A 57,671-nucleotide genomic window follows, 5' to 3' on the forward strand; every position below is an offset into this window, starting at 1 on the left:
GTAATTGCTCAGCAGGCTGTCGGCCAATTTAACCAGTTCAGGATCAGGTTTGACTCGTTTGGCGCGCTTGGATTTTGGCTCGGTCATTGGATTTCCTTGGGGTAGGCAGTCTCCTGCCAAATGACCGTTTACACAAAACTAATTACACCCTCCAGGATAATCCAGCGGCCCTTTTGGTACCGAAACTCTGAAGCCTGCCCCAGATCCCCTGTGGGAGCGAGCCTGCTCGCGATTCGCAAGACCAACGCAGCAACCAAGCCAGCCACCAACCTTGTGGCGAGGGGGCTTGCCCCCGTTGGGCTGCGAAGCGGCCCCAAATACTGCAACTCGGGTGCATCAGGAAAACCGAGTTGTGTGGATTTACGACTGCTGCGCAGCCGTACGGGGCGGTTCGGCGCTCCGACAAGCCCCCTCGCCACGGTTTTTTGTTCCGCTCGGTTATTCGGGCTTCAACCGTTTCACCTTTGTATAAAGCAAAGCTGTGAACTCATCCTGATCACTCGAGTGGTGACAACGCCGATGACAGTTCGGGCACAGCGCTACAGCATTGCTCGGGCGGTCTGAGCCTTCCTGTGCCAAATGCTTAACGTGATGAACCTCAAGAAACGGACTGCCCGACTTTTCAAACGGAGCTGGGTTGCCACAGCCCTCGCATTTACCTTCAGCCTGTTGGCGAACCCACGCTCTCACTTCCGGATCACGAACATACGACTTTCCGCTGGACTGAGTTTGCTCTGGTCTCTCAATCCCTTTTGGCTCGACTTTAATCGGTTGTCGCTCAAGCTTTGCAGCTCGCTGCTCCAGTGTCGCTTCGTCGGCTGTCGGGGCAAAGTCTTCAGGAGTTAAAGGACCTGGAGCATTGAGTGCTTCACGAATGCTCTTCGCCACATTGGCGCCGACATTCTTGGCGGGTTTGTAGCCCTCAATGCGGTCACGCCCGAGTTCAACCAACACGGTAGAAATGTTCTGCATCCGAAACTCAACCGAACCTTTGGTCCGACCGGCCAAAGCACCCTCGCGCAGGACGCGATTTTCATGAGCCTTGTTGATCGCCTGACCGTTCTGCTCGCGAGAAAGCATGCTGAGATAGGCATCGACCGCAGCCTGAATCTCTACCTCACTCCAATCACCGTTGCTTTTTTCCGTATCCATACAATCGCCGAGGGTTAAATACCCTCGGACGATACTGAGTGGCCACTACGACTGTCTACGAAAATTCCTACACAAAGAAGAGAGGGTTCTTGCAGGCGGTCCTACAGGCAGGGCACCTAACCCATCGAATGCTTCGACGACTGAAACACCTGCGCAACCTTCCGCCACCAAGACTTAACCACCGGCGTCCGCTTTTGCGTGTGATCGAGCAATAGATAAGGCATGTCCCGCAGCCGAATCCAGCCTTCGTCCCGCCAATGCAGCAGACTCAGCGACATCTCCGGCCAATCCAACAAACTCAACATCGGCCGATCCGAATTACCCGGCTGCTCCGCATCACGTAAGGCCGGCACCACTTGATGAGTGATCCACTCTCGCAGCAACCGATTTCCTGGCGCGTAGTGATACACCAACAGCGCGTACACACCGGACTCGCTGAGCATCAACTGCTTTTCCGGTTGCCGGTAATACTCAATCCACAACGGGCGGTGTTGGTCTTTGTCTAGTTTGTTGACCATGCGCTCACTTAGATGGAAACCCATCAAGCGGCCGATATCGCGGGCGCAGAACCATGGTTGGTTTTCCAGGAGGAGGGCATGGAGGGGGAGGTTGTGTCGGGTAAAGACTGTGGGGATGTATGGATCAAGCATGGTCAGCCTCCTGAGTCGGAAGCATATTTTTAGCAGCGAAGCTGTAGGTGATTTCCTTCAATAAGAAGGGAAAACGCTTAGGCATATCCATTACCTCTACTTGATAGCTTTCTTAGGGCTAAGGCGCCGGGAGTTAAGAAACCCCAAGTAGAAGGCCGGACATATTCCCCTTACGGGTCTTGTATTAGCCCACTCCCGACATAGCAGAGGTTTTTCACGCCCACGAGAAATCCGTAGGCACAAAAAAGCCGCATCTTTCGGGAGCGGTCAGGCCGCTACTTGAGGCGTTTCTTAGGCGCCGGGATAAGGAGGTTAGAGACTCAACATGACGCCGTCAAGCTGCATGGCTAAATTTTGTTTTGCTTATGTGTTGAATAAATATGTAGTAATAAACTAGCCTTGGTAATTTATTTGAGATAAGTATTGGTCCGCGGCTGGCGTAAGACATAGTCGGATTGTAGTAAAAAATGCAGGCCATCTGCGAGTGAAGTAACGACGGGCCAAGTTATTCATCCCTTGTTCCGCAGTATGGCCAGCTTGTCTTTCTTTCTTTTTGTTGTGTTCTATGTTTCTTATGACTCTTAATCTGGATTGAGCTAGTCGATCGCAGTTAAGGTTAAGCATGTCAATGGTGTTTTGGACGAGCGTCTCCATATCAGCATGCTTGTTGTTAGGCCATGCAGGATGCTCTACGCATGCTGTGGTATTCGGAATCAATCGGCCCGTATGCATTTCTATTTTCAGCAAGATGGGGGAGGTGATTATCAATGCGGGATTGATTATCCATCCATCACAGTCTATTGAAAGTTTTCCAGTGGTTATCATTTGATCCTTATATGCATCGCAGCTTAAGTTTTCTTTCGCTGGTTCCATATAGTGATCGGCTGTTGTTACATGGGCATAAGAGCCGCCTGCGCATACAGCAAAGAGATTGCTCCAGTCGAGAGCCCAGTTATGTTCGGGAGTGATGTCAGCCTTTGGGTGGAAATGCTCGACACGGCACATCAAAGGGTTGTTTTCTCTGATATCTATTTCACAAAATGCGCATATTCCTCCTGCATCAGCGATAAGCTGTGATCGGCAGTCATTGTAGGTGTTTTGACCTCCATACATAGCGTCATTCTTCATTTGCTGCCATGTACTTTGTGGTGCATTAGCGCGATATACAGTAAGCGTTGGCGGTTCCGCCTTCCTTAGCACTCGCTTCATTCGCCAAGCTCCCACTTGCGATTGTCAATACGGAGGTCTGCATTCATTAGCTCAGGTTCGTTGCCTTGGTAACGCTGATCTAATATCTGACGTAGCTCTAATGCTCGTTCACTGCTCCATTGGTCGTTGTAAACCAATGTTAAGTATTCGTTTAGTTCTTGTGTTGCCCGGTTGTGCGGGGGACGTACTTCTTGAAGTCCAAGAACCTGCTTGAGTAGGCGTTCTGGTTCTGCCCCTTCGGTACCTGGAGGTGCAGCAAAAATTTTATTGCGTTTAATGATTTTAATGCAGTCGGACGGTACGGTAGTTAAAACCTGCGGGCTGTGACTTGTGACAATGAATTGAATGTTTTTGAAGGCTTTTTGTAGTTGGCTAAGAATGAGTTGTTGCCAGCTTGGGTGTAAGTGCATATCAACTTCGTCAATTAGCACGACTCCGGTGGTTTTAACTGCTGCAAGCTCTTTTAGGTGTGGGTTAAGTTTTATGCAGCGATAGGTGATGTCGCCTACCATTGCAAGTACGCTTCGAATTCCATCGCTAAGTTGGTCGACTTTTAATATCCCTTGTTCTTCGTGGTTGAGGATTAAGGATCTTTCATTGTCGACACTGTATTCAAGTGTGTGCCATCCTGTCGTTTCCTTTAGGAAGATGTCGACTACATCTTGAACGACTTTTATTCGATTCCATGCATCTGATTTTTCTTGGTCGGTGACATGCTGCTGCGCAGACATATTGGTATAGCTTTCCCATGCCCATATAAACCACTCCCGAAAATGCTTGTACGAAGAAGCGGGGTCCATGCAGTTTCGATATGCAAACGTTCTAATGTAAAAATCACTTCCTGTTGTATCGTCTTTTTCGCTTGTCTTTGCTTCGGTTAATTTTTTTTGTGCCCATAGGCGACCGGTACCATAGTAGCCAAATACAGGTAGATCAATGGGGGGTAAATCTGGGTCGCGAATTTGTGCTTGTACGTCTCGCGCCCATCCTCTTAGGATGTTTGTTCCATAACCATCTTTTGTTTTTGTTTTTCTCGCTTCACTTTCACGTATGCGTGTCCAATTTTTTTCACCTAATCCCCAGTCACCTTTTGCGCTAACACAAGAAGGCAGTTGTCGAGCCATATCACGGCCAGTCATTTTGATGAGTCGGATATCTTCAATTGAAATGCTGTTAAGTGGGTCATTAAATGTTGAGGATTTTGCTAGGTCGAAACTGTTGATAAACGGCCACAGTGCGATGCGTATTGCATCTAGTAATGTTGACTTTCCTTGACCGTTTTCTGCAACTAGCACGGTTAATTGAGAACTCAGGTCGAGTTTAAGCTCATGAAAGCAACGGTAGTTTGAAATTTTAAGTTCGCTTAACTTCATGTTTTGCCTCAAACTCTGAATTTATATGATTGCTCTTTAGCATTCTCGCTTGACTTGAAGTGTCGGTTAGCGGTTTGGCTTTTTTTGAAATTGAAGCGTTAGCTTATAGCAGATTTAAAAAAAAGGCTGCCATGGGCAGCCTTTTTTTGAGCGGGATGACGCGGTTGTTAATGTTTCAATCCCAGCTCAAAGCCCCACCAGTCTGATACTCAATAACCCGAGTCTCAAAGAAGTTCTTCTCTTTCTTCAAGTCCATGATCTCGCTCATCCAAGGGAACGGGTTAGTCGTCCCTGGATACTCTTCCTTCAAACCGATCTGCGACAAACGACGGTTAGCGATGAACTTGAGGTAGTCCTCCATCATCGCCGCATTCATGCCCAACACGCCGCGAGGCATGGTGTCACGGGCGTATTCGATCTCCAGTTGAGTACCTTGCAGAATCATCTGCGAAGCTTCTTCCTTCATCTCGGCATCCCACAAGTGTGGGTTTTCGATTTTGATCTGGTTGATCACGTCGATGCCGAAGTTCAGGTGCATGGATTCGTCGCGCAGGATGTATTGGAACTGCTCGGCGACGCCGGTCATTTTGTTGCGGCGGCCCATGGAGAGGATCTGGGTGAAGCCGCAGTAGAAGAAGATGCCTTCCAGAACGCAGTAGTAGGCGATCAGGTTGCGCAGCAGTTCTTTGTCGGTTTCGACGGTGCCGGTTTCGAACTTCGGATCGGAGATCGAGCGGGTGTATTTCAGGCCCCAGGTGGCTTTTTTCGCGACCGATGGGATCTCGTGGTACATGTTGAAGATTTCGCCTTCATCCATGGCCAGCGATTCGATGCAGTACTGGTAGGCGTGGGTGTGGATCGCCTCTTCGAAGGCCTGGCGCAGGATGTACTGGCGGCATTCCGGGTTGGTGATCAGGCGGTACACGGCCAGGACCAGGTTGTTGGCAACCAGGGAGTCGGCGGTGGAGAAGAAGCCGAGGTTGCGCATCACGATGCGGCGCTCGTCGTCGGTCAGGCCTTCCGGGTTTTTCCAGAGGGCGATGTCGGCGGTCATGTTGACTTCTTGCGGCATCCAGTGGTTTGCGCAGCCGTCCAGGTACTTCTGCCAGGCCCAGTCGTACTTGAAAGGTACGAGTTGGTTGAGGTCGGCGCGGCAGTTGATCATGCGCTTTTCGTCAACGGCGACACGGGCGGAGGCGCCTTCGAGTTCGGCGAGGCCTTCGGCGACGTCGAGGGAGTCCAGGGCGGCTTTGGCGCGGGCAACGGCGGCGGAGTCAGCGGCGGTTACGGCACGGGCTTCCAGGGCGGCGGCACCGCCGGCGCTGTCGAGACGGTCCATGTTGGCTTCGGTGGCGTGGCCAGCGTTAGTGCCCTTGACTGCTACTTCCGTGTCTTCTTTGTCGAATTCGTCCCAGCTCAGCATGACGTGTCGTCTCCTGCGTGAGGGCCAGTGTGCCCGTGTGAAATTGGATAGGTCGGTTTTTCACACGGCCTTACTGGCCGCGTTGGATCTAAAGGAATCGTTTTTTGCGGCAGCTATACGCAGGCATCAAACAGAATTTTGTACGGGGTTCCGAGAGCCACTGATGGGCGCAGCAAGCGTTGATTGCTTGTGCGGGGCTTCAGACTGGCTTTTCGTCCCTGTAAGGGAATATTGCAGGCCCGTTTAAGGCCGCATTATAGGGAAGTTTTGCGTGCTGTGGTGCGGCGAAATGGCTCACGGATCGGTCGACGGGGACCGTTTTTCGGTCGGAGTGAGGGTTTATAGGGCTTTGAACGATGTTGGCGGGGGAAGATTTTTTTTCTTAATTTTTTGCCCCGGATTATTTTTGCTCAAGAAATAACCAAAAAAGGCTTTTTTCACTACATCTTGTGTTTCGGTGGGGTTTTCTCAGGCTCCAGACACAACTAAGCCCGACCGAAGTCGGGCTGTGAAGTCACGCTGGCGGATCAGCTTAGGTGAGCGGCACCGACGTGATCAGCGCCATCGGCAGCGAGGCGGGCGGCGCCAGTGTGGTCAGCACCATCGGAAGCGACAGCTGCTTCGCTGGTGTAAGCAGCCGAGCCGGTGCGGTCGTAACCATCGGCGGCGAAGGTGTTGGCAGCCAGGACGGAGAGGGTCAGGGCGAGGATCAGTTGGGTTTTCATGGTCGTTGCTCCAGTTGCGTAAGTGTTGTTTGTCTTGGGTTGCAGTTGATACTGCGCCGACTATTTCGATTAAAAATCGCAAATAAATGCTTAAAGCAATCGATCTGGTCGATCATTAAGGTTCGGCGCTTCATCTGCCTGATCGCGGCGGGTGGGTCGAACCTTATTGGGGGAGGGGTGAAGCAGGAGGTCAGCCGTTAGAGCAACCGTTGCCCATCGCGCTGTAACGCAGGATATGCCGTTGACCGTTGGAGTCTTCGTATTCCATTTTCATCGGCACGACTTCACACACGTTTGGGGCTTCGCTCATGGAGATCACTTTGGCGATGTCCAGATTCATCGAGTAAGTGTATTCCTCGATGGGCGGTTGTTGCTCGGCGACATCAGTCGGGACCTCGCCGGCCATGGCAGTCACGCACACGCTGCTGAGGGCCAGAACCAATAAAGCTTTCATTTAATATTTACCTTTTAGAGGTCGAAAGGGGGCACGCAATCCTTTTGAGATTGCGTGTGGAACTTCAGTACCAGGGTGTTTTGATTAACTGCCTTCGTGGGGGCTGCAACTTGGTTAATCAGGTTGCCTTGTTGGCGTGGCTGATTTTAGGTGTGCGCGCCTCGTCCATATAGCCGTGGATTTGATAAACACTTTTGACAGATCCTGTAACAATCCCCGATCTGTGCGGGTGTCAGCCTTGAAGTGGGTGTCCTTTAGTGCCCCATCGCGAGCAAGCTCGCTCCCACAGGTACCGCGGCGGTAGTGGGTTTGAAGGTTTTTCACGACATTTTGTAGGGGCTTGTTACTACCATCGTCGAATGGTTCTATAGGCTCGGCCCGGCTAAAACAGGGCCATACAAAAACAACTATTCCACCGAGGTAAGAAAGATGAGTGCGGCTTCCCTGTATCCCGTTCGTCCCGAGGTTCTGGCTAACACGCTGACCGACGAGGCGACCTACAAGGCCATGTACCAGCAGTCGGTCGTCAACCCGGACGGCTTCTGGCGCGAGCAAGCCAAGCGCCTCGACTGGATCAAGCCTTTCACCACGGTGAAGCAGACTTCCTTCGACGATCACCATGTCGACATCAAATGGTTCGCCGACGGCACCCTGAACGTTTCCTACAACTGCCTCGACCGCCATCTGGCCGAGCGCGGTGATCAGGTTGCGATCATCTGGGAGGGCGATGACCCTGCCGAAAGCCGCAACATCACCTACCGCGAGCTGCACGAGCAAGTCTGCAAGTTCGCCAACGCCCTGCGTGGTCAGGACGTGCACCGCGGCGACGTGGTGACTATCTATATGCCGATGATCCCCGAAGCCGTGGTCGCCATGCTGGCCTGTACCCGGATCGGCGCGATTCACTCGGTGGTGTTCGGCGGCTTCTCGCCGGAAGCCCTGGCCGGTCGCATCATCGACTGCAAATCCAAAGTGGTGATCACCGCTGACGAAGGTATTCGTGCCGGCAAGAGGATCCCGCTCAAGGCCAACGTCGACGACGCGCTGACCAACCCGGAAACCAGCAGCATCCAGAAAGTCATCGTGTGCAAGCGCACCGGTGGCGACATCAAGTGGAACCAGCATCGCGACATCTGGTTCGAGGACCTGATGAAAGTGGCGGGCACCGTTTGCGCGCCGAAAGAGATGGGCGCCGAAGAAGCGCTGTTCATCCTTTATACCTCCGGCTCCACCGGCAAGCCGAAGGGCGTGCAGCACACCACCGGCGGTTACCTGCTGTACGCAGCCATGACCCACGAGCGCGTGTTCGACTACCGCCCGGGTGAAATCTATTGGTGCACCGCCGACGTCGGCTGGGTCACCGGCCACAGCTATATCGTCTACGGTCCGCTGGCTAACGGCGCGACCACGCTGCTGTTCGAAGGCGTGCCGAACTACCCGGACATCACCCGGGTGGCGAAGATCGTCGACAAGCACAAGGTCAACATCCTCTACACCGCACCGACCGCGATCCGCGCCATGATGGCCTCGGGCACCGCCGCCGTTGAAGGTGCTGATGGCAGCAGCCTGCGCCTGTTGGGTTCGGTGGGCGAGCCGATCAACCCGGAAGCCTGGGACTGGTACTACAAGAATGTCGGCAAGTCCCGTTGCCCGATCGTCGACACCTGGTGGCAGACCGAAACCGGCGGCAACATGATGAGCCCGCTACCGGGTGCTCATGCGCTCAAGCCAGGTTCTGCGGCGCGTCCGTTCTTCGGCGTGGTGCCGGCACTGGTGGACAACCTGGGCAACATCGTCGAAGGCGAGGCCGAGGGCAACCTGGTGATTCTCGATTCGTGGCCAGGCCAGGCGCGTACGCTGTTTGGCGACCATGACCGCTTCGTCGACACCTACTTCAAGACCTTCCGTGGCATGTACTTCACCGGTGACGGCGCCCGTCGCGATGCCGATGGTTACTACTGGATCACCGGTCGCGTGGACGACGTGCTCAACGTGTCCGGCCACCGCATGGGCACCGCCGAGATCGAAAGCGCGATGGTCGCTCACCCGAAAGTCGCCGAAGCGGCTGTGGTCGGTGTGCCGCACGACATCAAGGGGCAGGGCATCTATGTCTATGTCACCCTTAAAAACGGTGAAGAGCCGAACGAGCAGTTGCGCCTGGAACTGAAAAACTGGGTGCGCAAGGAAATCGGCCCGATTGCTTCGCCGGATGTGATCCAGTGGGCGCCGGGGTTGCCGAAGACTCGCTCGGGCAAGATCATGCGCCGGATTCTGCGCAAGATTGCGACGGCTGAATATGATGGGTTGGGTGATATCTCCACCCTGGCTGATCCGAGTGTGGTGCAGCATTTGATTGATACCCACAAGACGATGAATGTCGCGTAAGCGGCGGTTCTGAATCACTGAAAAGCCCCGTCAGGTGTTGAGCCTGGCGGGGCTTTTTTGTGCCTGGGTTTTTGTGTTGGCTGGGCGGGCCTCTTCGCGGGCAAGCCCGCTCCTACAGGGATTTGCGGTGTATAGGCGATCTGAAGCACACCACAAAACCTGTGGGAGCGGGCTTGCCCGCGAAGGCGATCTGTCAGACACCAGTTAAACAACAGCCAATAAATATCGGCTTCAGCCGTAGGACGATTCCTACTGTTACCCGTATTCTTTCAGGTTACTGAATGTGTAACCGCATCACGCCAATACGGGGCATTGGGAAACGCCTGGGCTCAAATCCGTGCCCGAAATGCGCCTCAAAAAAGTAAGCCACTACACTGCGCTTGCCGGATTAGAAGGGTTTGCCAATAATAGGCCCGCAATTTGCAATATAGATCGGTTCAATGTCTTTTGCTCTTGCATGATTTTGCAGGGCTGTCAACGCGCTAAAACGGCTTTCTCGGTGCTTCTGTAATTAGTTGTCGCATTGAAGAAATATCGGCCTCGGGCCTGTCGTTAGAATGCCGATCACTCGCTCGTCGTTGTCTGTGTTGAAATTTCGCACGCGCAATGTAGGACGCAGCACTGCTTTCCGGTTCCACTCACTCGCATATTGGGCTGTTGCTCACTCTGCCGTTTTTGCCCTTTACCGATGGAGTCCCAAGATGAAGAAACTCGTGCTGCTTGGCGCCCTGGCACTGTCCGTGCTGTCCATGCCAACCTTCGCCGATGAAAAACCTCTGAAAATCGGTATCGAGGCGGCTTACCCTCCGTTCGCTTCCAAAGCGCCGGACGGCAGCATCGTTGGTTTCGACTACGACATCGGCAATGCACTGTGTGAAGAAATGAAGGTCAAGTGCGTTTGGGTCGAGCAAGAGTTCGACGGCCTGATCCCGGCACTGAAAGTGCGCAAGATCGACGCGATCCTGTCGTCCATGTCGATCACTGAAGATCGCAAGAAGTCCGTGGACTTCACCAACAAGTACTACAACACCCCGGCTCGCCTGGTCATGAAGGAAGGCACTCAGGTCAGCGAAGGCCTGACCGAGCTCAAGGGCAAGAACATCGGCGTGCAGCGTGGTTCGATCCACGAGCGTTTCGCCCGCGAAGTCCTGGCCCCGCTGGGTGCCGAGATCAAGCCTTACGGTTCGCAGAACGAAATTTACCTCGACGTGGCTGCCGGCCGCCTCGACGGCACCGTGGCAGACGCTACGCTTTTGGATGACGGTTTCCTGAAAACCGACGCCGGTAAAGGTTTCGCCTTCGTCGGCCCTGCGTTCACCGACGTCAAATACTTCGGTGACGGCGTAGGTATCGCGGTTCGCAAGGGCGACAAGGAAGATCTGGACAAGCTCAACAACGCTATCGCGGCCATTCGTGCGAACGGCAAGTACAAGCAAATCCAGGACAAGTACTTCGCCTTCGATATCTACGGCAAGTAACACGTCTCTGCGACAAGTCCGAAATGGCGCAAGCAACAGGATCTCTGAGGTTTGCGCCATTTTTTCATCCCAACTTTCGAGGACCTGAATCATGTTGAAAGGCTACGGGGCTGTCATCCTCGATGGCGCTTGGCTGACGCTTCAGCTCGCCTTGTCGTCCATGGCCATGGCCATCGTTCTGGGCCTGATCGGCGTGGCACTGCGTCTGTCGCCGGTGCGCTGGCTGGCCTGGCTGGGCGACCTGTATTCCACGGTAATCCGCGGTATTCCCGACCTGGTGCTGATCCTGCTGATTTTCTACGGCGGCCAAGACCTGCTCAACCGCGTCGCGCCGCTGCTCGGCTTTGACGAGTACATCGACCTGAACCCGTTGGCGGCCGGTATCGGCACCTTGGGCTTCATCTTCGGTGCGTACCTGTCGGAAACCTTCCGTGGCGCCTTCATGGCGATCCCCAAGGGCCAGGCCGAAGCCGGCATGGCTTACGGCATGAGCAGTGTCCAGGTGTTCTTCCGGGTGTTGGTGCCGCAGATGATTCGTCTGGCGATTCCGGGTTTCACCAACAACTGGCTGGTATTGACCAAGGCTACCGCGCTGATTTCGGTGGTGGGTCTGCAAGACATGATGTTCAAGGCCAAGCAGGCGGCCGATGCCACCCGCGAGCCTTTCACCTTCTTCCTCGCAGTGGCGGCGATGTACCTGGTGATCACCAGTGTGTCGTTGCTGGCATTGCGTCACCTTGAGAAGCGCTACTCGGTAGGCGTAAGGGCGGCTGATCTATGATCTTCGACTACAACGTCATTTGGGAGGCCTTGCCGCTGTACCTCGGCGGCCTGGTGACCACCCTCAAACTGCTCGCGCTGTCGCTGTTCTTCGGCTTGCTGTGCGCATTGCCGCTGGGCTTGATGCGCGTCTCGAAGAACGCGGTCGTCAACATGTCGGCCTGGCTCTTCACCTACGTGATCCGCGGCACGCCGATGCTGGTGCAGCTGTTCTTGATCTACTACGGTCTGGCGCAGTTCGAAGCGGTGCGTGAAAGCTTCCTCTGGCCGTGGCTGTCCAGCGCAACGTTCTGTGCGTGCCTGGCGTTCGCGATCAACACCAGCGCCTACACCGCCGAAATCATCGCCGGCAGCCTGCGCGCCACGCCGAACGGCGAGATCGAAGCGGCCAGGGCCATGGGCATGTCGCGGGTCAAGATGTACAAGCGCATCCTGCTGCCGTCGGCCCTGCGCCGCGCGCTGCCGCAGTACAGCAACGAAGTGATCATGATGCTGCAGACCACCAGTCTGGCGTCCATCGTGACCCTGATCGACATCACCGGTGCCGCGCGCACGGTCAACGCCCAGTTCTACCTGCCGTTCGAGGCGTACATCACCGCCGGCGTGTTCTACCTGTGCCTGACCTTCATCCTGGTGAAACTGTTCAAGATGGCCGAGCGCCGCTGGCTGGGCTACCTGGCCCCGCGCAAGCACTGAATACCACTGACTGACTGTTTTTGTGAGAACCGACAGCATGTACAAACTTGAAGTCCAAGACCTGCATAAACGCTATGGCAGTCACGAAGTGCTCAAGGGCGTGTCCCTGAAAGCGGCAGCCGGCGATGTGATCAGCATCATCGGTTCCAGTGGCTCCGGCAAAAGTACTTTCCTGCGCTGCATCAACCTGCTGGAGCAGCCGCACGCGGGCAAGATCCTGCTCAACAACGAAGAGCTCAAGCTGGTGGCGAACAAGGACGGCGCGCTGAGGGCGGCCGACCCGAAACAGCTGCAACGCATGCGTTCGCGCCTGTCGATGGTGTTCCAGCATTTCAATCTGTGGTCGCACATGACCGCGCTGGAAAACATCATGGAAGCGCCGGTGCATGTACTGGGCATGTCCAAGGCTGAGGCTCGCGAGAAAGCCGAACACTACCTGAACAAGGTGGGCGTGGCTCATCGCAAAGACGCTTACCCTGGCCACATGTCCGGCGGCGAGCAGCAGCGCGTGGCGATTGCTCGTGCGCTGGCGATGGAACCTGAGGTGATGCTGTTCGACGAACCGACCTCGGCCCTCGACCCGGAGCTGGTCGGCGACGTGTTGAAAGTCATGCAGGCCCTGGCCCAGGAAGGCCGGACCATGGTCGTGGTGACCCACGAAATGGGCTTCGCCCGTGAAGTGTCGAACCAGTTGGTGTTCCTGCACAAAGGTGTGGTCGAAGAAAGCGGCAACCCGCGCGAAGTGCTGGTGAACCCGCAATCCGAGCGTCTGCAGCAATTCCTGTCCGGCAGCTTGAAGTAATCGCTCCCGTTACGCACCAAATTAGGCCATGCTGCGCAGCGCGCGCCAGATGGTCTAATTTGGTTGCAGCCGCTTCTGGCTTTTAACACTGTTTTCGCTTCGGATTGCCCACCATGACTGCCCATCGAATTGGTTTCCTGATTTGGCCCAGCACTAAAGCACTGACGCTTGCGCTGGCTGAGGAGGCCTTGCGTGTTGCCCAGCGTGTGCATCCGGACGTGGTTTACGAGTTGTCGTTCCTGCAGGCCGAACCTCCGGCCGAAAGCGCCTGGCGATTGCCGGGTGAAGCGTGGACTGGCAAGCTCGAGAACTTCCAGAAACTGTTCCTGCTCGCAGACGAACCACCGACCGCACTGGCGCCGGCGCTCAGCAGTGCGCTCAAACAACTGGTGCGTTCCGGTTGCGTGATTGGCGGTCTGTCGGCCGGGGTTTACCCGCTGGCACAGCTGGGCTTGCTCGACGGTTATCGCGCGGCCGTGCACTGGCGCTGGCAGGACGATTTCGCCGAGCGCTTTCCGAAGGTCATTGCCACCAGCCACCTGTTCGACTGGGATCGCGATCGCCTGACGGCGTGCGGTGGCATGTCAGTGCTCGACCTTTTGCTGGCGGTGCTGGCCCGCGACCATGGTGCGGAACTGGCCGGTGCGGTGTCCGAAGAACTGGTGGTCGAGCGCATTCGCGAGGGCGGCGAACGCCAGCGCATTCCGTTGCAGAATCGCCTCGGCTCCAGCCATCCGAAGCTCACACAAGCCGTGTTGCTCATGGAAGCCAACATTGAAGAACCGCTGACCACCGACGAAATCGCCCAGCACGTGTGCGTGTCCCGTCGGCAACTGGAGCGCATCTTCAAGCAATACCTCAACCGTGTGCCGAGCCAGTATTACCTGGAACTGCGCCTGAACAAGGCCCGGCAGATGTTGATGCAAACCAGCAAGTCGATCATCCAGATCGGCCTGTCCTGTGGCTTCTCCTCGGGGCCGCACTTCTCCAGCGCCTATCGCAATTTCTTCGGTGCCACGCCGCGGGAAGATCGCAACCAGCGGCGCAGCAGCAGCCCGTTCGAATTGTCATCGGTGCCGCCGGAGCGCGGTTGATCCGCGCCTGATCCCGATCAATCTTCCGGTTCGGACGCCTCGGACGTCGACACCTCCAATTCTGCCCGTTCGATTACTTCCTGAACTCCGAAATCGACGCTAGTCAGCCTGAAGTACTCAAGCAGAATTTGCAGGCTTTCCTCAGAGAACGGATTACCCCGCAGGCTGATGCTTTCGGCGACCTCCAGCGGCAGTTCGAGGAGGTCGGCGGGTATCTGACTGATCGCGTTGCCGCTCAGGTCTACGGTTTCCAGGCTCTTGAGCTGCATCAGTCCGGCGGGTAATTCGCTGAGCCCGCAGTTATCCAGTTGCAGGGTCGCCAGGTCCGTCATCTGGCTGATATCCGGAGCCAGCCCCAGCGGATTGTTTCTCAAGTCGATGAATTCCAGGCGGGCCATCTCGGCCAGGTTCAGGACCGACTGCGGAGTCAGGGTGATGTTGCAGTCGAGGAGATTGAGCGACTTCAAGTTGCTCATCCGGAAGATTGCCTCCGGGATATCGCCCAGCCTGAAGTCGTTGATAACGAGGGTCTTGAGTTTGGGGAAGCGCTCCAGGAACCCTGTGACGCCTGTGGTCAGGCCGCTCTCGCTACTCAGGTAAACCAGGGAAACATGGCTGAAATCTGCGCTCAGTGTCGGCAGGTTACCGGTAATCCGCGTCTCCAGACTCAGGTCATAAGTAGTTGCTTGCAGCGATTCGTTGAAATCATCCAGATCGGTTTCTCGGCGCCAGCAGCGCAGTACGGACTCTCTGAATGCGTCCCGCGTCGAATGTTCGATCAGCAGTTGCTGGGCAGTGAACGGTTGATTGCTGTGAGGGTGGACGGCTGGAATATTGCCGGTCCAGGCCGACAGGTCGTTTTCAAGGGTGGTGAGTTCGGCTTCCAGGCGGGTCAATGCGATTCGCCCCTCGTCCAGTGTGCCGGGTAAAAGGAACACGAATTTGCTGGCATCCTCCTGGTCCAGCATGGGGTACAGCGTTTGCACGCGGTGGATATCTGCTTCTTCGGCAAAGATACCGAAGTCCTGACGGGTTTGCTGGAAGTGCTGTTTGAGGCGTTCACGGGTTGCGCTTGAAAACGGATTGTTGCCCAGGTCGATGCCCTCCTGGGTGCGTTGTTGCAGTGTGAACAGTGCGCTGGGTAGTTCTTTGATCTGGTTGTCATTGAACAGGGCGGTGCGCAGGCGCGGACGAGTCAACAAGTCACTCGGTAGATCAGAGATGCCCGTCTGCGATAAATCGATGTAGTTCAAATCGGGCATGCTGCCGACATCGGGTGTCAGGCCCAAGGGGTTCTTGTACAAGTCCATTGTGGTCAACCGATGCAGTCCCGCGAGCCCGACCTGGCTTTCGGGGCTGAGGGTGATCGCGCAATTGCTCAGGATGAGCTCTTCGAGTTGCAGCGATGGAAGGGTGTCCGGCAAGCGGCCAAGGTTGAAGTCGCGCAGTTTCAGGAAGCGTAGCCCGGTAAAACTGCGCAGAAACTCGTGCATGCCCCGCGTGGCGCTACCGCCATCCATCCTTAGCATTCTGACGCCGCTGAAGTCGGTGCCCAGGGTCGGCAATTGGCCGATGATGGGTTGGAAGAAGTTGAGGTCGACTGTTTCAAGCGCGGTCTCGGGGTGGGTCCATTGCTGTTGCCAACAGTCGGCCAGATGGATAGTGAATTGACGGCGGACCTGCTGTTGCTCCCCGAACTGCTCGGGCGTGATCCTGATTTGCGTGTCCGGAATGAACAGCGGAATTTCATCGCGCCAGGACGAAAGCGTCTCCAGCAGTTGCGCGTTTTGAGTCATCAGCCGACTCAGCTCCGCTCGTGGTCCACTGGGATGCTGCTGCAAGCGTTCGACGAAGGCGTCGAGCTCTTCGGCGGATAGATGGGGAAACAGTGTCTGCGCCCGACTTTGCAAAGTAGGTGTGTTGCGTGGCATTTGACGATACCCGTCACCGCCACCGAGCAAGCGCATGACCTTTGGGTCGTAAGTGGGTTTGAGGTCGGGGTGTTGAGCCAGCAGCGCGCGCAATGCATCACGGCTCAAGGCGTGCTGGCGAATCAGCTGCTTGAGCCGTTCACCTTCACCGATATTCAGATTCAAGGCGGTGCGTTCGCTGTCCGGCATGGCCTGTAGCAGGCAGGTGTAAAGCGAGCCCATGCCGCTGAGTTCTTCACCGTCATGATCGAAGGCCTGATACGAGCCTTCTTCTCTGAGCACCAGCACTTTACGCAGGGGCGCATCAATACGGCCAAGGCTGTCGATCAGCGCGCCTTCATGGGCGTACTGGCGGATTTCCAGTCGTAGCTCTGTCGTCCAGCCCGGCAGTTTTTCCAGGGTGTGCAAGGCCAGCCGGTCAGTGTCGAGGTTGTTTTCGGTCGATGGCAAATCAAGCCCCTCGTAGGCGCGTGTCACGCGCACTTGTAATCTGGCTTCCCGGCTCAGCTCGGCCAGGCGAGGGGCAAGGGTTGAGCTTTTCAGCTGTTGCATTTCCAGATCGCTTGCTGTGTCCACAATCGCTTGTGCAACGCTGCGCGGCAGTCCGGGCTCGGCATCCATCACCACTTGTACGGCTGCGCGAGCGCCACGTTCGAGTCGGCGATAACGCTGATCGAACAGGCTTTGCCGGTTCTGTTCGGCAAGCCGCGCGAGTATCTGGCGCAACCGCTGCGCCCGGTTTTCCAGGCCAGGGGAGGGGTGACCGAATTCTTCACCCATCAGCGTTCTGGCTTCGCTGTCCGACAGGGCCAGGAGAAAGGTTTTCAGCAGGTCGCCGTCGGTGAGGCGGGCGGTATCGATTTGCACGACGGGCACATCGGGCGCCGGGCTTTGCCAAAGGGTTTGCGCATTTTCGTCGATCAGTCGCAGGCCTTTGTTTGCCGGCCAGTAGCCGTTTTCATTGAGCAGTTCCAGCTGTGTCACCGGATCCGCCTTGAGGAAGTGTTCCGGCTGGTCACTGCCGATCTGATCGATAAAGGCTTGTATGTCCTGATCGATCCCGAAGCGTTTGAGTGTGTCGGCCAATAGCGGCGGCACCTGTCCGGCATTTACATGCATCTTGCGCAGGACATCTTCGTGGCTGCCGCTGATGCTGAGGATGCGCCCGCGGGTGCTGGCCGAAAAACGCTGCATGTCCGGGCCGACACGGTGCAATACGGCGGCCTGGTCCCAACTCAACGGCTGGTCGAGTTCGGTTTGCCAGGCACCGCTGCCGTTGTGTCGCAGTTGTGGTTTGTAGGCGTCAGGGCGGGTGGGGTGGTTGATGCGGTACTGGCCGGTTAGCGGATCCTTGCTCACGGCGTAGTGCTTGTTTTCCAGGGACAGCAGGCTTTTGCCCTGATGTGGGTGCAGCCCCAGCTCATCCGGTTTTGCATCCTTGGGTAAAACACCAGGGTGTTCATAGCCGATCAGGTTCGGCTGCCAGTAGCGGGTATCGCCGTTCGGCCGCTTTATCGTATTGAAGCGGTCGATGAATTCAACGATCTCCCGGGGCAATACCGAGCGAAATTCGCCGGCGGCGATCGCACCCCCAGCGGCAAAGGTCCCTAGTTGCACCGCGGACTCCACCACGCCCATCAAGTGCCCGAAGGCTTCGCGACTCTGCCCCTCGGCCCAGTCGACCACGCTTTCGAAGGTTTCGTCGAGCAACTGGTAGGCCATGTAGCCCAGCATCAGTTCACCGAGAAACGGCACGAATGGCAGTGCCACGAACGCGGCGATGTTCAGCAGTGCTGAGGCAATTTCCGTGAAGGAGTCCCACAGCGCCCAGCGGGCTTTCTGGTCGACCGTTGCAGTGGACACCGCGATCACTCGCGCATCGTTGAGGATCTTGTTGAGCTGGCTCTGGTAGAGGTGAGTCCACAGTTCTCCTGTGACAGGCGTTGCCACGATCTGCAGATTCGCACGGGGGTTGGGTAGTTCCCGCCAGGTCGGACGAGAATCGCCTGGCTGGACCGGTTGCCAGGTGATCGGGGCAAGCAGGTGGTTCAACTGTGCGAAAAAGTAACCGCGATCCTCATGGTTAATGAAGCGGCTGAAAAACTGTTGATAGGCGGGGTCGCATAGGCGCCGGCCCAGTTCCTCGGCGAAGGCCGCAGACGAGGGGTATTCCTTGATCGGCTGTTCGGGGTCGCCCGGTATATAAGCCACCACGCGAACCACTTCCCGGGCGCGCTCCAGGTCCGGGGCAAACAGCAGGATGCCGGTCAGGCACGCGTTGAGGATCGTCAGGTCATGACAGCGCCATGGCTGCTTGTGCAGGCGCAGATGTGGCAGGTTGTCGAGCAGGCCGAGAATCAGGCTGTGAGTGCCGCTGCCCAGGAGGTTTTGCATCTGCGCCAGGTGTAATGCAGCGGTGATTGCGGATTTCTGGCTGTCGCGGATTTTCCCTTGCAGCAGCGCCGAGTCCACCGGGTTGCCGATACTCAGATTGTCTTCCAGATAGGTTTTATAGCGCTGGCCAATGTCCAGCTCCCGGCACATGCCGGTAAATACCGTGACAGGCATTTCTTCCAGGATCTGCGGCAAGGTCAGGAATTGCCCGTTGGAAGACGGCGCGGTGATGTACGTCGAGGCAGGCTCGAACGCATCTGCAAGGGTCTCGGCACTTTCGAAGTTGTGCAATGCCGCGTCCAGCAGCGATACCGTCCAGGTGCGCGCAGCGCCGGACTTCAGCCGTAACCACGGCAGGTGATCAGGTAGGTAGAGGCGCAAAAACGTTTCGCGCACATTCAGATCCAGGCCGAAGCGGCGCTTGAGTTCGGCCTTGAGCAGCGGTTCGGCGAAATCCGCGGGGTTCTGCAGGTTGGCCAGCGCCTTGTCGACCTGGTTCTGGCTGGCGACCTGGCGGGCGATCAATCGGGCGAGTTCCGTGTGCTGAGGTTTCGACGCCGCCCGTAGTCCGGCGGGCAGGGCGGGGGTGATGTTGCGTAGCGCCTCGCGTCTGTGGGGCGCCGTCTGACGGAGCCAAGAGGGGATGACATTCTGCAGATGCTGGAAATGAGCGTCCGGCCTGAAAGCGTCGGAAGCAACAGTGGCAGTAGATTCGGTAATCATGGGGTCAGTGGCCGTTGGATTTGAAAGGCCACTAGGAAAACCCGCGAAGCTGGACGCTGTGCGGTACATATTTACCGCACTCGGACCATTGGCAAGCGTTACAACGCAGCAAGCCTGCCGCAAACGCCCGCCTCCAGTTAAACTGCGCCTTTGCGACCCTATATGTCGCATTGCCGTAAACCCGGGAAAATCCGGGGTTTGCGCTATAAGAAGTTGTCGCTTGGCGGCAAGGCCGGGCTGAAAACTGTCCTTACAATCCTCACCAAGCTCGCCAGTTTCAGGCGAGTGTTTTCTCTTCAGGAGACTCCGATGTCCGTTGAGCACGCTGCGGTACAACGCGCCGATTTCGATCAGGTAATGGTTCCCAACTATGCGCCTGCCGCATTCATTCCTGTGCGTGGCGCCGGTTCCCGCGTTTGGGACCAGTCCGGCCGCGAGCTGATCGACTTCGCGGGCGGGATTGCCGTCAACGTCTTGGGTCACGCACATCCGGCGCTGGTCGGTGCCTTGACCGAGCAGGCGAACAAGCTGTGGCACGTGTCCAACGTGTTCACCAATGAGCCGGCCCTGCGCCTGGCCCACAAGTTGGTCGACGCCACCTTTGCCGACCGCGCCTTCTTCTGCAACTCCGGCGCCGAAGCCAACGAGGCCGCCTTCAAGCTGGCCCGTCGTGTCGGTTTCGACCGTTTCGGCAGCGAGAAGTACGAGATCATCGCCGCGCTCAACAGCTTCCACGGCCGTACCCTGTTCACCGTGAACGTCGGTGGCCAGTCGAAGTACTCCGACGGTTTCGGCCCGAAAATCACCGGCATCACCCACGTGCCGTACAACGATCTGGCTGCGCTGAAAGCCGCCATTTCCGACAAGACTTGCGCCGTGGTACTGGAACCGATCCAGGGCGAAAGCGGTGTGATCCCGGCTGAACTGGAATACCTGCAAGGTGCCCGCGAGCTCTGCACCGCGCACAACGCGCTGCTGATCTTCGACGAAGTGCAGACCGGCATGGGCCGTACCGGCCATCTGTTCGCCTACCAGCATTACGGCGTGACCCCGGACATCCTGACCAGCGCCAAGAGCCTGGGCGGTGGTTTCCCGATCGCGGCGATGCTGACCACCGAAGACCTGGCCAAGCACCTGGTCGTCGGCACCCACGGCACCACTTACGGCGGCAACCCGCTGGCGTGCGCTGTCGCGGAAGCCGTGATCGACGTGGTCAACACCCCTGAGGTGCTGGCCGGTGTCAACGCCAAGCACGACAAGTTCAAGGCCCGCCTTGAGCAGATCGGCGAGAAGTACGGCCTGTTCACCAAGGTTCGTGGCATGGGCCTGTTGATCGGTTGCGTCTTGAGCGATGCCTGGAAAGGCAAGGCCAAGGACATCTTCAACGCCGCTGAGCAAGAAGGCCTGATGGTCCTGCAAGCCGGCCCGGACGTGGTGCGTTTCGCCCCGAGCCTGGTGGTGGAAGACGCCGATATCGATGCCGGTCTCGACCGCTTCGAACGTGCCGCAGCAAAACTGACGCAAGCCTGATAGATCCTTCGATGCCTGACCTTTCAGGCGTCGAACCCAATTTTGATGCCGGTCCCGCTTTTCTGTAGGAGCGAGCCTGCTCGCGATGGTGTGTCAGTCGACATCTTTGTTGCTGACCCACCATCGCGAGCAGGCTCGCTCCTACCAAGGTCTTCAAAAGGCAGGGCTGGCTTATTTTCCTCAAAGAGTTTTTCGAAAAAGGAGTGACACCATGCTGGTGATGCGCCCTGCGCAAATGGCTGATCTGGGCGAGGTACAGCGTCTGGCTGCGGACAGTCCGATTGGTGTCACTTCCTTGCCGGATGATGTTGAACGCCTGAGCGACAAGATCGCCGCAAGCGAAGCCTCGTTCGCCGCCGAAGTGAGTTTCAATGGTGAGGAAAGCTATTTCTTCGTCCTCGAAGACTCTGTCACCGGCAAGCTGGTCGGTTGCTCGGCCATCGTGGCGTCGGCCGGTTATTCCGAGCCGTTCTACAGCTTCCGCAACGAAACCTTCGTGCACGCTTCCCGCGAGCTGAAGATTCACAACAAGATCCACGTGCTCTCGCAGTGCCATGACCTGACCGGCAACAGCTTGCTGACCAGCTTCTATGTGCAGCGCGAGCTGGTGGGTTCGCCGTGGTCGGAGCTCAACTCCCGTGGCCGTTTGCTGTTCGTGGCCAGCCATCCGGAGCGTTTTGCCGATTCCGTGGTGACCGAGATCGTCGGTTACAGCGATGAAAACGGCGACTCGCCATTCTGGGATGCCATCGGTCGCAACTTCTTCGACCTCAACTACGCCGATGCCGAGCGTCTGTGCGGGCTGAAAAGCCGTACGTTCCTCGCCGAACTGATGCCGCATTACCCGATCTACGTGCCACTGTTGCCGGACTCCGCTCAAGAAGCCATGGGCCAAGTGCATCCACGGGCGCAGATCACCTTCGACATCCTGATGCGCGAAGGTTTCGAGACCGATCACTACATCGACATCTTCGACGGCGGCCCGACCTTGCACGCCCGTGTCTCGGGGATCCGTTCGATCGCCCAGAGCCGTGTGGTGCCGGTGAAGATCGGCGAACCGGTCAAGGGTGTCGGTCGCCAGTATCTGGTGGCCAATGCCCAGTTGCAGGACTACCGCGCTGTGATGCTCGAGCTCGATTACGCGCCAGGCAAACCGGTAACCCTGGACCTGGAAGCGGCCGAAGCCCTGGGCGTCGGCGAGGGTGCCAGCGTGCGCCTGGTCGCGGTTTAACGTCGCAATTGATGCCTAGAAAGCAGCGAAGTTTCACGGGTGGCGCAGGCGGCCCGTTTGAGGAGATAGCATGATCGTTCGTCCCGTACGCAGCAGCGATTTACCCGCTCTGATCGACCTGGCCCGCAGCACCGGCACTGGCCTGACCACCTTGCCGGCCAACGAAGAGCGGCTGGCCCATCGGGTCGGCTGGGCCGAGAAGACCTTTCGCGGCGAAGCCGGGCGGGGCGACGCGGACTACCTGTTCGTGCTCGAAGATGACGACGGTCGCGTGGTGGGTATTTCCGCCATTGCCGGCGCCGTCGGTCTGCGTGAGCCCTGGTACAACTTCCGGGTCGGTCTGACGGTCAGCGCTTCGCAAGAGCTGAACATCTATCGCGAAATCCCGACGCTGTTCCTGGCCAACGACCTGACCGGCAACTCCGAGCTGTGCTCGCTGTTCCTGCACGCCGATTACCGTACTGGCCTCAACGGCCGCATGCTGTCCAAGGCGCGGATGCTGTTCATCGCCGAGTTCCCGCAAATGTTCGGCAACAAGATCATTGCCGAAATGCGCGGTGTGTCCGACGAAGCCGGGCGTTCGCCGTTCTGGGAAAGCCTGGGTCGGCACTTCTTCAAGATGGAATTCAGCCAGGCGGACTACCTGACCGGCGTTGGCAACAAGGCATTCATCGCCGAACTGATGCCGAAATTCCCGCTGTACACCTGCTTCCTGTCGCCGGATGCGCGCAACGTGATCGGTCATGTTCACCCGGACACCGAGCCAGCGTTGGCCATGCTCAAGAGCGAAGGTTTCAGCTACCAGGGCTACGTCGATATCTTCGACGCGGGCCCTGCGATCGAGTGCGAAACCGGCAAGATTCGCGCCGTACGCGATAGCCAGGCGCTGGTGCTGGCCATCGGCACACCGGGTGACGACGCCACGCCATTCATCATCCACAACCGCAAGCGCGAGGACTGCCGGATCACTGCTGCGCCAGCACGTTTGGCCGCCGGCACCCTGGTGGTCGATCCGCAGACCGCCAAACGTCTTCAACTCAACGCGGGCGACCAAGTGCGCGCCGTGGCGTTGTCCGCAGCTCGGGAGTCGAAATAATGAAGTCGCTTTACATCGCAGGTGAATGGCTGGCAGGTGGGGGCGAAGCCTTCGAGTCGCTGAACCCGGTGACCCAGCAAGTGCTGTGGTCCGGCGCCGGTGCCACTGCCGCTCAAGTCGAGTCGGCTGTGCAAGCTGCGCGTCAGGCGTTCCCGGGCTGGGCGCGGCGTACCCTGGAAGAGCGTATTTCGGTTCTGGAAGCCTTTGCCGCCGCGCTGAAGAATCACGCTGACGAACTGGCCCGCACCATCGGTGAAGAGACCGGTAAACCCCTGTGGGAAGCGGCGACCGAAGTCACCAGCATGGTCAACAAGATCGCGATCTCGGTGCAAAGCTACCGCGAGCGTACCGGCGAGAAGAGCGGCCCGCTGGGCGACGCCACCGCTGTGCTGCGCCACAAGCCTCACGGTGTGGTGGCGGTATTTGGTCCTTACAACTTCCCGGGTCACCTACCGAACGGACACATCGTGCCGGCACTGTTGGCCGGTAACAGCGTGCTGTTCAAGCCAAGCGAACTGACACCGAAAGTCGCCGAGCTGACGGTCAAGTGCTGGATCGAAGCTGGCCTGCCGGCCGGCGTATTGAACCTGCTGCAAGGCGCTCGCGAAACCGGTATCGCCCTGGCGGCGAACCCGGGCATCGACGGGCTGTTCTTCACCGGTTCCAGCCGCACCGGTAATCACCTGCACCAGCAATTCGCCGGTCGTCCGGACAAGATTCTGGCGCTGGAAATGGGCGGTAATAACCCGCTGGTGGTCGATCAGGTCGCTGACCTCGATGCCGCGGTGTACACCATCATTCAGTCGGCGTTCATTTCTGCCGGCCAGCGTTGCACCTGTGCCCGTCGCTTGCTGGTGCCGCAAGGTGCTTGGGGCGACACGTTGTTGGCGCGCCTGGTGGCGGTCAGCGCGACTATCGAAGTCGGTGCCTTCGATCAGCAACCGGCGCCGTTCATGGGGTCGGTGGTTTCCCTTGGCGCTGCGAAAGCGTTGATGGATGCGCAAGAACATCTGCTGGCCAATGGCGCCGTGGCGCTGCTGGAAATGACTCAGCCTCAGGCTCAATCGGCCTTGCTGACCCCGGGCATCCTGGACGTGAGCGCCGTTGCCGATCGTCCTGACGAAGAGCTGTTCGGCCCGTTGCTGCAGGTGATCCGCTACGCTGATTTTGAAGCGGCGATCGCTGAAGCCAACGACACTGCCTACGGCCTGGCCGCCGGTCTGCTGTCGGACTCCGAAGCGCGCTACCAGCAGTTCTGGCTGGAAAGCCGTGCCGGTATCGTCAACTGGAACAAGCAGCTGACCGGTGCCGCGAGCAGCGCGCCATTCGGCGGCGTCGGCGCCTCGGGCAACCACCGCGCCAGCGCCTACTACGCGGCGGATTATTGCGCGTACCCGGTGGCCTCGCTGGAGACGCCGAGCCTGGTGATGCCTGCCGCCCTGACGCCTGGCGTGAAGATGGCGTGATGCCCAATCGCGAGCAGGCTCGCTCCTACAGGTTCGATGGTGGACACACATTTTGTGTGCGACACAAATCCTGTAGGAGTGAGCCTGCTCGCGATGGCCGCTACGCGGTCTCAAAGAACAGTTACTGAAGCCTATAACAACAGATTCTCGTGGAGCCTCGCTGATGAAATCCTATGAAGTCAATTTTGACGGTCTAGTGGGGCCGACCCATAACTACGGCGGCCTGTCCTACGGCAACGTCGCGTCCCAGAGCAACAGCCAGCAGTCTTCCAACCCCAAGGAAGCGGCGCTGCAAGGCCTGGCAAAGATGAAAGCGCTGATGGAAATGGGTTTCCAGCAAGGCGTACTGGCACCGCAAGAGCGCCCGGATGTGGCCGCACTGCGTCGCCTTGGCTTTGGCGGCACCGACGCTCAAGTGATCGAGCGCGCTGCCAAAGACGCGATGCCGCTGCTGGTGGCCAGTTGCTCGGCCTCAAGCATGTGGGTGGCCAACGCCGCCACCGTCAGCCCGAGCGCCGACACCGCTGATGGCCGCGTGCATTTCACCGCCGCCAACCTCAACTGCAAATATCACCGCAGCATCGAACACCCGACCACCAGCCGCGTGCTGGGGGCGATGTTCGCTGACCAGAAACACTTCGCCCACCACGCCGCCTTGCCGGCCGTGGCGCAGTTCGGTGACGAAGGCGCTGCCAACCACACGCGTTTCTGCCGTGAATACGGCGAAGCCGGTGTCGAGTTCTTCGTATTCGGCCGCAGCGCGTTCGACACCCGCTACCCGGCACCGCAGAAGTACCCGGCGCGCCAGACCCTCGAAGCGTCCCAGGCCGTTGCCCGTTTGCACGGCTTGAGCGATGACGGCGTGGTCTACGCGCAGCAGAATCCGTCGGTGATCGACCAGGGTGTGTTCCACAACGACGTGATCGCCGTGGGTAATGGCGAAGTGCTGTTCTATCACGAGGACGCGTTCCTCGACACCGAACAGATGCTCGCTGAACTGCAGAGCAAACTCGCCAAAGTCGGTGGGAAATTTCAGTCAGTCTGCGTACCGCGTTCCGCAGTAAGCGTGGAAGATGCCGTTCGTTCCTACCTGTTCAATAGCCAACTGCTGTCGCGTCCTGATGGCTCCATGCTGTTGATCGTGCCGGAAGAATGCCGTGGCAACGAGCGTGTCTGGCAATACTTGCAGGGTTTGACCAGCTCCGGCGGCCTGATCCGCGAAGTGAAAGTCTTCGATCTCAAGCAGAGCATGCAGAACGGCGGTGGCCCGGCTTGCCTGCGGTTGCGCGTCGCACTCAACGAAACCGAACTGGCGGCCGTCAACCCAGGGGTTATCATGACGGCACCGTTGTACGGCACACTGACCGAATGGGTCGAGAAGCACTACCGCGACCGCATGACCGAAAACGATCTGGCGGACCCGCAATTGCTGCTTGAGTGCCGGACGGCACTGGATGAACTGACGCAAATCCTTAAACTGGGCGCGGTTTATCCATTCCAGATCAATTGATCGACGGCGCGCTGCCTTCTACGGCAGCGCGCTGCTTCATCTCAAACGAGAGCGTAAAGACATGAGCGATACCCTGCAGCTGATCCTTGAAGACACCGACGGCACGCAACTGGAGACTTCCTGCACCCGCGTCGCGGTCCTGTGGCAAGGTAAAGAGCTGTGGATCCAGCAGGACGGCCGTGGCCAGTTGCTGATCGGCGTGGACGTCGAGGAAGGTGACGCCGAGTACGCCAACCTGCTGTTGCGCCCATTGGCGACTAATCTGGTAAGTCTGCAACTGGAGATGGAACCGGCTGAACTCGGCGACGACGAGGATCACGTTCACGGCCCGGATTGCAACCACGACCACTAAGGAAACCGCTCTATGCTCGCCCTCGGCAAACTGCTTGAACTGACCCTCGCCGGCCGCGAACCGGCGGAGAAGACTCAACTGACTGTCGAAGGCGTGCGCATGCGCTGGTTGAGCGAAGGTGCGCTGGAAGTCCGGCCACCTGAAGCCCGTGACAACGGCCTGGACCTGCTGCTGTCGGCGGGGATCCACGGTAACGAAACAGCGCCGATCGAGCTGCTCGATCGTCTGTTGCACGACATTGCCCGCGGCGACTTGAAGCCGCGCGCACGTATTCTGTTCCTGTTCGGTAATCCCGAAGCGATTCGCAAGGGCGAGCGTTTTGTCGAGCAGGACGTCAATCGGCTGTTCAATGGCCGTCACGAACAAAGCAGCGGTTGCGAAGCCCTGCGCGCCTGTGAGCTGGAGCGTTTGGCTGCCAGCTTCTTCAGCCTGCCGGATCGCCAGCGCCTGCACTACGACCTGCACACGGCGATTCGTGGCTCGAAAATCGAGCAGTTCGCCCTGTATCCGTGGAAGGAAGACCGCCAGCATTCGCGTCAGGAACTGGCGCGCCTGCGGGCTGCCGGCATGGAAGCGGTGCTGTTGCAGAACAAGCCGTCTATCGTGTTCAGCGCCTATACCTACGACAAGCTGGGTGCCGAGGCCTTTACCCTGGAGTTGGGCAAGGCGCGGCCGTTCGGTCAGAACGACGGGGTCAACGTCTCGCTGCTGGAGAAGCGCCTCAAGCAGATCATCGAGGGCACCGAACCAGAACTGACTGAGGGCGCGCTGGACGGTTTGCAGCTGTACAGCGTGGCGCGAGAAATCATCAAGCACAGCGACAGCTTCCGCCTGAACCTGCCGGCGGACATCGAGAACTTTTCGGAGCTTGAAGTGGGTTATCTGTTGGCGGAAGACATCGCCAACACCCGCTGGATCATCGAGGAAGAGGGCGCACGGATCATCTTCCCGAACCCCAGGGTGAAGAATGGTTTGCGTGCCGGCATCCTGGTCGTGCCGACCACGGACGAAAACCTGGCATAAGCCCAACACAAAACCAATGTAGGAGCGAGCCTGCTCGCGAAAGCGATGTATCAGTCAACATATTCGTCGACTGACAGTCCGCCTTCGCGAGCAGGCTCGCTCCTACAGGTTTTTGCGGTGATTACACGGCTACCGCACGCGGCTCACTGCGACGCAGCGAGCGGATCTTCAGCAGCGTATCCGCACAAGTCTTCGCCGCTTCCTGGCCTTTATGCAGGAAATGCTCGAAGAAGAACTTCTGGTGCTCTTCGCCGGCATGGAAGTGGTGCGGGGTCAGGGACACCGAGAACACCGGAACTTCGGTTTCCAGTTGCACCTGCATCAGGCCGCTGACTACCGACTGGGCGACGAACTCGTGACGGTAGATGCCGCCGTCCACCACCAGAGCTGCCGCGACGATGCCGGAATAACGACCGGTCTTGGCCAGCAACTTGGCGTGCAGGGGCATTTCAAAGGCACCGCCGACTTCGAAGAAATCGATGTCGGATTCCTGATAACCCTGGGCAATCATTTCGGCGACGAAGCCTTTACGGCTCTGGTCGACAATGTCCTTGTGCCAGCAGGCCTGGATGAACGCAACGCGCTCGCCGTGATGGTGTTTGCTTTTGCTGTCGATTGCGGTGGGTTGCATGTTCTGACTCCTGTTTGTGTGAAAAACAGGGCGTTATGAATCGAAGGGGATCTGAGGGTACGCACGCTTGCACGAATGCCGGCGGACGGCCCTTTGTTGTCAATCCCGTTCTCTCTTCATCCGGACTATGACCGTCGGCCCCGGGATCACACCGGGTCTGCTGACCTTGCTGCCGGCACCGCCGAAGCCATGCTGTCACCAAGCGCTCGCGGGCTATGCGCATTGCGCGCAATTACCGCCGGTGGGGAGTTGCACCCCGCCCTGAGAACGTTTTTGCCGCCCAAATGTTTGGCGGCGCAGCGTTTTTATCACATATTTCCGGTGTGCGCATGGCCCCTTCTGGATGATTGCTATCGAGTATTTCGCTTTATTAGTGAGCATTATCCGAGCCCAAGGGTTGATTAATCGTCGCCATGCCCGCAGTAATTCCTACCTGAAAGGGATTTCCCCTGCTTACCGAGGCCAGATTCATGAGCGTTATCGATCTTCGCAGCGACACCGTCACCCAACCTTGCGCCGGCATGCTCGATGCAATGACCAAGGCCGCCACCGGCGATGACGTGTATGGCGAAGATCCGACGGTCAATCACCTGGAAGCCGAACTGGCCAGGCGCCTGGGTTTTGCCGCGGCGCTCTTCGTGCCGACCGGCACCATGAGTAACCTGTTGGGGTTGATGGCCCATTGCGAGCGCGGTGACGAGTACATCGTCGGCCAGCAGGCCCACACTTATAAGTACGAAGGTGGTGGCGCGGCGGTGCTTGGCTCGATCCAGCCACAGCCGCTGGAAGTGCAGGCTGACGGTTCGCTGGACCTGGCGCAGGTTGCGGCGGCGATCAAGCCGGACGACTTCCATTTCGCCCGCACCCGTTTGCTGGCGCTGGAAAACACCATGCAAGGCAAGGTTCTGCCGCTGGAGTACCTGGCCCGGGCGCGCAGTTTTACCCGCGAGCATGGCTTGCAACTGCACCTGGACGGCGCACGTTTGTACAACGCGGCAGTGAAACTGGGTGTGGATGCCCGGGAAATCACCCAGTATTTCGATTCCGTCTCGGTGTGCCTGTCCAAAGGCCTGGGTGCGCCGGTCGGTTCGGTGCTGTGCGGCTCGGCCGAGCTGATCGGCAAGGCCCGGCGCCTGCGCAAGATGGTCGGTGGCGGCATGCGTCAGGCCGGTATTCTCGCGGCGGCAGGCCTGTATGCGCTGGATAACAACGTACAGCGCCTGGCCGATGACCATGGCAACGCGCAGTTACTGGCCGAAGGCCTGCGCGGGGCGGGGTTCGAGGTCGAACCGGTGCAGACCAACATGGTTTACGTGCAGATGGGCGAACAGGCCGAGGCCATCAAGGCCTTTGCCGCCGAGCGCGGGATCAAGCTCAGTGCCGCCGCTCGTCTGCGCATGGTCACGCACATGGACGTCAGCCGCACGCAAATCGAGCAGGTCGTCGCGACATTCGTCGACTTTTCGCGCAAGTGATAGCGTTAGCACTCCAATTGACCGTTTCTATCGTATAAACACGCTGTACCCCGCGCGTAGGGCCGATATAATGCGGCCCTTTGCCGTCGCTTCGTCTGTTGACGTTTCGAACAGGCCTTTGGCCGCAGCCTCCGTGGAAGAACCTAATGAAAAGCGCAGAAATCCGTGAAGCCTTCCTTCGCTTCTTCGAAGAGCAAGGCCACACCCGTGTAGCCTCCAGCTCTTTGATTCCGGGCAACGACCCAACCCTGCTGTTCACTAACGCGGGGATGAACCAGTTCAAGGACTGCTTCCTGGGCCAGGAAAAGCGCGCGTACACCCGCGCCGTCAGCAGCCAGAAATGCGTGCGCGCCGGCGGCAAGCACAACGACCTGGAAAACGTCGGTTATACCGCTCGTCACCACACCTTCTTCGAAATGCTGGGTAACTTCAGCTTCGGTGATTATTTCAAGCGTGATGCCATCAGCTACGCCTGGAACTTCCTGACTTCCGACAAGTGGTTGAACCTGCCGAAGGAAAAGCTCTGGGTCACCGTCTACGCCAGCGATGACGAGGCGTATGACATCTGGACCAAGGAGATCGGGGTTCCGGCCGAACGCATGGTGCGTATCGGCGACAACAAGGGCGCGCCGTACGCCTCCGACAACTTCTGGACCATGGGCGATACCGGCCCGTGCGGTCCTTGCACCGAGATTTTCTACGATCACGGCGCCGACATCTGGGGCGGCCCACCGGGCTCGCCGGAAGAAGACGGCGACCGTTACATCGAAATCTGGAACAACGTATTCATGCAGTTCAACCGCACCGCCGATGGCGTGTTGCACCCGCTGCCAGCGCCGTCGGTCGACACCGGCATGGGCCTGGAGCGGATCAGTGCCGTGCTGCAGCACGTTCACTCGAACTATGAAATCGACCTGTTCCAGAGCCTGCTAAGCGCTTCGGCCAAGGCCATCGGCTGCACCAACGACGCCCAGGCGTCGCTGAAAGTCGTGGCTGACCACATCCGCTCCTGCGGCTTCCTGATCGCCGACGGCGTGCTGCCGTCCAACGAAGGCCGTGGCTACGTGCTGCGCCGGATCATCCGTCGCGCTTGCCGCCACGGTAACAAGCTGGGCGCCAAGGGCAGCTTCTTCTACCAGATCGTTGCGGCCCTGGTCGCCGAGATGGGCGAAGCTTTCCCTGAGCTGACATCCCAGCAGGCGCACATCGAGCGCGTGCTGAAGGCTGAAGAAGAGCAGTTCGCCAAGACCCTGGAGCAGGGCCTGAAGATCCTCGAGCAGGATCTGGCTGACCTCAAGGGCGACGTGGTGCCGGGCGACGTGGTGTTCAAACTCTACGACACCTACGGTTTCCCGATGGATCTGACCGGCGACATCGCTCGCGAGCGCAGCCTGACCATCGACGAAGCAGGTTTCGAGCGTGAGATGGAAGCCCAGCGCGTCCGTGCCCGTTCCGCCAGCTCCTTCGGCATGGACTACAACAGCCTGGTCAAGGTTGACGTGGCCACCGAGTTCACCGGTTACATCGCTCACAGCGGTTCCGCCAAAATCGTTGCGCTGTATAAAGATGGCCAGTCAGTCGACGTATTGAGCGAAGGCGATGAGGGCGTAATCGTTCTCGACAAGACGCCGTTCTACGCCGAGTCCGGTGGCCAGATCGGTGATTGCGGTTACCTGCAGGCGGGCAGCGCGCGTTTCGACGTGCGTGACACCACCAAGACCGGCGGTGCATTCCTGCACCACGGTATCCTGGATTCGGGTAGCCTGATCGTCGGTACGCCGGTCGAAACCCACGTTGATGCCGAGGTGCGTCACGCCACGTCGTTGAACCACTCCGCGACTCACTTGCTGCACGCCGCATTGCGTCAGGTGCTGGGCGATCACGTTCAGCAGAAAGGCTCGCTGGTCGACAGTCAGCGCTTGCGCTTCGACTTCAGCCACTTCGAAGCCATCAAGCCTGAACAACTGAAAGCGCTGGAAGACATCGTCAACGCCGAGATCCGCAAGAACTCCGAAGTTGAAACCGAAGAAACCGATATCGAAACCGCCAAGCAGAAAGGCGCCATGGCGCTGTTCGGCGAGAAATACGGCGACAACGTGCGCGTGCTGAGCATGGGCGATTTCTCTGTCGAGCTGTGCGGCGGTATCCACGCCAACCGTACCGGCGACATTGGCCTGCTGAAAATCATCAGCGAAGGCGGTGTGGCATCGGGCGTACGTCGTATCGAGGCAGTTACCGGTGCGCAAGCGCTGGCCTACTTGAACGCGGCGGAAGAACAACTCAAGGAAGCGGCCAGCCTGGTCAAGGGCAGCCGCGACAACCTGATCGACAAGCTGTCGGCTGTGCTGGAGCGCAACCGTCTGCTGGAGAAGCAACTCGAGCAGTTGCAAGCCAAGGCTGCCAGTGCTGCAGGCGACGATCTGTCGGCCCAGGCGCTGGACGTCAAGGACGTGAAAGTGCTGGCCGTGCGTCTGGACGGTCAGGATGGCAAGGCGCTGCTGGCGCTGGTCGATCAACTGAAAAACAAACTCGGCCGCGCAGTGATCCTGCTCGGCAGTGTCCATGAGGAAAAGGTCGTTCTGGTTGCAGGCGTAACCAAAGACCTGACTGGCCAACTCAAAGCCGGTGATTTGATGAAGCAAGCCGCTGCGGCAGTGGGCGGGAAGGGTGGTGGTCGTCCAGACATGGCGCAAGGCGGCGGTACCGACGCTGGCGCACTGGATGCGGCACTGGCCCTGACCGTTCCGTTTGTAGAGCAGGGTCTTTAAGGCAGTGCTTGCGGCCCGCAGTCTAGTGGTGGGCCGCAACGCTGTTTGAGTGATTATTTGGGCGCCCTTCATGGGCAGAGGCGGCTTTGAAATGGCTTTGATCGTACAGAAATTTGGAGGCACCTCGGTCGGCACTGTCGAGAGAATCGAGCAGGTCGCCGACAAGGTTAAGAAATTCCGCGATGCCGGCGATGACCTGGTGGTTGTGCTGTCTGCAATGAGCGGCGAAACCAACCGTCTGATCGATCTGGCCAAGCAAATCAGTGGCGACGGCCAACCGGTTCCGCGCGAGCTGGACGTGATCGTTTCCACCGGTGAGCAGGTGACGATTGCCCTGTTGGCCATGGCGCTGATCAAGCGCGGCGTGCCGGCGGTGTCGTACACCGGCAACCAGGTGCGGATTCTGACGGATAGCGCGCACAATAAAGCGCGTATCTTGCAGATTGATGACCAGAAGATTCGCGGTGACCTGAAGGCAGGTCGTGTGGTGGTTGTCGCCGGTTTCCAGGGCGTCGACGAGCACGGCAACATCACCACCCTCGGTCGTGGCGGTTCCGACACCACCGGCGTGGCACTGGCGGCAGCCCTGAAGGCTGACGAATGCCAGATCTACACCGACGTCGACGGCGTCTACACCACCGACCCGCGTGTGGTGTCCGTGGCTCAGCGCCTGGACAAGATCACCTTCGAAGAGATGCTGGAAATGGCCAGCCTCGGTTCCAAGGTGTTGCAGATCCGCGCGGTCGAGTTCGCCGGCAAGTACAACGTTCCGCTGCGCGTACTGCACAGCTTCAAGGAGGGTCCGGGCACCCTCATTACTATTGATGAAGAGGAAACCATGGAACAGCCGATCATTTCCGGTATCGCTTTCAACCGCGATGAAGCCAAGCTGACCATCCGTGGCGTGCCAGACATCCCGGGCGTTGCCTTCAAGATTCTCGGCCCGATCAGTGCCGCGAACATCGAAGTCGACATGATCGTGCAGAACGTTGCGCACGATAACACTACCGACTTCACCTTCACCGTGCACCGCAACGACTACCAGGCGGCGCAGGCCGTGCTGGAAAAAACCGCTGGCGAGCTGGGTGCCCGTGAAGTCGTGGGCGACACCAAGATCGCCAAGGTGTCGATCGTCGGCGTTGGCATGCGCTCTCACGCAGGCGTGGCCAGCCGCATGTTCGAATCCCTGGCCAAGGAAAGCATCAACATCCAGATGATCTCGACTTCGGAAATCAAAGTCTCCGTAGTGATCGAAGAGAAGTACCTGGAACTGGCTGTGCGCGCTCTGCACACGGCTTTCGAACTGGACGCACCGGCCCGCCAGGGCGAGTGATGCGTTTGCCAAAAGGCGCGGTCTGACCGCGCCTTTTGTTTTTTTGAATGGCGTGACCCTCGAGCCTGTTCTTTTGCTCGCGCTAGTCAATACTCAGGCATGTAGGGCTGCGACCGCTCCGGTTGTGGGTCGAGTGCCTTTTTTTTGCAGACTGTTGTCCCTGAAATGTAATGCGTGAGGAGAAAGGTATGCTGATTCTGACTCGTCGGTGCGCAGAAAGCCTGATTATCGGTGATGGCGAAATCACCGTGACCGTGCTCGGCGTCAAAGGAAATCAAGTGCGCATCGGTGTTAATGCCCCCAAAGAGGTGGCTGTTCACCGGGAAGAAATTTACCTGCGTATCAAGAAAGAGAAGGACGAAGAACCAAGCCATTAATTTTTATCGTTTTTTATGTTTGCAAACGGGGAAGAAGCTGGTTAATATACGCCCCGTGTTGCGGAGAGCTGGCCGAGTGGCCGAAGGCGCTCCCCTGCTAAGGGAGTACACCTCAAAAGGGTGTCGGGGGTTCGAATCCCCCGTTCTCCGCCATTATTTGCGTAGTACGTTGTAATCTGGCTTCTTCGGTAAGTTGTTGAAATTACTAGAAAAAGTGTTTGACATAGAGATTAGACGGCCTATAATGCGCGGCAACAAATGCACTCGTAGCTCAGCTGGATAGAGTACTCGGCTACGAACCGAGCGGTCACAGGTTCGAATCCTGTCGAGTGCACCATTTAAGAGTTAGTTGCAGCAATGCAGGTAACTTGGCTTCAACCAGTTGTGATCTGGTCTAAAAACACAAATTGCACTCGTAGCTCAGCTGGATAGAGTACTCGGCTACGAACCGAGCGGTCACAGGTTCGAATCCTGTCGAGTGCACCATACAACAGAAAGCCCGCATTTAATGCGGGCTTTTTGCCGTCTTGGATTTGGCTTTTCCTTTCGTGCATCCCCTCTCGTCGAACTCCACCTGTGCGCTGCGACCTCTCTGGGTATCGTAGCGGTAGCTCGTGGCTGAATTGCGAATACTGATCCTGTCCGGCTTGCCGAGGGCGCTTTCGACGTCTTGCTGGCTCATGCCGGCGACCACTCGCTGATTGATGATTGCCTCCCGGCGCTCTCTGGCACTGATCAGGTTTCCACACTTGTCCTGCGCCTGACCGACCACGGTCGGCTCTTTCCTCTGGATTTTAATTCCTGATGTTTCACGGGGTTCGGCCGGCGGCAAAAGCGCCCTCGTGCTGCCAGGGGTGAAGGCACGGACGTCCTGGAGTGAAACGCTCTCTTCCGCGGCACAGCCCAGTGTGGTGAAGGTAATGCGCCCATTGGCCGCCTCGCAGCGCTGAACGGTGGTGGCGAGCGCGAAGGGCAGGGGGTTGAGCAGGGTGAAAAGCAAAAAGAATTGTGCAACTGATGGCATCAGGCGTCCTCCGTGACGTTCCTTTTCAAGGGTAACGGCTACAATTTTCGAATAGGAGGTGTGTTTTCTTTTCTGGATGCTTCGTCGCATTTTCCTGGATCAGGACGATGCTCAGGTTTGTTATGCAAGCGCTTGTTTCAGCCGAGATTTTTTAACGTTTAAAACCGTCAGGCGGTGTATCATTGCGCCCGTCAGCCCCGCCGGGGCTTGTGGAATACCTCCATGGACTTACCCAGTAGTTACTCAGTACCCCGTTTCACCAATCATGAATTGACTGATTGATCCTTCCGGCGTGCCCCGCTGCTGGGAGTGGAGTTCGCCTATGTCCGATGTTGAAGTAAAGAAAACGCAGGAAAGCTTGCAGGATCGCCTGGCTCAGGTGGTTGAGTTGCTGCAGCGCCAGCGAGTTGTAGAAGACCTGACTCACCGCCAGGAAGGCCCGCATCATGACCGGGTCGAGAACCTGGTTCACCGGCAGAACCTCGTCGAGTTGCAACGCAAGCTCGATGACCTGCACTCCGCCGACGTCGCCTACATCCTTGAAGCCTTGCCGCTGGACGATCGTCTGACGCTCTGGCAACTGGTCAAGGCCGATCGCGACGGCGACATCCTCCTTGAAGTATCCGATTCGGTCCGTGAAACGCTGATCGCCGACATGGACGATCACGAGCTCCTGGCAGCCGCCAAGGACATGGATGCCGACGAACTCGCTGACCTGGCCTCCGAGCTGCCGCGAGACGTCGTCCATGAGCTCATGGAGACCCTCGACCAGCAACAACGCGAGCGCGTGCGTTCGGCACTGTCCTACGACGAGGAACAGGTCGGTGCGTTGATGGACTTCGAGATGGTGACCATCCGCGAGGATGTCAGCCTTGAAGTGGTCTTGCGTTACCTGCGCCGTCTCAAAGAGTTGCCGGGCCATACCGACAAGCTGTTCGTGGTCGATTACGACGGCGTCCTCAAGGGCGTATTGCCGATCAAGCGTTTGCTGGTCAACGATCCGGACAAACAGGTTGCCGAGGTGATGGCCAGCGATCCGGTGAGTTTCCACCCGGACGAAGACGCCTACGACGCCGCCCAGGCGTTCGAACGTTACGACTTGATCTCGGCGCCCGTGGTCGACAAGAACGGCAAACTGATCGGCCGTCTGACCATCGATGAAATGGTCGACCTGATCCGTGAAGAGAGCGAAAGCGAAGTTCTCAACATGGCGGGTCTGCGTGAAGAGGAAGACATTTTTGCGTCGGTCTGGAAATCCCTGCGTAACCGCTGGGCCTGGCTGGCGATCAACCTGATTACCGCGTTCGTGGCTTCTCGGGTGATCGGTTTGTTTGAAGGTTCGATCGAGAAACTCGTGGCGCTTGCGGCATTGATGCCGATCGTGGCGGGGATCGGCGGTAACTCGGGTAACCAGACCATCACCATGATTGTTCGGGCCATGGCACTGGACCAGGTGAGTACCGGCAATACCTCGCGCCTGATGCGCAAGGAATTGGCGGTAGCGCTGATCAACGGCGTGATCTGGGGCGGGGTGATCGGTGTGGTTGCCTACCTGCTCTATGGCAGTTGGTCATTGGGCGTGGTGATGACCGCCGCGATGATACTCAACTTGTTACTGGCGGCGTTGATGGGGGTTTTGATCCCGATGACCCTGGCGAAGATGGGGCGCGATCCGGCAATGGGTGCCAGCGTGATGATCACGGCCATGACCGACAGCGGCGGCTTCTTCATCTTCCTGGGGCTGGCGACAATCTTCCTGCTCTGAAGTCCGCTTCACTAAAACCCGCCGTTTGGCGGGTTTTTTTTGTGCCAGGATCTCAGGCAAAAAAAAGCCAGCGATCAGGCTGGCTTGGGCTTTCTGGCTGAATCAGGACGCGTCGGCGGCCATTTCAGCGTCATGGGCGATCAGAGATACCAGGGCGTTCTGCTGTCGATGGGAGAGCTGGCGGAAGCGCTGCAGCAGCTCCCGTTCGTGCAAGGAAAGCTCGGGGCTGTCCAGGCGCATGCTCAACTCTTCTCCCAGTGCGCCTTCCTGAATAAGACTCTGCTCAAGGCGCGCAATGATTTCGGAGTTCATGCTGCGATGATGATTGCGAGCCACCTCGGCAATGCGTTCACGCATTCCGTCTGGCAGACGTACGACGAACTTGTCAGCCGTACGGCTGGAATAAATTGCCTGTTTCAATGGGCGCATATATTTAACCGGTTAGTTCAGGGGAGCGGTTTTCGGGATTGGCCGCAGGATGTCTGGTAGGACAAGCGCTCTGACCAAATGTTCAACCTGAATTGATAGAGGCGCGCATCATGCCTCAAAGCAGCCAGATCCTTGGCGTCAATTCTGTGACAAATATTGAACTGGATAAAGGCGTTCTGCCAGCACCAATTATCAGAAATGCGGACTGGTTTGAAAAGTTCGGCCAGGCCCCATCACTTCCTGCTTTCTCCACCCGACGAAAGGTTTCCGACGAGCAGGAAAAAGTGAACTCGATCCCTGTTCCTTGTCTTTTACAGAATAGTGGCAAATGGCCGATTTACTAGGGGGAGTCGTATGGATGGGGGGAATTCAGGATGGATGGCAGGCCCTTGCAACGGGTCTGCCATGTCGGGATCAGCGCAGTACCGGATCAAACTTGATCTTGCGCCCGGCGATCAATGCGAGCACGAACAGCGCGCTGAATACGCCACAGGCGATCAGGGGGAGGGTGACGACCATGCCCTGGGTCAATGACAGATGAAAAATGCCGCTCGACAAGGCGAGGATGAAGAAACTCGCGGCTGATCTGGACATGCTGTACTCCTGGTGAGGGTCATTCAAAATACCAAACGTTCGGCAGACGGAGCTGGTACCAGGGTGTTTTTCTGGCTGTTCTCCTGACTGACAAAGCCGTGCTGGTCGCTCGTCACTGCCAGCTGTGGTGCCTTCTGCAACTGAAGGTAATGCGGCATGTGTTGGGCAGCCTGCGTAGCGCTGCTCTCGGGGACAAAATGAACTCCCGCTAAAACCGCCAGTGCGATGGCATAGGAGAGTGAAAGGGCGCTCTTCATGGGGCGGGCCTCGGTTGTTCTGTGAGAACAGCAGAAGCAGCTCGCATGCCAGAGTTTATCGGCAATTAAATTCTTTAAAAACAATGAATTAAGTTATTTTTGGTAAAGCGCCATATTGCATTTTGCAATGATGGCTTTTTGCAGTGATGCAATTTGCACGGTAAACAAGTCCGCGCCCGGCCGAGGCGTCTGCCTACACTTAAAAAGCCTACGGACGACATGACAAAAGCCAGCCCGGCCGTTAACATGCACGCCGTCCATCGCACCGCGCATCGGCGCGGTCAACGTGTGTCTCAGTAGCTCAATTGGATAGAGCATCCCCCTCCTAAGGGGAAGGTTGGCAGTTCGAACCTGCCCTGGGACACCATATTTCGCAGTTCTCCCCGCCTGTTTCAACGCTTCCTTTTTCACGATTTGTAGATAACGTTCGAAAAGCCCAGGTCCCCGGGATCTATTGACGCCATCAACCCTGCCTTCGCGACTTTCCGTCTCCTCCCCCACGTAGTCTGAATCTCCCATCCCGTCTGGGAGTATCCGCCGATGTGCCGTCTGCGGTGCTTGTTCATAGTTGTGACCAATAGATCAGAAAATGGTCCAAGGTCGACCTCCGATGACTGGACCCCGCCCAGGAGAAAGTCATGGCTATGCGCAAGAAAATCTCATCGCTAACGAATGACCTGACCAGTAACGCCGGTGACCATCCTTCACCCGTCAACCACGACTGGACTTTTACCTACATTCCGACCGTCACCACCAACCTTAAAGACTACGCCCCCGGCAGCACTGCCATCATCACGGCCAGCGGTTTCGCCGCCGGCAGCACGGTGACGCTCGAAGTCGACCACGCTATCGGTGCCGGCGCGGATGGCGTGTGGGGTACGTCCGACGATGTGCTCGATACCAACACCGGAGCGGGTCACGAGCCCTGGTCCGTGACCGACGGCGGCGTCGGCGATCTCGATGGCCAAGTCAACGGCAGCGTCACCACCTCGTGGTACGTGAATCCCGACGACTCGGCAGGCGCAACGTTTCTGCTCACCGCGGCCGCTGCGGGCGCCGATGGAGTGGTCGGCACCGCTGATGACGCCGTGGCGACAATGTCGTTTACGGACAGCGTTTTGGGCGTCGTGGCAACCGGCGAGGACGTTACGCTGGACGAAACGGCCGGATTGCAGAACGCCACTGCCACTCCAACCCCTGCGGGGGACGCTGACGACAATGACATTCTGGTGGCGTCCCTGCCTTCGATCTTCACTACCCGTTTAGCCGCACTGGGGGCAGGTACCGCCACGGGGGCGGCCTTGAGTGGCTATACCGGTGCCGCGGACAACACCGGCAGCAATGCATTCACCATCACCGCTGACCCCGGAGCAAGCAGTATCGATATCAGCTTCGTCGGCTTCTCTGGCGCACCGCTCAATGGCGAGGACAGCGGACTGGATACCCTCGATGGCACCAGCATCCTTCTCTATACGGATACGAACAACAACATCGTTGTGGGCCGAGCCGGGAGTGCAACCGGCGCGATCGTGTTCGCTGCCTATATTGATGAAACCGGATCGCCGGCCACGGGTGGCAAGATCTGGACCGTGGAGTACCAACCGCTCAAACATCCCGTTATGACGAATGCCGATGATTCGCTCAATCTGCTGGATAAGGTTTTCATCGGGGCTAGCCAGGACCTGGAATTCAGTCTGACCGGTGTGCCCTCCGGTTCGAACCTGTTCCTGATGTTCACGAAGGCGAATCCGAACATTGTCGATGACGCTGGTGTGTTGCGGATCACGGATCCCACCATCATCGCCACCGGCAAGGACCCCGCTGACCAGTCAAGCGGCGCCAATATAAACACTGGCGACACGATCATTACCAGCCAGGCGGCTAACCCGACCACCTTAGGCACCAACAACCAGATGATTACGGAACAGGAAGGCATCCGTTTTTCGTTCGTCACGGGTGCCAGGCAGGATCTAACCATTCCCAACCTCAGTCAAAACGAAGCCGATGTTGAATCCAACATCGACTTTACCGACGTCTTCAATGCGAAGATGGCCAGTTTCGACGTTGTGCAGTTGCAAAGTGGCAAGAGTGCCGTGGTAAGAGTCAGCGCATTCAGCACCGCTGCTGAGCCTGGCGCGGATTTCATCAATGGGTATGCGGGTGATGCGTCGGTGGCCATCACCAATGTTCGAGTCTTCAACAATAGCACCGGGCAGGTGATCGAGAATTCAAACGGCTCGGTGAATGATCCGGCCATCACCATCAGCATTGCTGCAGGGGTCGCAACCATCACCGGCGTTAAAGCCGGCTACCAGATTGAATACACCACTACGTCGGACCACAACCGCGTGCTCGTCGAGAACGGCGCGGCCGTCACTGCCAAGGGCAATGAGCACGCCGATTTTGATATTGGTGGTTTCACGCTGGTCCAGGCCTCAATTACAAAAACCGAAATCGGCTCCAGGATCATCTTCGACGACGATGGACCGAGCATTACCACCACCGGCACGGAGCCGACATTGACGGTGGACGAAACGATACTGACGACCAATGACACCCAGAGCTTCGCCGCCAACTTCAACTCGGCGTTTGGCGCCGATGGTGCCGGCACGCTGACCTATGCACTGGGCGTGGTGGCCGGGGCTTCCGGATTGACGGACACGGCCTCGGGCCAGGCGGTGAACCTGTCGCTCAATGGCACGGTGGTGGAAGGGCATACGGCCCTCAGCAACCTGCTGGTGTTCACGGTCAGCGTGGCCGCCAATGGCAGCGTCACGCTCGACCAGGTCCGCGCCGTGGTGCATGCCAACACCGCCAATCCCGATGATTCGACGAGCCTGACCTCGGACAGCCTGGTGACGCTGACCGCGACCAAGACCGACGGGGACGGCGACAGCGCCCAGGCGACGCTGAATATCGGGCAGAACCTGGTGTTCAAGGACGACGGGCCAAGCATTACCACCACCGGCACGGAGCCAACATTGACGGTGGACGAAACGATACTGACGACCAACGATACCCAGAGCTTCGCCGCCAACTTCAACTCGGCGTTTGGCGCCGATGGTGCCGGCACGCTGACCTATGCACTGGGCGTAGTGGCAGGAGCTTCCGGGCTGACGGACACGGCCTCGGGCCAGGCGGTGAACCTGTCGCTCAATGGCACGGTGGTGGAAGGGCATACGGCCCTCAGCAACCTGCTGGTGTTCACGGTCAGCGTGGCCGCCAATGGCAGCGTCACGCTCGACCAGGTCCGCGCCGTGGTGCATGCCAACACCGCCAATCCCGATGATTCGACGAGCCTGACCTCGGACAGCCTGGTGACGCTGACCGCGACCAATACCGACGGGGACGGCGACAGCGCCCAGGCGACGCTGAATATCGGGCAGAACCTGGTGTTCAAGGACGACGGGCCAAGCATTACCACCACCGGCACGGAGCCAACATTGACGGTGGACGAAACGATACTGACGACCAACGATACCCAGAGCTTCGCCGCCAACTTCAACTCGGCGTTTGGCGCCGATGGTGCCGGCACGCTGACCTATGCACTGGGCGTAGTGGCAGGAGCTTCCGGGCTGACGGACACGGCCTCGGGCCAGGCGGTGAACCTGTCGCTCAATGGCACGGTGGTGGAAGGGCATACAGCCCTCAGCAACCTGCTGGTGTTCACGGTCAGCGTGGCCGCCAATGGCGGCGTCACGCTCGACCAGCTCCGGGCCGTGGTGCATCTCGACCCGACCAATCCGGATGATTCAACGAGTTTGACCTCGGACAACCTGGTGACGCTGACCGCGATCAAGACCGACGGGGACGGCGACAGCGCCCAGGCGACCCTCAACATCGGGCAGAACCTGGTGTTCAGGGACGACGGGCCGGCACTCAGTTTCGGCAACTTGATCGGGACCGGTAGCGTCCTTGCGCAATCCGGGTTCTGGAATATGGCGACGGGAGCCGACGGGCTGGGTGCGGCCGGTCTGGATATCTCGTTGGTCAATGACCACTTCACCCTCGTCACGCCCGACAACACGACCATGACCGGGACCGGCACGCTCCACGAGCTGGCGCAATCACCGGATGCCAATGGCGCGTACCACTTCGCGGGAACGTTGACCGGTGATTTCGACAACAACACCGCAACCTCGGATACCAACGTCGACTACACGCTGACCGCCTATGCCGATGGTCACTATGCACTGGATCTGGTGCAAGGCTTCAGTTCGACGATCGTGCTTAGCAGTGCAAACGGCTCGCTCGCTGCCGGCGGCCCGGATTCGGTGCGCACATTGTTAATCCCTCACACGGATAACCCGGCTATTCCTTCGACCTCCGAGGAGATCGTGTTCTTTTCCGCGAAGGCGCTTGCGTTGCCTGCGGACATCCTGACCGGCATCGGGCTCGGAGCATCCGACCCCACCGAAGCCACGCTACAGACCAACCCCTTGCCGGCGTACATCGACCCCGCATCCATGAACGTCAGCGCGTCCGGCATCGGCGTCGGCAATAACGTTTTCCAGGGCGATAACCTGGCGGCAATCAGCGCCGCCGATGAAAGTTTCGTCATCAATCCAGAGAGCCTGCTGACGGGCATGAAGGTCTTCATCGACAACTCCGTGGCGGGTTACAACACGGCGACCGAGGATCTGTACTACACGATCTACTACGCGGATGGCACGCATTCGAACCAAGTCGAGGTGAACACCCTGACGTCGGAGGCTGGCGGCCAGGTGTCCTTCCTCGTCCAGAAGGAGGGTACGGTACTGATCGACGCTGTTCAGCTGACGATGGGCCGGGGCGATGTCAAGATCCCGGTGATCCAGTTCATTCAGCAGAGCGAGAGTCTGGCCAGCGATGTCCAGCTGGCGTTCAGCGCGACGTTGACGGACAAGGATGGGGATTCGGCGACGAGTACGTTTAACGCCAACCTGTTCGCCAACGACCCGGCCAACGCATCCTTCGACTTCTCGCTGGCTGGCACGATCGGAAAGCAGGATGCGTTCAACGTCGACCTGTCAGTCAATGAGAACAGGTACCAGGTCACCGGCTTCGATACGGGGTCTGGCGTGCAAGACAAGCTGGTGCTCAACGGCGACCCGAACGCCGTTGTCCAGATCGACAACTCGGGCGCAAACGGCGTCGTGACGGTTGCCGAGTCTGGCGGACAAGCAACGACCATCACAGTGGTCGGGGCCCATGTTCAGAATACCGACATCTTTTTTGGCAGCGCCTGAGGCTTTGCGCGTGAACGGATGCGAGGGTGGCCTAGGAAACCACCCTCGCATTCTTTTTGCGGTTCAGATACGAGATCCCCATGATCGCATGCGCTGTGAACTGGCGAGCAGCACAAGGCTTGAAAAGCGCGGCGGGTAGGTACAGGTTGGCGTGGCGGAATTTACCGAGAACGACATCAGTATTGCGGGGCACTCTGTCTGACCCGGTCTACCGACAAGGATGGCGGAACGGTGGCGGTCTACCCTCTGAAAGTGAGGAGCAGACCGTCTTGTATCGACTTGAAATTCAATCCAGCTCCACCCAGACGGACTCGGTCGGGGCTTCGTTGGTGAGCCCGTGTTTCAGCGCATACATCAGCAAGTCGATACGGTTGATCAGATTAAGCTTTTGATAGATGTTGCTGAGGTGGTTGTGCACGGTGTGCTCGCTGATCCCCAGGCGCCCGGCGATGCTTACATATTTGGCGGACGGTTCGCCGACGATGGCGCGAATCAGTTCTCTCTCTCGCAGCGTCAACCGCGCCTGTTTCGCCTGCTCCAGATTGCATTTAATGGGCATTTGCCCGGTCACGGCATAGCCGCAAAGGCCGCCAGCCCAGGCTCTGTCCATTGCAAAGTCGCTATGGTGGACCTTGAGGATGGCCTGGATAATCGATTCCGTCGGGTCTTCCGCCAGCACGATGCCGCGAGCGCCAGCCTCTATCGCCTGGGCAGCGGGGACGACTTCGTACAGACCCTTGAGCAGCAGCACTTTCATTTCGGCGCTACGGGTGAGTCCCGCGATGACATCCAGAGGATTCAGCGCATCCGGAAAGAAACTGAAAAAAATCACATCGGGCCGCAGTTGATCGGCAAGATCCAGCGCCTGGGTATAGGTGGTGGCCTGTGCTGTCACTTCCATCCGGGGCTTTCTGGCATTGATCAAGTCGTGAAGGCCCATGAGCACGAGGGGGCGACAATCGATCAACATCACACGAATTGGCTCTTTTTGGTCGGTCATGATCTTCCTGACCCCCTTGAAAAACCAATGATGACCTCTACCCGCAGATCTTCCTGGGTCAACCATTTGCTCGCCAGGCAGGCGCGATCATTGGTAATCACCGACCCCGGAGCCATTTCCATCAACAGCACCGGCAGGCGGCGCGAACGTTTCCAGAAGGCAGCCAAAGCCCGGGAGAGCAGATAAATACGAATAATTATCAGTGGTTTACGCATGATGATGTGCTCCCTCCCGCCTCTCAACTGATTCTAGGTCAACCCGGAGCGCTACCTGCCCGCCCGTCCGTCAGTCCTCGATCCAGGTTCGGTGCGGACAGGACTGTCCGATGCTCTCGAGAAGGGGGAGTAACCCTCGAAAATCAAGGTATTAGGCCTGCCATAGATGGCCAATGGCCAAGATCGGATCCACATCACGATCGTCAACTAATCGACGAGTGGCGTTCACTTAGGAGCGCTAATGTTGACTTAGTCAATTTATCGGCGAAATCTGCCTGGTCAGCCACCGGCAATTGTGGGTGTTCATGCATCAGCACTTTTTTGTGCGCGAGTTCTCGTTTTCAGTAGCGCCTTCGAATATTCAGAGTGAGCGTTGGGGAAGGTTCTCAAGGGAATGCCATGACTGGCCGATAACACGGCAGTTACGAGCCTCCTCTCGCGGTCGATGCATGTGTTGATTGGCAATGAGTAGGTGTTTGATGGCTAAGGGCTACCAGCTATCATCTGCGCGCCAAAATATGGGCTGCAAAGCTGAGTCCGTCCGTGTATTTGCCTTTGGGTTCTTCTTCTTAAATTGCCTGGAAATCTTCGATGCTGTCGTATCACCAAAAGCGTTTTCTGATCGTCGATGATTTCTCGGACTTCCGCAGTTCGGTCAGGTCGATGCTGCGTGAACTGGGCGTCAAGGAAGTGGACACTGCCGATACCGGCGAGCAGGCGCTGAAAATGTGCTCGCAGAAGGCCTACGACTTCATCCTGCAGGACTTTCATCTGGGCGACGGCAAGAAGAATGGCCAGCAGGTGCTCGAAGACCTGATGGAAGAAAAGCTGATCAGCCATGAAGCGGTGTTCGTCATGGTCACCGCCGAAACCAGCCAGGCCATGGTGCTCAGTGCGTTGGAGCATGAGCCCGATGCCTACCTGACCAAGCCGTTCAACCGTTCCAGCCTGGCCCAGCGTCTGGAGCGCCTGGAGCAACGCAAGACCCTGCTCAAGCCGATCCTGCAGGCCCTCGACCGCGGTAAGCCGATGGAGGTGCTCAACGCCTGTATCGCCCTGTGCAAACAAGACATCCGCTATTCGCCACTGTGCCTGCGCTTTCGCGCCGATGCCCTGCGCGACCTGAATCAGAACGAAGCGCTGGAGCGTCTCTACGACAGCATCATCGCCGACCGCCCGTTGCCATGGGCGTTTGCCGGGTTGGGCAAGTTGCTGTTCAAGCGTGGCCAGGTCGGGCAGGCCAAGGGCATTTATGAAAAAGCCCTGAAAGTCTTCCCGATGATGCCGTCGCTGTATGACGGCATGGCGGATGTACTGGTCGCCGAAGGGGACACCAAGGGAGCACAGCGCGTACTGGAAGAGGCGATTCGCCTGTCGCCGCTGGCGGTGCGTCGCCAGGCATTGCTCGGCAAGCTGGCGATGACCAACGAGGACTTCGACACGGCGGCCAAGGCCTATCGCCAGGCAGTGAGCCAGGGCGCGCAGTCACGGTTCAAGGATGCCGAGAGCAACCTCGGCCTGGCCCACGCCTTGATCAGCAAGGGCAGCGAACGGGGCCTGGACACGCGGACTCGCCTTGAAATCAACACCACATTGAGTGCCGTGGCCAAGGAAAACCCCTCCGATCCGGGCCTGCAAATCCGCGCGCGCCTGATGAAGGCCACCAGCCTGTTGCTCAACGACGCCGAGACGGCCGACAAGCTCACCGAGCAAGCCTTGCTGCGCCTGGATGGCATGGAGCAATTCATGAGCGCCGAAGCAGCCTTGCTGGTGGCCAAGCAGCTGAAACTGCTCGGGCAGACCGAGGCCGGTACCGCGATGCTGAAAAACTGCGTGGAAATCTACGGCGACGATCCTGTGGTCATGAAGGACATCGCCAAGCAGACCGACGACCCGAGTATCCTCAATTCCGGCAACGCCGCCGCGGAACTCAACCGTCAGGGCGTGCGCGTCTACAAGACCGGCAACCTGGTGGAGGCCCGGCAGGCATTCCGCAAGGCCCTGGCGATGCAACCGAAGAACATCAGTATCGCCCTGAACATGGCGCAGTCGTTGCTGCATGGCACCGATACCAGCGTTCCTTCGGCGGAGCTGGAAGAGTGCCGGGTCTGCCTGAAAATGGTCGGCCTGATGCCCGACACCGACGCGCGCTATCCGCGTTATCAGAAGCTGAAAAGCAAGGCGCTTGGCCAATGAACGACAACGAGCAGGCACTGGATTTCTCCACGGTGATCGCCTCTACCGTGCACGATATGAAGAACTCGTTGGCCATGCTGATGCAGGCCCACAGCCAGTGGCTGGGACGATTGCCGGAGTCGGCGCGGCAGGCGCCGGAGCAGGGTGTGATCGACTTCGAATTCGCCCACCTCAACGGCATGCTGGTGCAGTTGCTGGGGCTGTACAAGCTCGGCGTCAACCAGATGCCATTGCAACCGGCCTACCATGAGCTGGACGATTTCATCGAAGCGCAACTGGCCTGTCATCAGGAGGTGTTCGCCAGCCGCAGCATCATGGCCACCTATGAAGTGGACCCGCTGAGCCCGCTGGGCTTCTTTGACCGTGAGTTGATCGCGTCGGTATTGGCCAACTGCATCAACAACGCCATTCGCTTTGCGCGGCATGCCGTTTTGATCAGTGTCAGCGACGAAGCCGGGCAACTGGTGTTGACCATCAATGACGATGGCGAGGGATACCCGGCGCAGATGATCGAGCGTCAGGCCGATTATGTGCAGGGCATCAATCAAAGCACCGGCAGCACCGGGCTGGGCCTGTACTTTGCCGGGCGAATTGCCGCGCTGCATCAACGCAATGGCGTGGGTGGGCGTACCGAAATCAGCAATGGCGGGCCGTTGGGTGGTGGGGTGTTCCGCCTTTACCTGCCCTGACCGGCAGCAAATTTATCGACGCTGCTTGAAATTCTGAACACGTGGAGCCTATTTTGTACGGTCGCCGTTCGCGGCCCGCACAATAACAAGGATAGCGTCATGACGACCGTTGGCCTGAGTTCACTCGCGCAGCGATTGACGGGCATTGATCAAGTTGAATGTGTTACGCCGGATTTGAATGGCGTTCCACGGGGCAAAGTGATGACCAGCGAGGGTTTTCTCGACGGTCGACGTTTGCAGATGGCGCGGGGCGTACTGTTGCAATGCATCATGGGCGGATATCCGCCGGCACGGTTTTACGGCAGCGATGATGGCGACCTGGCGCTGATCCCGGACCCTGCACAAATCCACCGCTTGCCCTGGAGCCATCCACCACGGGCCTTCGCCATTTGCGATGCGGATGAACTGGGCACCACCACCAGCTCCAATCTGTCGACCCGTGGACAGCTCAAGGCGGTGATTGCCCGTTACGCGGCCCGAGGCCTTGCGCCGGTAGTGGCGACCGAGCTCGAGTTTTTTGTCTTCGCCCCCAACACTGACCCGACTCAGTCGTTCCAGCCGCCACTGGGGCTGGACGGTCGTCGCGAGGATGGTCAGTCGGCGTTCAGCGTCAGTTCCAACAACGGCTTGCGGCCGTTCTTCAATGAAGTCTACGAGTGCATGGCGGCCCTGGGGTTGCCTCGCGATACCTTCATGCACGAAATGGGCGTCAGCCAGTTCGAGATCAATCTGCTACACGGTGATCCGCTGTTGCTGGCCGACCAGACATTCCTGTTCAAGCACTTGCTCAAGGAGGTTGCCCTCAAGCACGGCCTGAGCGTGGTGTGCATGGCCAAGCCGTTGCCGCATACGCCGGGCAGTTCGATGCATATCCACCAGAGTGTGGTCGAAATCGATTCGGGGCGTAACGTGTTCAGCGACGAGGCGGGGCAGGAGACGGCCACCTTCCGCCACTTCATTGCCGGTCAGCAAACGTGTATGGCCGATTTCACTGCGTTGTTTGCGCCGAACGTGAACTCCTATCAGCGCTTGTGCCACCCTTACGCCTCACCGAATAATGCCTGCTGGTCCTATGACAACCGGGCGGCGGGCCTGCGCATTCCGGCCAGTTTGCCGGTGGCCCGTCGGGTCGAGAACCGCTTGCCGGGGGCCGATGCCAACCCGTATCTGGCGATTGCCGCAAGCCTGGCGGCGGGGTTGCATGGCATCGAGAAGGCATTGGAGCCGAGCGCGCCGATCCAGGGTGAGTTCGAAGTGCCGGACAATCTTTCGTTGCCGTGTACCTTGCATGCGGCACTTGAGCGTCTGAAACGTAGCCAGTTGGCCAAGGAACTGTTCGGCGCGGAATTCATCGAAGGCTACATCGCTTCGAAGACCCTGGAACTGACCAGTTTCCATGATGAAATTACTCCCTGGGAAAGGCGTGTTTTAGCAGCCCAGGCCTGACGTCCCGTCGACATCCGGCTATCGTTTAGCGATAGTCGATTCTCACTGCAAGGAGCCGCTCGGAACGCCGATGCGCCAAATCTGGAAATCCTTTCGAGCGCTGTATTTCGCCTCGCTGATGATGTTGATCGGCTCGGGCCTGTTGAGTACTTACCTGGCGTTGCGCCTGGCTGCCGACCATGTCGACAGTCTGTGGGTCGGTGCGCTGATGGCCGCCAACTATTTCGGCCTGGTGCTGGGAGGCAAGATCGGTCACCGGTTGATTGCCCGGGTCGGGCATATCCGGGCCTATTCGGCGTGTGCCGGGATCGTTGGCGCGGCGGTGCTCGGCCATGGCCTGGTGGACTGGTTGCCGGCCTGGCTGTTTTTGCGGGTGATTGTCGGCCTCGGCATGATGTGCCAGTACATGGTGATCGAGAGCTGGCTCAATGAACAGGCCGATGCCAATCAGCGCGGCATGGTCTTCAGCGGCTACATGATCGCTTCGTACCTGGGGCTGGTGCTGGGGCAGTTGATTCTGGTCATGCACCCAGGGCTGGGGCTTGAATTGCTGATGTTGGTCGCCCTGTGCTTCGCGCTTTGTCTGGTACCCGTGGCCCTGACCCGGCGGATTCACCCGGCGCCCTTGCATCCGGCACCGATGGAGCCACGGTTCTTTATCAAGCGCGTGCCGCAGTCATTGAGCACGGTGCTCGGGGCGGGCCTGATCGTCGGTTCGTTCTATGGTCTGGCGCCGCTGTATGCCTCGCAGCAAGGGTTGTCCACCGAACAGGTCGGTCTGTTCATGGGTAGCTGCATTTTTGCCGGGCTGCTGGTGCAGTGGCCGTTGGGCTGGTTGTCCGACCGCTACGATCGGGCCGTGTTGATCCGCAGTTTCGCGTTCAGCCTGGCCCTGGCCGCACTACCGCTGGCCATCATGCCGCAGGTGCCGTTGGAGGTTCTGTTTATCGCCGGTTTCGTCTGTTCGCTGGTGCAGTTCTGCCTGTATCCGTTGGCGGTGGCGTTCTCCAATGACCATGTCGAAGGCGATCGCCGGGTGTCCTTGACGGCAATGTTGCTGGTGACCTATGGCGTGGGTGCGAGTATCGGGCCGCTGGTGGCAGGTGTGCTGATGAAGCTGTTTGGCAGCCAGATGCTCTACGCCTTCTTCAGTTTCTTCGCGTTGGTACTGGTGTGGCGGATTCGCCCGAAAGCAGTGACCAACCTGCATCAGGTCGACGACGCACCGCTGCATCACGTCGCCATGCCGGACAATATGACGAGTTCGCCACTGGTGGCCTGCCTCGACCCGCGTGTTGATGAGCAGGTGGTGCAGGATCAGATGTGCAATCCGGTGAATCCGGAGCCGCCAGCCGAACCGGAAGCCGAATCAGGAACTGAATCCGATCAGCCGCCAGAAGATCCTGACTCGGGCCGCGAGCAAAGCTTTACCGAGGCCAGGCCTTAAAATCGGGGCACAAAAAAACGGGCAGTCGCCGCAAGGGACTGCCCGTTTTTTGTTGACGCTCTATCACATGTCGTCTTTGTCGAAGCGACGCGCCTCGCGTTGCAACTGGTAGACGAAGCGTTCGACCTGACGCTGCACCAGCCCGCTCATGTTGTGGAAGCGAATGCCGGCGAAGGTGGTGGAAATCCTTTCTTCGAAATGCAGATAACGCAACTCGACCGGCGCGGTCATCTTGCCGAAGGGCAGGTCGGCGGTGAAACGGTCGTAGACCTGACCCAGTTGCAGGCTGCCGGTGATGTCGCCGTCGAAACGCAGTTTGCAGCCGGTGGCGGAAATATCCAGCAGCTTGCCGCTGATCGGCGCCTTGAGCTTTTCGCCGTCAAGGTTGACGTTGACCAGTTGTGCCAGCTTCAGCGCGGCGCGGAACGCATTGCGGCGCTGGTGGTACACCACTTCATCGGGCAGGGGGCCGCGGTAGCAGCGGCTGCCAGCGGACTCGTCGATGTTCAGCTGGCCGTTGCTTTCCCAGGCAATGCGTACGCCTTCGTGGAAGCCTTCGACCCGGAACGGCTCGCCCGCCAGCAGATAGCGCTCGCCATCACGGGGAATCATTTCGTCCAGGGCAATCATGTTGCTGTCACGGTCCAGGTCCACCAGATAGCTCTGGAAGCGCTGGCTGCGCTCGTGGAACGTGATGATCAGCGGGTCATGGCTTTCGAGCAGCTGGCGCAGGTTGCTGGAGATTTCCAAGGGCGTGGAGAGCACCTTGGGTGGCTGCGGAGCATCATCCACGGATAAGGCATTGGACACGGTTAATCAATCTCCAGACAAAATTTGACTACGGCAGGCTAGCAGTTTGCCAGTATGTTGTGCGTCTTGATAGAGCGGGGGCATTGACCGGCTCATGCCTGACTGAGCGGGCGCGGCTTGGCAAGCTTGGAGAATGTTCCGCTGGCATCGTAAAGCGCCGGGGTTTCACCGCCGTTGAGGATTTTCAGCTGGGTGGCCGTAGCGGCCTGCTGAGTGAGGATCGACTGGCCGTTGTTGGCGTTGATGGCCTGGCACTGGGCCAGGAGATCGGTCAGCACGTCACTTTGCGCCAGCAACTGCTCGCCAATGCTTGACTGGCCGGCCAATTGCTCCAGACCGCCACGGTTGGTCGGCAGGTTGAGGCTGGCGAGGATTTCACTGCGCTTGCGGCCATGCTGTTCGAGCAAAACGACCAACGCCTGTTTCTGCGCCAGGATGTCCTCGAGCAATGGCATGTCGCGACCATGCAATGCGAGGGATTCGGTCTGCAGTAATTCCAGCAGGTGTTGCGCTGGAGCAAAGTCGTCGGTGATCAGTTGCAGTAAATGAGTGTCGTGCATGGCTGGCCTTGGGTTTTAAGCGTCCAAAAGCCTGGCGCCGGCGGTGGCCTAGCGCTGGGCTTCGAAGTTGAGCAGTTTGCTGGCTACACGGTTGCTGTCGACTTTATAGCTGCCATCGGCAATCGCTGCTTTCAACTCGGCCACGCGGGCGTTGTCGACGGCAGGCTGATCGCGCAGCTTGTCAGTGACCTTCTGCAACTGTTGAGCCTCATTGCTGAGATGTACCGATTCCCCGCTTTTGACGGTACCGGCCTGTTCGGCCGCGGACTCCAGCGGCGCGGATTTGCCGGCCTCGGCGCTTTCCTTGCTGGTGCTGGTACGTGTACTGCCCGTCAGGGACGAGGAGCTGTTCAAACGGCTGAAATCGATGACCATGATAAAAAAACCTCTGGGAATTTGGACGCTTGCCATGGTTTCGGCCATTCCCTGGAAAACTTTAGGCCCATTTATCAATGAACCTTGCGCGCGTCAGCGCTTGCCCTGCATGGAGCACAGTCTAGGGAACCGCCGCGGCAAGCGCCACATTCTGATGAGCAGAGAGCCTTACATGGACACTTCCACCTGCCCCGGCGCCATGACCTGCGCCTTGATGACTCGTTGGGAATTGAGGTTTTTCACCCGGATCTGCTCGCTCAGGCTGCCGTTTGACAGCGCTTCGCCCGGCATGCGCACGCTGAGGGTACCGCTGCGGGCGGTGATCACCACCTGATCACCCTTGCGGATGACTTCGGCCTGTTCGATATGCACCAGGGTAATCACCTGGTCGGCGACCATTGGTCGGGTCAGTCGCTGCCCGATCGCCTGATCCAGGGAGGTCAGGTAGCCCTGGCTGGTGAGGCTGATATCGCGCTCGCGCAGGACCACATCCCCAGGCTCGACAATGGCGGCGCGGCGCAGTGGTCGGGCGCTGGTCACGACATCGCGAAACAGGCGGACTTGAGCGGGTACGAACACCGTCCAGGGGGACGCGCCCTCGCAGCGAACCTTGACCGTGACCCGTCCCAGCGGCTTGGGACTCTCGAGCGTTGCTGTCAATTCCTTGTCGCACATGGGCATGTGCATGCGCGGATCGAGCTGGTTGACCTGGATCTCGTAGCGACCTTCCGTTTGACTGGTAGCCAGATAGTCTTCTACGGTGAATTCAAGAAAGCCCTGAGTGACGCCGATAAGCATGTCAGGCAAGGTAACCGCGTCAGCAAGGGCAGGGCTGCCAGCGTTGAACAGGCAAACAGCCGCCAGCACGCCGAGCAATTTGCGGTAGGGTGTGGTCAGGCGTCGAAAAAATGTCGGTTCTGTGTTCATAACGATTAAAAAAGCAAGCGCCGTGCCGTTTAGTGATGAAGGCGCGTCGCAACAACACTTGGCGTTGGCGTAGGAGTCTGGGCATGGCTGGTGTAATGGATTCGGTAAACCAGCGCACGCAACTGGTGGGGCAGAATCGCCTTGAACTGTTGTTGTTCCGTCTCGACGGCCAGCAACTGTACGGGATCAACGTGTTCAAGGTTCGGGAGGTGCTGCAATGCCCCAAACTGACGCTGATGCCCAAGTCCAGTCCTGTCGTGTGCGGCGTGGCGAACATCCGGGGGGCGACCATTCCAATCCTTGATCTGGCGATGGCAACTGGCTCCGGCGCGTTGAAGGACAAGAACAACCCCTTCGTGATCATCACGGAGTACAACACCAAGACCCAGGGTTTCCTGGTGCGCTCGGTGGAGCGCATCGTCAACATGAACTGGGAGGAGATCCATCCACCGCCCAAGGGCACCGGGCGCGATCACTACCTCACGGCGGTGACGCGGGTCGACAATCAGTTGGTCGAAATAATCGACGTCGAGAAGGTGCTGGCGGAAGTGGCGCCGACGCCGGAAGCGATTTCCGTCGGTGTAGTGGATGTCGAAACCCAGCACAAGGCGCTTTCGTTGCGCGTGCTGACGGTCGACGACTCGTCGGTGGCGCGCAAGCAGGTCACGCGTTGCCTGCAAACGGTCGGCGTCGAAGTGGTGGCGTTGAACGACGGTCGGCAAGCGCTGGACTACCTGCGCAAACTGGTCGACGAGGGCAAGAAGCCGGAAGAAGAGTTCCTGATGATGATCTCCGACATCGAGATGCCGGAGATGGACGGGTACACCCTGACGGCGGAAATCCGCAACGACCCGCGCATGCAAAAGCTTCATATCATCCTGCATACTTCGTTGTCGGGGGTATTCAATCAGGCGATGGTCAAGAAGGTCGGTGCCGATGACTTCCTGGCCAAGTTCCGTCCTGATGACCTGGCATCCCGGGTAGTCGACCGGATCAAAGCAGCAGATATCAGCTAGGGGCCCGTGCTCCTGGCAGTCAACACGATTTAAGAGGCGGCATCATTGTCTACGGGTAATTTGGATTTCGAACAGTTCCGGGTATTCCTGGAAAAAGCCTGTGGCATTTTGCTCGGTGAAAACAAGCAGTACCTGGTCTCCAGCCGTCTCAACAAACTGATGGAACAGCAAGGCATCAAGTCTTTGGGGGAACTGGTTCAGCGCATGCAGACCCAGCCGCGCAGCGGTCTGCGCGAGCAGGTGGTGGATGCCATGACCACCAACGAAACCCTGTGGTTTCGTGACACCTACCCGTTTGAAGTCTTGAAGAACAAGGTACTGCCCGAAGCGATCAAGGCCAGTCCCGGCCAGCGCCTGCGCATCTGGTCGGCAGCGTGCTCGTCGGGTCAGGAACCGTATTCGCTGTCGATGTCCATCGACGAGTTCGAGCGGGTCAACATGGGCCAGTTGCGGATGGGCGTGCAGATTGTTGCCACCGATCTGTCCGGCACCATGCTGAACAACTGCAAGACCGGCGAGTACGACAGCCTGGCCATCGGCCGCGGTCTGTCGCCTGAGCGCCTGCAGCGTTATTTCGACCCTAAAGGGCCGGGGCGCTGGGCGATCAAGGCGCCGATCAAGAGTCGGGTGGAGTTTCGCTCGTTCAACCTGTTGGACAGCTACGCGAGCCTCGGCAAGTTCGACATCGTGTTTTGTCGCAACGTGTTGATCTACTTCTCCGCCGAGGTAAAGAAGGACATCCTGCTGCGTATCCACAGCACGTTGAAGCCAGGCGGTTACCTGTTCCTCGGCGCTTCCGAAGCGTTGAACGGTTTGCCGGATCATTACCAGATGGTCCAGTGCAGCCCGGGGATCATTTACCAGGCGAAGTGATTTCGTTGGTGTTGTCAAAAAAACGGGAGTCCTCAGGGGCTCCCGTTTTTTTGTCCGCAATATCTCTCCCACACACCGCAAATCCCCTGTAGGAGTGAGCCTGCTCGCGAGAGCGGTTTCACATTCGACATATCCGGTGACTGATACACAGTCATCGCGAGCAGGCTCACTCCTACAACAGTTGTTCGGTGGTGTTGGTGAGATGGGTGCCAAGCGGCAGAAAAGCGGCATCCGGCGGAAAACCGTTGCCGCTTTTCTGGCATTGCCGCGTTGCCAAGGCCGGCAAAGCCCCGGTTTCCGGGGTTTTTTGAATTGGCATGGGGCTTGCTAAGTTGATCCTACGAAAAATCAGGTCACCCGAAGGTTTCCCGACATGAGCATCAGCTTCGATAAAGCGCTCGGTATCCACGAACAAGCCCTGGGCTTCCGCGCCCAGCGTGCCGAAGTCCTGGCCAACAACATTGCCAACGCCGATACCCCGAACTACAAGGCTCGGGACCTGGACTTCTCGAAAGTGCTCGCCGAGCAGAACGAGAAAACCAAAAGCGGCACCTTCGCCTTGAACATGACCAACAGCCGTCATATCGAAGCTGAAGGCCTGGGCAATGGCGACGAATCGTTGCTGTATCGCACGCCGATGCAACCGTCGATTGACCAGAACACCGTGGACGCCCAGCTGGAGCAGTCGAACTACGCGGAAAACGCGATCGGCTTCCAGGCCAGCTTCACCCTGCTCAACAGCAAATTCAAAGGGCTGGTGTCAGCCCTGCGCGGAGAGTAAGCCATGTCTCTATCCAGTGTTTTCAACATTGCCGGTAGCGGCATGAGTGCGCAGACCACGCGCTTGAACACCGTCGCTTCGAACATCGCCAACGCCGAGACGGTCTCGTCGAGCATCGACCAGACCTACCGTGCACGCCACCCGGTATTCGCCACCATGTTCCAGGGCGGGCAGAGCGGCGGCAGTGATTCGCTGTTCCAGAGCCAGGACGCCGCCGGTCAGGGCGTTCAGGTGCTGGGTGTGGTCGAAGACCAGAGCAATCTTGAAGCGCGCTACGAGCCGAATCATCCGGCGGCCGATGCCAAGGGTTACGTCTACTACCCGAACGTCAACGTGGTGGAGGAAATGGCCGACATGATTTCCGCGAGCCGTTCGTTCCAGACCAACGCCGAAATGATGAACACCGCCAAAACCATGATGCAGAAGGTCCTGACCCTCGGTCAGTGATAAGGGGCGACTCAGATGAGTATTAACGATAGCACCAGTGCTTTGAGCCTCAAGGACATCCTGGCCAACTCTTCGATCAAGAACACCGCCACGACTGATGGTCTGGCATCGGCTACCAACAGCCCCACGGGCAACAAAGCCCTGGGCAAGGATGCATTCCTGCAGTTGCTGGTGACCCAGCTGAAAAACCAGAACCCGCTGGAGCCGCAGGACAACGGCGCTTTCGTGGCCCAGTTGGCGCAGTTCAGCAGCCTGGAAGGCATCACCACGCTCAACGACACCGTGAGCGGGCTGGCCAGCAACTACAACTCGTCCCAGGCATTGCAGGCTTCGTCGCTGGTGGGGCGTTCGGTCATTGCACCCGGTGACAAGGCTGTGGTCGACACGTCGAAGAGCCTCAGCGGTACGGTGGTGGTGCCATCGTCGGTGGCCGCCGCCACCCTGAATATCACTGATGCGAGCGGCAAGACCGTACGCACCATCGACCTGGGCGCTCAGAAGGCAGGCAACGCCAGTTTCATCTGGGATGGCAAGAATGACGCGGGCGAAACGGCAGCTGCAGGTACTTACACCTTCGGCGCTACCAGCACGATCGACGGGAAGTCCGTGGCGCTGATCACCAACCTGCCAGCGACCGTCAACAGCGTGACCATCAGTCAGACTGGCGGTGAGTTGATGCTCAATCTGGCCGGGCTGGGCACCGTCGCTCTGTCCAAAGTACAAACCATTGGTATGTAAGGCCGACTAACCCGGCACAAAGGAGTGGATTATGTCTTTTAATATCGGCCTTAGCGGTCTCTTTGCATCCAACAAACAACTGGACGTGACCGGCAACAACATCGCCAACGTCGCGACCACCGGTTTCAAATCGTCCCGTGCAGAATTCGAAGATGTGTACTCGGCAACTCGCCTGGGCACCGGCAGCAAGACCGTCGGCAACGGCGTGCGCCTGGCCAACATTTCCCAGCAGTTCGGCCAGGGAGACGTGAATAACACCGGCAACGTGCTCGACATGGGTATCCAGGGCAATGGCTTCTTCGTCCTGAGCAACAACGGTTCGCTGACCTACACCCGTGCCGGTACGTTCAAGACCGACAAGGATGGCTACGTGACGAACAGCGACGGTACGGCCCGTCTGCAAGGTTATGGCGTGGACTCCAATGGCAAGATCCTCAATGGCGTATTGACCGATCTGCGGATCGACACCTCCAATCTGGCGCCGAAATCCACCAGCACCGTTTCGTCGACGATCAACCTGAACTCTACGGCCGTGGTGATTGACCAGTCGGTCGCCACCAACAAATTCGATCCGACCAAACAGGCAACTTTCACCAAGCAGTTCAGTACCCCGGTTTTCGACACTCAGGGTAACCAGCACACCATGGATCAATACATGGTCAAGACCGGGCCGAACACTTGGGATACCTACACCCTGATCGATGGTCGCAATCCGGACGGTTCCTCGCCTACCGGTACGGGTGCAGTTGATCCAATTGCTTCGACCATGACATTTGATACATCCGGCAAACTG

At 58.3% G+C, this 57,671-nt stretch carries 49 protein-coding genes, 4 tRNA genes, 1 pseudogene and 1 riboswitch (1 of these 55 running past the window's edge); of the genes and pseudogenes, 34 read left to right on the top strand and 20 right to left on the bottom strand.

From position 1 onward, the window contains the following. Window positions 1-438 precede the first annotated feature (438 nt). The 7 genes and pseudogenes from KGB07_RS00875 to KGB07_RS00905 form a co-directional block, all read right to left on the bottom strand. Window positions 439-1,152 (bottom strand): HNH endonuclease, encoded by a 714-nt coding sequence (locus KGB07_RS00875; protein ID WP_223464183.1) that lies wholly within the window; start codon window positions 1,150-1,152, stop codon window positions 439-441. Between the two features lie 116 nt (window positions 1,153-1,268). Then, window positions 1,269-1,802, bottom strand: a complete 534-nt coding sequence (locus KGB07_RS00880) for a Bro-N domain-containing protein (RefSeq protein WP_223464184.1) — start codon at window positions 1,800-1,802, stop codon at window positions 1,269-1,271. A 393-nt stretch (window positions 1,803-2,195) separates the two neighbouring features. Continuing rightward, complete coding sequence (locus KGB07_RS00885) at window positions 2,196-3,011, bottom strand: retron system putative HNH endonuclease (RefSeq protein WP_223464186.1); 816 nt, start codon at window positions 3,009-3,011, stop codon at window positions 2,196-2,198. Next, window positions 3,008-4,384, bottom strand: a complete 1,377-nt coding sequence (locus tag KGB07_RS00890) for an AAA family ATPase (protein WP_052960572.1) — start codon at window positions 4,382-4,384, stop codon at window positions 3,008-3,010. Before KGB07_RS00890 ends, KGB07_RS00885 begins: the two co-directional genes overlap by 4 nt. A 175-nt stretch (window positions 4,385-4,559) precedes the next feature. Beyond that, a complete protein-coding gene (locus KGB07_RS00895) occupies window positions 4,560-5,807 on the bottom strand; it encodes a ribonucleotide-diphosphate reductase subunit beta (protein WP_046042310.1) in 1,248 nt (415 codons plus the stop codon). A gap of 530 nt (window positions 5,808-6,337) precedes the next feature. Further along, window positions 6,338-6,532: pseudogene (locus KGB07_RS00900) on the bottom strand (hypothetical protein); the annotation flags it as partial. Window positions 6,533-6,722: 190 nt separating this feature from the next. Beyond that, complete coding sequence (locus KGB07_RS00905; protein ID WP_223464188.1) at window positions 6,723-6,986, bottom strand: DUF2790 domain-containing protein; 264 nt, start codon at window positions 6,984-6,986, stop codon at window positions 6,723-6,725. Between the two features lie 429 nt (window positions 6,987-7,415). On the opposite strand from KGB07_RS00905, the gene acs reads away from it, so the two are divergent. From acs to argR, 6 genes are all read left to right on the top strand, one after another. After that, the gene (gene acs / locus KGB07_RS00910; RefSeq protein WP_046042313.1) at window positions 7,416-9,371 is read left to right on the top strand and encodes an acetate--CoA ligase; all 1,956 of its coding nucleotides are present in this window, start codon (window positions 7,416-7,418) and stop codon (window positions 9,369-9,371) included. Between the two features lie 701 nt (window positions 9,372-10,072). Continuing rightward, window positions 10,073-10,849 (top strand): ABC transporter substrate-binding protein, encoded by a 777-nt coding sequence (locus tag KGB07_RS00915; protein WP_046042314.1) that lies wholly within the window; start codon window positions 10,073-10,075, stop codon window positions 10,847-10,849. A gap of 91 nt (window positions 10,850-10,940) precedes the next feature. Beyond that, window positions 10,941-11,630: an ABC transporter permease gene (locus KGB07_RS00920; RefSeq protein WP_046042315.1), complete on the top strand. Its 690-nt coding sequence runs from the start codon at window positions 10,941-10,943 to the stop codon at window positions 11,628-11,630. Then, a complete protein-coding gene (locus KGB07_RS00925; protein ID WP_046042316.1) occupies window positions 11,627-12,325 on the top strand; it encodes an ABC transporter permease in 699 nt (232 codons plus the stop codon). Before KGB07_RS00920 ends, KGB07_RS00925 begins: the two co-directional genes overlap by 4 nt. A 37-nt stretch (window positions 12,326-12,362) precedes the next feature. Beyond that, entirely contained in the window at window positions 12,363-13,127 is a 765-nt protein-coding gene (locus KGB07_RS00930) for an ABC transporter ATP-binding protein (RefSeq protein ID WP_223464190.1), read from the top strand. Window positions 13,128-13,240: 113 nt separating this feature from the next. Continuing rightward, window positions 13,241-14,221 (top strand): transcriptional regulator ArgR, encoded by a 981-nt coding sequence (gene argR / locus KGB07_RS00935; protein WP_223464192.1) that lies wholly within the window; start codon window positions 13,241-13,243, stop codon window positions 14,219-14,221. Between the two features lie 17 nt (window positions 14,222-14,238). Here the strand turns inward: argR and KGB07_RS00940 are convergent, their stop codons facing one another. Further along, on the bottom strand, window positions 14,239-19,071 hold the full coding sequence (locus tag KGB07_RS00940; protein ID WP_411741518.1) for a dermonecrotic toxin domain-containing protein: 4,833 nt from the start codon (window positions 19,069-19,071) through the stop codon (window positions 14,239-14,241). Between the two features lie 507 nt (window positions 19,072-19,578). Here KGB07_RS00940 and KGB07_RS00945 point away from each other — a divergent pair. The 7 genes from KGB07_RS00945 (at window position 19,579) to astE (ending at window position 27,477) form a co-directional block, all read left to right on the top strand. Beyond that, window positions 19,579-20,799 (top strand): aspartate aminotransferase family protein, encoded by a 1,221-nt coding sequence (locus KGB07_RS00945; protein ID WP_046042321.1) that lies wholly within the window; start codon window positions 19,579-19,581, stop codon window positions 20,797-20,799. Window positions 20,800-21,010: 211 nt separating this feature from the next. Further along, window positions 21,011-22,030, top strand: coding sequence for an arginine/ornithine succinyltransferase subunit alpha (gene aruF / locus KGB07_RS00950; RefSeq protein WP_223464196.1), 1,020 nt, complete (start codon window positions 21,011-21,013; stop codon window positions 22,028-22,030). Between the two features lie 70 nt (window positions 22,031-22,100). Then, window positions 22,101-23,126, top strand: a complete 1,026-nt coding sequence (astA, locus tag KGB07_RS00955) for an arginine N-succinyltransferase (protein WP_223464197.1) — start codon at window positions 22,101-22,103, stop codon at window positions 23,124-23,126. Continuing rightward, window positions 23,123-24,592, top strand: coding sequence for a succinylglutamate-semialdehyde dehydrogenase (gene astD, locus KGB07_RS00960; protein WP_223464277.1), 1,470 nt, complete (start codon window positions 23,123-23,125; stop codon window positions 24,590-24,592). Before astA ends, astD begins: the two co-directional genes overlap by 4 nt. Before the next feature lie 163 nt (window positions 24,593-24,755). Beyond that, window positions 24,756-26,102 (top strand): N-succinylarginine dihydrolase, encoded by a 1,347-nt coding sequence (gene astB / locus KGB07_RS00965; RefSeq protein ID WP_223464198.1) that lies wholly within the window; start codon window positions 24,756-24,758, stop codon window positions 26,100-26,102. A 61-nt stretch (window positions 26,103-26,163) separates the two neighbouring features. Further along, complete coding sequence (locus KGB07_RS00970) at window positions 26,164-26,454, top strand: hypothetical protein (RefSeq protein ID WP_046042326.1); 291 nt, start codon at window positions 26,164-26,166, stop codon at window positions 26,452-26,454. A 12-nt stretch (window positions 26,455-26,466) separates the two neighbouring features. Continuing rightward, the gene (astE, locus tag KGB07_RS00975; RefSeq protein ID WP_223464199.1) at window positions 26,467-27,477 is read left to right on the top strand and encodes a succinylglutamate desuccinylase; all 1,011 of its coding nucleotides are present in this window, start codon (window positions 26,467-26,469) and stop codon (window positions 27,475-27,477) included. Between the two features lie 121 nt (window positions 27,478-27,598). Here the strand turns inward: astE and KGB07_RS00980 are convergent, their stop codons facing one another. Beyond that, window positions 27,599-28,108, bottom strand: coding sequence for a 6,7-dimethyl-8-ribityllumazine synthase (locus KGB07_RS00980; protein WP_046042328.1), 510 nt, complete (start codon window positions 28,106-28,108; stop codon window positions 27,599-27,601). Window positions 28,109-28,211: 103 nt separating this feature from the next. Next, a riboswitch (FMN riboswitch) is annotated at window positions 28,212-28,381 on the bottom strand. A 197-nt stretch (window positions 28,382-28,578) separates the two neighbouring features. Between KGB07_RS00980 and ltaE the strand changes: the two genes are divergently transcribed. The 7 genes from ltaE (at window position 28,579) to KGB07_RS01015 (ending at window position 34,547) form a co-directional block, all read left to right on the top strand. Next, window positions 28,579-29,583, top strand: coding sequence for a low-specificity L-threonine aldolase (ltaE, locus tag KGB07_RS00985; protein WP_046042329.1), 1,005 nt, complete (start codon window positions 28,579-28,581; stop codon window positions 29,581-29,583). Window positions 29,584-29,729: 146 nt separating this feature from the next. After that, window positions 29,730-32,351, top strand: coding sequence for an alanine--tRNA ligase (alaS, locus tag KGB07_RS00990; RefSeq protein ID WP_223464200.1), 2,622 nt, complete (start codon window positions 29,730-29,732; stop codon window positions 32,349-32,351). A gap of 91 nt (window positions 32,352-32,442) precedes the next feature. Further along, the gene (locus KGB07_RS00995; protein WP_007971040.1) at window positions 32,443-33,684 is read left to right on the top strand and encodes an aspartate kinase; all 1,242 of its coding nucleotides are present in this window, start codon (window positions 32,443-32,445) and stop codon (window positions 33,682-33,684) included. A gap of 188 nt (window positions 33,685-33,872) precedes the next feature. Further along, window positions 33,873-34,061, top strand: a complete 189-nt coding sequence (csrA, locus tag KGB07_RS01000) for a carbon storage regulator CsrA (protein ID WP_002554426.1) — start codon at window positions 33,873-33,875, stop codon at window positions 34,059-34,061. A 62-nt stretch (window positions 34,062-34,123) separates the two neighbouring features. Continuing rightward, window positions 34,124-34,214 (top strand) — tRNA-Ser (locus KGB07_RS01005). 107 nt (window positions 34,215-34,321) lie between these two features. Beyond that, window positions 34,322-34,398: transfer RNA gene (locus tag KGB07_RS01010), tRNA-Arg, on the top strand. A gap of 72 nt (window positions 34,399-34,470) precedes the next feature. After that, window positions 34,471-34,547, top strand: a tRNA-Arg gene (locus tag KGB07_RS01015). Window positions 34,548-34,566: 19 nt separating this feature from the next. On the opposite strand, the gene KGB07_RS01020 is transcribed toward KGB07_RS01015, so the two are convergent. After that, window positions 34,567-35,085, bottom strand: a complete 519-nt coding sequence (locus KGB07_RS01020) for a SmpA/OmlA family hypothetical protein (protein WP_046042332.1) — start codon at window positions 35,083-35,085, stop codon at window positions 34,567-34,569. A gap of 322 nt (window positions 35,086-35,407) precedes the next feature. Here KGB07_RS01020 and mgtE point away from each other — a divergent pair, with 322 nt between their 5' ends. Continuing rightward, window positions 35,408-36,850, top strand: a complete 1,443-nt coding sequence (gene mgtE / locus KGB07_RS01025) for a magnesium transporter (protein ID WP_046042333.1) — start codon at window positions 35,408-35,410, stop codon at window positions 36,848-36,850. Between the two features lie 102 nt (window positions 36,851-36,952). On the opposite strand, the gene KGB07_RS01030 is transcribed toward mgtE, so the two are convergent. Then, entirely contained in the window at window positions 36,953-37,279 is a 327-nt protein-coding gene (locus KGB07_RS01030) for an Arc family DNA-binding protein (RefSeq protein WP_003178899.1), read from the bottom strand. 110 nt (window positions 37,280-37,389) lie between these two features. On the opposite strand from KGB07_RS01030, the gene KGB07_RS01035 reads away from it, so the two are divergent. Beyond that, window positions 37,390-37,623: a hypothetical protein gene (locus KGB07_RS01035; protein ID WP_080925351.1), complete on the top strand. Its 234-nt coding sequence runs from the start codon at window positions 37,390-37,392 to the stop codon at window positions 37,621-37,623. A 70-nt stretch (window positions 37,624-37,693) separates the two neighbouring features. Here KGB07_RS01035 and KGB07_RS01040 read toward each other — a convergent pair whose 3' ends face one another. Together KGB07_RS01040 and KGB07_RS01045 are read right to left on the bottom strand one after the other, a co-directional pair. Next, window positions 37,694-37,873, bottom strand: a complete 180-nt coding sequence (locus KGB07_RS01040; protein ID WP_046042334.1) for a PA3371 family protein — start codon at window positions 37,871-37,873, stop codon at window positions 37,694-37,696. Between the two features lie 23 nt (window positions 37,874-37,896). After that, window positions 37,897-38,130 (bottom strand): hypothetical protein, encoded by a 234-nt coding sequence (locus KGB07_RS01045; protein ID WP_046042335.1) that lies wholly within the window; start codon window positions 38,128-38,130, stop codon window positions 37,897-37,899. Between the two features lie 290 nt (window positions 38,131-38,420). On the opposite strand from KGB07_RS01045, the gene KGB07_RS01050 reads away from it, so the two are divergent. Together KGB07_RS01050 and KGB07_RS01055 are read left to right on the top strand one after the other, a co-directional pair. Beyond that, a tRNA-Arg gene (locus KGB07_RS01050) sits at window positions 38,421-38,497 on the top strand. A gap of 271 nt (window positions 38,498-38,768) precedes the next feature. Beyond that, complete coding sequence (locus KGB07_RS01055; RefSeq protein WP_411741519.1) at window positions 38,769-43,358, top strand: DUF5801 repeats-in-toxin domain-containing protein; 4,590 nt, start codon at window positions 38,769-38,771, stop codon at window positions 43,356-43,358. A gap of 286 nt (window positions 43,359-43,644) precedes the next feature. Here the strand turns inward: KGB07_RS01055 and KGB07_RS01060 are convergent, their stop codons facing one another. Together KGB07_RS01060 and KGB07_RS01065 are read right to left on the bottom strand one after the other, a co-directional pair. Then, a complete protein-coding gene (locus tag KGB07_RS01060) occupies window positions 43,645-44,358 on the bottom strand; it encodes a response regulator transcription factor (protein ID WP_046042358.1) in 714 nt (237 codons plus the stop codon). After that, window positions 44,355-44,573: a hypothetical protein gene (locus KGB07_RS01065; protein WP_080925354.1), complete on the bottom strand. Its 219-nt coding sequence runs from the start codon at window positions 44,571-44,573 to the stop codon at window positions 44,355-44,357. Before KGB07_RS01065 ends, KGB07_RS01060 begins: the two co-directional genes overlap by 4 nt. A 591-nt stretch (window positions 44,574-45,164) precedes the next feature. On the opposite strand from KGB07_RS01065, the gene KGB07_RS01070 reads away from it, so the two are divergent. From KGB07_RS01070 to KGB07_RS01085, 4 genes are all read left to right on the top strand, one after another. Further along, window positions 45,165-46,769, top strand: coding sequence for a tetratricopeptide repeat-containing response regulator (locus KGB07_RS01070; RefSeq protein WP_046042359.1), 1,605 nt, complete (start codon window positions 45,165-45,167; stop codon window positions 46,767-46,769). Beyond that, complete coding sequence (locus tag KGB07_RS01075; RefSeq protein WP_046042360.1) at window positions 46,766-47,458, top strand: sensor histidine kinase; 693 nt, start codon at window positions 46,766-46,768, stop codon at window positions 47,456-47,458. Before KGB07_RS01070 ends, KGB07_RS01075 begins: the two co-directional genes overlap by 4 nt. A gap of 201 nt (window positions 47,459-47,659) precedes the next feature. Beyond that, a complete protein-coding gene (locus KGB07_RS01080; protein WP_185754823.1) occupies window positions 47,660-48,904 on the top strand; it encodes a glutamine synthetase family protein in 1,245 nt (414 codons plus the stop codon). A 70-nt stretch (window positions 48,905-48,974) separates the two neighbouring features. Further along, window positions 48,975-50,351 carry an MFS transporter gene (locus KGB07_RS01085; RefSeq protein ID WP_046042362.1) on the top strand — a complete coding sequence of 459 codons (1,377 nt, stop codon included), beginning with the start codon at window positions 48,975-48,977 and terminating at the stop codon, window positions 50,349-50,351. Between the two features lie 63 nt (window positions 50,352-50,414). Here the strand turns inward: KGB07_RS01085 and KGB07_RS01090 are convergent, their stop codons facing one another. The 4 genes from KGB07_RS01090 to flgA all read right to left on the bottom strand — a co-directional run bounded on the left by KGB07_RS01090 (window position 50,415) and on the right by flgA (window position 53,023). Then, window positions 50,415-51,161: a flagellar brake protein gene (locus KGB07_RS01090; RefSeq protein WP_046042363.1), complete on the bottom strand. Its 747-nt coding sequence runs from the start codon at window positions 51,159-51,161 to the stop codon at window positions 50,415-50,417. Window positions 51,162-51,253: 92 nt separating this feature from the next. Then, complete coding sequence (locus KGB07_RS01095) at window positions 51,254-51,721, bottom strand: flagella synthesis protein FlgN (RefSeq protein WP_046042364.1); 468 nt, start codon at window positions 51,719-51,721, stop codon at window positions 51,254-51,256. A gap of 48 nt (window positions 51,722-51,769) precedes the next feature. Then, on the bottom strand, window positions 51,770-52,096 hold the full coding sequence (gene flgM, locus KGB07_RS01100; RefSeq protein WP_046042381.1) for a flagellar biosynthesis anti-sigma factor FlgM: 327 nt from the start codon (window positions 52,094-52,096) through the stop codon (window positions 51,770-51,772). Between the two features lie 168 nt (window positions 52,097-52,264). After that, entirely contained in the window at window positions 52,265-53,023 is a 759-nt protein-coding gene (gene flgA, locus KGB07_RS01105; protein WP_046042365.1) for a flagellar basal body P-ring formation chaperone FlgA, read from the bottom strand. Between the two features lie 83 nt (window positions 53,024-53,106). On the opposite strand from flgA, the gene KGB07_RS01110 reads away from it, so the two are divergent. Both KGB07_RS01110 and cheR read left to right on the top strand, forming a co-directional pair. Beyond that, the gene (locus KGB07_RS01110) at window positions 53,107-54,039 is read left to right on the top strand and encodes a chemotaxis protein CheV (RefSeq protein WP_007980130.1); all 933 of its coding nucleotides are present in this window, start codon (window positions 53,107-53,109) and stop codon (window positions 54,037-54,039) included. Window positions 54,040-54,084: 45 nt separating this feature from the next. Beyond that, entirely contained in the window at window positions 54,085-54,912 is an 828-nt protein-coding gene (gene cheR, locus KGB07_RS01115; RefSeq protein ID WP_007980127.1) for a protein-glutamate O-methyltransferase CheR, read from the top strand. Between the two features lie 172 nt (window positions 54,913-55,084). Here the strand turns inward: cheR and KGB07_RS01120 are convergent, their stop codons facing one another. Then, window positions 55,085-55,231, bottom strand: coding sequence for a hypothetical protein (locus KGB07_RS01120; RefSeq protein WP_185754821.1), 147 nt, complete (start codon window positions 55,229-55,231; stop codon window positions 55,085-55,087). 54 nt (window positions 55,232-55,285) lie between these two features. Between KGB07_RS01120 and flgB the strand changes: the two genes are divergently transcribed. The 4 genes in view from flgB to flgE are tightly spaced (at most 31 nt apart) and all read left to right on the top strand, a layout consistent with a single transcriptional unit that may run on beyond the window. Continuing rightward, window positions 55,286-55,693 (top strand): flagellar basal body rod protein FlgB, encoded by a 408-nt coding sequence (flgB, locus tag KGB07_RS01125; protein WP_008051530.1) that lies wholly within the window; start codon window positions 55,286-55,288, stop codon window positions 55,691-55,693. A 3-nt stretch (window positions 55,694-55,696) separates the two neighbouring features. Continuing rightward, a complete protein-coding gene (gene flgC, locus KGB07_RS01130; protein ID WP_007980123.1) occupies window positions 55,697-56,140 on the top strand; it encodes a flagellar basal body rod protein FlgC in 444 nt (147 codons plus the stop codon). Between the two features lie 15 nt (window positions 56,141-56,155). Beyond that, window positions 56,156-56,878, top strand: a complete 723-nt coding sequence (gene flgD / locus KGB07_RS01135) for a flagellar hook assembly protein FlgD (RefSeq protein ID WP_046042366.1) — start codon at window positions 56,156-56,158, stop codon at window positions 56,876-56,878. A 31-nt stretch (window positions 56,879-56,909) separates the two neighbouring features. Next, window positions 56,910-57,671, top strand: the 5' portion of a protein-coding gene (gene flgE / locus KGB07_RS01140; protein ID WP_046042367.1) for a flagellar hook protein FlgE. Its footprint extends 579 nt past the window's final position; the window shows 762 of its 1,341 coding nt (coding positions 1-762); the start codon lies at window positions 56,910-56,912; its stop codon lies off the right edge, out of view.

Origin of the sequence: Pseudomonas sp. GL-RE-26 (assembly GCF_019956275.1) — a bacterium.
GTDB lineage: Bacteria > Pseudomonadota > Gammaproteobacteria > Pseudomonadales > Pseudomonadaceae > Aquipseudomonas > Aquipseudomonas grandcourensis.

Bases quoted from the DNA above. Each gene is read 5' to 3' on its own strand.
- astA (WP_223464197.1), top strand. From the start codon at position 22,101: ATGATCGTTCGTCCCGTACGCAGCAGCGATTTACCCGCTCTGATCGAC.
- KGB07_RS01055 (WP_411741519.1), top strand. From the start codon at position 38,769: ATGGCTATGCGCAAGAAAATCTCATCGCTAACGAATGACCTGACCAGT.
- flgA (WP_046042365.1), bottom strand. From the start codon at position 53,023: ATGAACACAGAACCGACATTTTTTCGACGCCTGACCACACCCTACCGC.
- mgtE (WP_046042333.1), top strand. From the start codon at position 35,408: ATGTCCGATGTTGAAGTAAAGAAAACGCAGGAAAGCTTGCAGGATCGC.
- KGB07_RS00925 (WP_046042316.1), top strand. From the start codon at position 11,627: ATGATCTTCGACTACAACGTCATTTGGGAGGCCTTGCCGCTGTACCTC.
- KGB07_RS01070 (WP_046042359.1), top strand. From the start codon at position 45,165: ATGCTGTCGTATCACCAAAAGCGTTTTCTGATCGTCGATGATTTCTCG.
- KGB07_RS00895 (WP_046042310.1), bottom strand. From the start codon at position 5,807: ATGCTGAGCTGGGACGAATTCGACAAAGAAGACACGGAAGTAGCAGTC.
- KGB07_RS01040 (WP_046042334.1), bottom strand. From the start codon at position 37,873: ATGTCCAGATCAGCCGCGAGTTTCTTCATCCTCGCCTTGTCGAGCGGC.
- flgM (WP_046042381.1), bottom strand. From the start codon at position 52,096: ATGGTCATCGATTTCAGCCGTTTGAACAGCTCCTCGTCCCTGACGGGC.
- KGB07_RS00970 (WP_046042326.1), top strand. From the start codon at position 26,164: ATGAGCGATACCCTGCAGCTGATCCTTGAAGACACCGACGGCACGCAA.
- astB (WP_223464198.1), top strand. From the start codon at position 24,756: ATGAAATCCTATGAAGTCAATTTTGACGGTCTAGTGGGGCCGACCCAT.
- argR (WP_223464192.1), top strand. From the start codon at position 13,241: ATGACTGCCCATCGAATTGGTTTCCTGATTTGGCCCAGCACTAAAGCA.
- aruF (WP_223464196.1), top strand. From the start codon at position 21,011: ATGCTGGTGATGCGCCCTGCGCAAATGGCTGATCTGGGCGAGGTACAG.
- KGB07_RS01030 (WP_003178899.1), bottom strand. From the start codon at position 37,279: ATGCGCCCATTGAAACAGGCAATTTATTCCAGCCGTACGGCTGACAAG.
- KGB07_RS01085 (WP_046042362.1), top strand. From the start codon at position 48,975: ATGCGCCAAATCTGGAAATCCTTTCGAGCGCTGTATTTCGCCTCGCTG.
- KGB07_RS00875 (WP_223464183.1), bottom strand. From the start codon at position 1,152: ATGGATACGGAAAAAAGCAACGGTGATTGGAGTGAGGTAGAGATTCAG.
- KGB07_RS01075 (WP_046042360.1), top strand. From the start codon at position 46,766: ATGAACGACAACGAGCAGGCACTGGATTTCTCCACGGTGATCGCCTCT.
- acs (WP_046042313.1), top strand. From the start codon at position 7,416: ATGAGTGCGGCTTCCCTGTATCCCGTTCGTCCCGAGGTTCTGGCTAAC.
- KGB07_RS01095 (WP_046042364.1), bottom strand. From the start codon at position 51,721: ATGCACGACACTCATTTACTGCAACTGATCACCGACGACTTTGCTCCA.
- KGB07_RS01035 (WP_080925351.1), top strand. From the start codon at position 37,390: ATGCCTCAAAGCAGCCAGATCCTTGGCGTCAATTCTGTGACAAATATT.
- KGB07_RS01020 (WP_046042332.1), bottom strand. From the start codon at position 35,085: ATGCCATCAGTTGCACAATTCTTTTTGCTTTTCACCCTGCTCAACCCC.
- KGB07_RS00915 (WP_046042314.1), top strand. From the start codon at position 10,073: ATGAAGAAACTCGTGCTGCTTGGCGCCCTGGCACTGTCCGTGCTGTCC.
- KGB07_RS00880 (WP_223464184.1), bottom strand. From the start codon at position 1,802: ATGCTTGATCCATACATCCCCACAGTCTTTACCCGACACAACCTCCCC.
- flgD (WP_046042366.1), top strand. From the start codon at position 56,156: ATGAGTATTAACGATAGCACCAGTGCTTTGAGCCTCAAGGACATCCTG.
- astE (WP_223464199.1), top strand. From the start codon at position 26,467: ATGCTCGCCCTCGGCAAACTGCTTGAACTGACCCTCGCCGGCCGCGAA.
- KGB07_RS00995 (WP_007971040.1), top strand. From the start codon at position 32,443: ATGGCTTTGATCGTACAGAAATTTGGAGGCACCTCGGTCGGCACTGTC.
- KGB07_RS01120 (WP_185754821.1), bottom strand. From the start codon at position 55,231: ATGCCAATTCAAAAAACCCCGGAAACCGGGGCTTTGCCGGCCTTGGCA.
- KGB07_RS01065 (WP_080925354.1), bottom strand. From the start codon at position 44,573: ATGCGTAAACCACTGATAATTATTCGTATTTATCTGCTCTCCCGGGCT.
- KGB07_RS01080 (WP_185754823.1), top strand. From the start codon at position 47,660: ATGACCAGCGAGGGTTTTCTCGACGGTCGACGTTTGCAGATGGCGCGG.
- KGB07_RS00905 (WP_223464188.1), bottom strand. From the start codon at position 6,986: ATGAAAGCTTTATTGGTTCTGGCCCTCAGCAGCGTGTGCGTGACTGCC.
- KGB07_RS00980 (WP_046042328.1), bottom strand. From the start codon at position 28,108: ATGCAACCCACCGCAATCGACAGCAAAAGCAAACACCATCACGGCGAG.
- ltaE (WP_046042329.1), top strand. From the start codon at position 28,579: ATGAGCGTTATCGATCTTCGCAGCGACACCGTCACCCAACCTTGCGCC.
- KGB07_RS00930 (WP_223464190.1), top strand. From the start codon at position 12,363: ATGTACAAACTTGAAGTCCAAGACCTGCATAAACGCTATGGCAGTCAC.
- KGB07_RS00945 (WP_046042321.1), top strand. From the start codon at position 19,579: ATGTCCGTTGAGCACGCTGCGGTACAACGCGCCGATTTCGATCAGGTA.
- flgB (WP_008051530.1), top strand. From the start codon at position 55,286: ATGAGCATCAGCTTCGATAAAGCGCTCGGTATCCACGAACAAGCCCTG.
- KGB07_RS01110 (WP_007980130.1), top strand. From the start codon at position 53,107: ATGGCTGGTGTAATGGATTCGGTAAACCAGCGCACGCAACTGGTGGGG.
- flgC (WP_007980123.1), top strand. From the start codon at position 55,697: ATGTCTCTATCCAGTGTTTTCAACATTGCCGGTAGCGGCATGAGTGCG.
- KGB07_RS00920 (WP_046042315.1), top strand. From the start codon at position 10,941: ATGTTGAAAGGCTACGGGGCTGTCATCCTCGATGGCGCTTGGCTGACG.
- KGB07_RS00885 (WP_223464186.1), bottom strand. From the start codon at position 3,011: ATGAAGCGAGTGCTAAGGAAGGCGGAACCGCCAACGCTTACTGTATAT.
- KGB07_RS01045 (WP_046042335.1), bottom strand. From the start codon at position 38,130: ATGAAGAGCGCCCTTTCACTCTCCTATGCCATCGCACTGGCGGTTTTA.
- KGB07_RS00890 (WP_052960572.1), bottom strand. From the start codon at position 4,384: ATGAAGTTAAGCGAACTTAAAATTTCAAACTACCGTTGCTTTCATGAG.
- alaS (WP_223464200.1), top strand. From the start codon at position 29,730: ATGAAAAGCGCAGAAATCCGTGAAGCCTTCCTTCGCTTCTTCGAAGAG.
- KGB07_RS01060 (WP_046042358.1), bottom strand. From the start codon at position 44,358: ATGACCGACCAAAAAGAGCCAATTCGTGTGATGTTGATCGATTGTCGC.
- csrA (WP_002554426.1), top strand. From the start codon at position 33,873: ATGCTGATTCTGACTCGTCGGTGCGCAGAAAGCCTGATTATCGGTGAT.